Source organism: Nocardia sp. JCM 38205 (assembly GCF_058222935.1).
This window is the reverse complement of sequence record NZ_JBYHFL010000001.1, coordinates 934,049-990,270: the sequence shown is the minus strand read 5'-3', so window position 1 is coordinate 990,270 and position 56,222 is coordinate 934,049. Positions and strand designations below refer to the sequence as shown.

The following is a 56,222-nucleotide window of genomic DNA, read 5'->3' as shown; positions in this document are numbered from 1 at the left end:
GATGAGCAGCGTGCCGCTGGGCGGATACAGGTAGTGCGGATCGACCGAGTCGAAATTGGCCGTGTAGACCGCGCGACCGTTCAGGAAATCCAGCGACGCCTGGTACACGGGCCGATAATCGTCTGTGACGAAACCATTGACAGCCTTGATGAGGACCCTGTTCAGCACGGTCATGACCGCGAGGGGCCACAGTGCGAACTTGATCACCTCGGCGGTGGTGCGAGCTGTCCTGGGCTCGAGCTGTCGAAGTAACACTGGGGCACGGTACACCGGATCGTGCCCAGATGGTTGCCCGGACCCGCCTCGGCGTGCCCGCGACCGGGTCGGCGAGCCCGCCGAGGCGGGAGTCGATGAGGTGCGCACCGCGCCGCTCAGGCCGGGCAGGCAGTGCCATCGGCGGGCAGCTTCGCGTCCTTCAGGTACTCGACCACAGCGCGCTGCGCACAGCCGGAGTGGTTGGACACCGGATGGCCGTAGCCCTGCCAGGTGAGGGTGGCATTACGCGCGCCCGCGCGCCCGAGTGCACCGGTGACCGATGCCTGACCGGCACCGCTGACCGGATCGGCCACCCCGGCCAGTACCAGCACCGGAAGCGCGAGCTTCTCCGGGGCCGCCGGCGGGGTCAGCACGGGCCAAGCCGAGCAGGTCAGCAGTGAGATCGCCGCGGCGCGGCCGAACACCGGATACTTGGCGCCCCAGTCCTCGGCAAGCCCGGCCGCCTGGCTCGCCGTCGGCGGCTGCTGGGTGTCGGTGCAGCCGTTGACGAACTGTCCGTCGTCGGCGGTGGCCGAGGTCGCGCGCTGGACCTGGTTTTCCAGCGGCGCGAGGTCGCCGCGATCGGCCGCGGAGAGCGCATCGGCCAGTTCGGTGACCCGGTTGTTCTGGTCGCTGCGCGGGCTGCCGAGGAAGCCGGTGATCGCGGTGAGCAAGCCGTTTGCCGAGATGTCGCCGAGCTGTCCTGCGGTGGCCTTGCCGAGAAGTTCGGTCACCTTCCCGCGCGGATCGGGACCAAGCGAACAGTTGAGGCCGACGCAGCGTTGCGCGAACGCCGTCAACGCCGCCTCCGCGCCCTGCACCTGCTGCTCGCCCTTGGTCACCGCGTCCACGCCCACCGCGTGCGGTGAATCCAGCACCAGGCGCGCCAGATGATCGCCGAACTTGCGGGCATAGGCCATCGCGACCAGCGCGCCGTTGCCGGTGCCGATCATCGCGATGTGTTCGACCTGCCACTGCTTGCGCAGCTGCTCGATGTCGTCGGCGGCGTGCGCGGCGTCGAAGGTGCCGTCGTAGGGCTGGAGGAAGTCGCGGCAGGCGATGGTGGCGTTCTGGCTCAGCTCGGCCATCGTGGCGATCTGGTCGTCGCCGGGCGAGAACTGGGCGTTGTCGTGGATGGGGTCGCGGATTTCGGGTGGCAGGCAGTCGATCGGCTGCGAGCTACCGATGCCGCGACGGTCGACCGCGACGATCGGGCGTTGGGCCAGGATCGCGTTGGCCGGGCCGACCGCCAGCCCAGCCAGCGTCGCGGTGGAGGACCGGTCGGTGCCGGAGGTGAGCACGATCGGCGCCGCGTCGGCGGGGGTTTGCGGTAGACGGGCACGGATCGCGCCGTTGCGGAAGGAACCGAGAATCGCCCCCGAAGCGTCGATCGGCGTCGAATACTCGGCGCATTCGAGCACCAGGCCCTCGGGGGCGGGGCCGAGACCGAGCAGATCGAGCGTCGGCGTGGTGCATTCCCGCCAGCTCAGATCGGTCTTCGGCACCTCGGCCTGCGGCGGCGGCGCGGCGGCGGCCGAGGTGGTGGCCTCGCCCGCGACCGGCGGACGTTCGATGGCCACGCCGGGGCGATCCGAGGGTCCGGCCCCGCATCCGGCGATCATGATCGAAAGTATCGAGGCCGGTACCACGGCCCGAGTCCAGCGCATGCGTTACACCCTGCCAGGTCTCGTGCCGTGTTTCACACAGGCCCTCAGCAGCGCACCCACCGGATGAGCATCGTCGCGTCCTCGTCCAGCAGAATGTGGGCCGGGCGCATCGTCACCCGGAACTCCTCGCGCGACAGCGCGATTCGCGCCGCGGTCCCGCCGATCAACACCGGCGAGGTGGTCAGGCACAGCTCATCGATGCAGTCCGCGGCCAGCAGATCACCGAACAGTCGCGGCCCGCCCTCGCACAACACCCGCGTCAGTCCGCGCTCGGCCAGTGCCGCCATCGCGGCCTGCGGCGACACGGCGACGTCACCGGCCTCGATCACCTCAGCTCCGGCGTCGGCGAGCTGCTGTTTGCGGATAGCGGGCGCGGCCGCGGTCGTGATGATCAGCGGGGCGACCGGGTGCGGGTTCGGCCCCGCAGGAGGCTGCGTCGCCTGGCCACCGGCGGAATCGGCCCGGGTAGCCGCAGACGCGTCGTGGGACCGGGGAAACAGCCGTGCGGTGGCGTCCAGCGCGGCGCTGGCCGTCACCACCGCGATGGGCGGTGGCGTGCCGTCGGGGTGGCCGCCGATCCCGAGCTCGTGCAGCCGGCGCCGCAGCGCCGGATCGGTCTTGGCGGGACCGTAGTTCTCCGTCCGTACGGTGCCCGCTCCGACCAGCACCACGTCGGCCAGCTCGCGCAGCGCCAGAAAGACCTTGCGGTCGGCGTCGGTGCCCAATCCGCCCGACACGCCGTCGCTGGTGACGGCGCCGTCGATGCTGGACACGAAATTCGCTCGCACCCAGGGACGGTCGAGCCCGGTGGGGTAGCCGTAGAGCTGGAAGAGTTCCTCGTCGGTCAGTCCTGTGAGCTGGATCGCATTGTGGATACGCTGCATGAAGACAGATCACACCACGTCATTAGGCTTCGCCCATGCAAGAACGCCTCGTCGATCGCCATCCGGAGGTTCCGGCGGATCAACTCGTCGCCCAGATGGTGCCGCCACCCATGTTCGACGAGGTCAGCTTCGCCTCCTACATTCCCGACCCGAACGAACCCAGCCAGGCCGCCGCGGTGCGCAAGGCCGAGGAGTTCGCCGGGCAGGTCGCCAAGATCCACAAGGCCGCCTCGAAGAAGAGCCTGTTCGGTAAGAAGAAGCAGGTCGACGGCGCCGGGCTCTACCTCGACGGCGGCTTCGGCGTCGGCAAGACCCACCTGTTGGCCTCGATCTTCCACAGCGCGCCGGCACCCAAATCGTTCGGCACCTTCGGCGAGCTCACCAACCTGGTCGGCGCGCTCGGATTCACCAACGCGGTGGAGCGGCTCAGCGCCAACAGCGTGCTGTGCATCGACGAATTCGAGCTCGACGATCCGGGCGACACCATGCTGGTCTCGCGCCTGCTCACCGAGCTGTCGGCGAGCGGTGTGTCCATCGCGGCGACCTCCAACACCCTGCCGGGCCAGCTCGGCGAGGGCCGTTTCGCCGCACAGGACTTCATGCGCGAGATCAAGAAGCTCGGCGCGATCTTCGAGGCCGTGCGTGTCGACGGCCCCGACTACCGCCACCGCGACCTGCCGCCCGCGCCCGAACCCACCTCGCCCGACGAGCTCGCCGAGCGCGCCGCCGCCACGCCCGGTTCGACCCTGGATGATTACGACCAGCTGCTGAAGCATCTGAGCACCCTGCACCCGTCCAAGTACGGTGCCCTGATCTCCGGTGTCTCCTCGGTCTTCATCTCCGGCGTGCACCCGGTCACCGATCAGGCGGTGGCGCTGCGCATCGTGGTGCTGGCCGACCGGCTCTACGACGCCAGCGTGCCCGTCACGGTGTCCGGCGCCAAGCTCGACGAGATCTTCTCCCAGGAGATGCTCGATGGTGGCTACCGCAAGAAATACCTGCGCGCGATCTCGCGTCTGCTGGCCTTGTCGCGGTTCGAAGTGACGGCCTGAGCCGAATCGAGTACGGCGGCGGTCGCGGCGTATCACCACGTCGGGCCCCTGGATCAGGCCGGATCCGACGCGGCGTGATCGGCCGCGACTCGCCGAAACGGGCTTGACCGCACCGTCTCCGGCTTGGTTTGCTGGGCGGGACTTGCCGTGGGAGCCGTCGGCAGAACAGGCCGGGCACCACGCGCCGATGAGGGGAGCTTCGCGATGGTCCACCGTTCCACCATGGTCGGTTACGGGCTGCGTGTGCCGATCGCTCTGGTCGCCGGGGCGGCCATCGCCTTCGGGCCCACCGCCGCCATCGCACCCGCCGATCCGCCGTCCGCGTCGAGCGCGCTCGCCATCGACCGCTCACTCCACCTGGAAGGCGCGCGGAATGCCCGCGACCTCGGCGGCTATCGCACCGTCGACGGGCGAACGGTGCGCACCGGACTGGTGTTCCGCACCGATCAGCTCGATCACCTCACCCCGGCGGATCTGGCCGAACTCACCGAGCGCAAGGTACGCGACGTCGACGATCTGCGCACCGTCTACGAACGCGCGCTCGCACCGGACCGGGTGCCGGCAGGCGCCCGGGCGAACTGGTACGACGTGATCGGTGGCGCGCCGCTACCGCAGCTGGTGTCGAGCCTGGCCGGCGGCGCCGAGATGTATCGCGCCTTCATCACCGCCCCCGGCGCCAACGCGGCCATCGCGTCGGTGCTGCGTGACGTCATCGAGAACGGGCGGGCCGCCGACGGTGGCGCCGTGCTGTTCCACTGCACCGCCGGCAAGGACCGCACCGGCTGGACAGCCGCGGTACTGCTGAGCATCCTCGGCGTCGACCGCGCCACCGTCACCGAGGATTACCTGCTGTCGAACCACTACCGCGGCGCCGAGCCCGGTGATCTGCTCAACGGTGTCGAAGCCGGCTGGCTCGATGCCGCCTTCGATCAGGCCGCGGCCACCTACGGCAGCTTCGACAACTACGTCCGCACCGGTCTCGGCCTGACCGATTCCGAGATCGCCGGCCTGAAAGCGCGGATGCTGGCCTGAGCGAGGCTCGGCCTCAGAACACCAGTTGCATCACGAAATCGTGGTGTACCTGGTTGCCGACGGTGAAGGTCTTGGTGCCGACGGTGTCGAAACCGTGCTTGGCGTAGAAGCGTTGCGCACGGGCGTTTTCCTGGTTCACCCCGAGCCACACTCCCGAATAGCCGTCCTCGCGAGCCCTGTCGAGCGCCGCCACCATCAACGCCGTGGACACGCCCGTCCCGTGATGGCCCGGCAGCACATACATCTTGCTGATCTCGACCACCGGCCGCGGATCGACCGCCGCCGCGACCTCCGGATCGGCCGGTTCGCCGCCGACCAGCATCGCGTATCCGACGATCTCGCCGCCCGACACCGCCTTCAGCACCGCGCGCGACGGATCAGACAGGTACTCGCCGAACCGTTCGCCCGACAGCACCTCGGAGATGAAGATCTCGATATCGTCGGCGGTCGCGCCGGGTGGGCACGCGAGCGGAAAGGTCGCCGCGGCGACATCGCTGAGCGCTTCGGCATCCCAGAGTCCGGCCCGGTCCACGATGACTGGGGTATTGCTCATGTGTCCAGTACAGCACGAACCCTGGCGAGTGCCCGGAGTTTGCCGGGGCGTGGCACGGGAACGGCCGCAACCACATCGCTACGCCCGCCGATCACCGCGCGCCCTGCCGCCGAGGCGCGGCGGGATACCGCGAGGCGGTAGGAGGAGGACCTGGAAGCCGGAGTGAATTGGCTCCGCCTGGCCAATATTCCGCTGTGCGCTAAATTCTGGCCATGGCAGTGGTAGCGGTACTTGCTCCGGATTCGGTGATCGGTTTCGAGGTGATGCTTCCCGGCATGGTGTTCGGCGCGGCGAACACCATGCTCGGCGAGCAGTACTACGACATCCGCGTGGTGACCCCGGGCGGCAGCGCGGGTGCGGCGGCGGTACACGGCGCTGTCCGGTTGCAGTCGGAATGGGATCTCGACTGCCTCGCCGAGGCGGACATCGTCATGATTCCGGGCCGGACCGAGTTCCTCGACGAGCCCGCCGAAGCCGTTCGCCGCGCACTGCTGGACGCCGCCGCGCGGGGCGCGCGGGTGGCGTCGGTCTGCGTCGGCGCGTTCACCCTGGCGGCGACCGGGTTACTCGACGGGTCGCGCGCGACGACCCACTGGGAACACGCCGCGGAACTGGCTCGCCGGTATCCCCGCGTCGAGGTGGATCCGTCGGTGCTGTTCGTCGACAACGGGTCCCTGCTCACCTCGGCCGGTGTAGCGGCCGGACTCGATCTGTGCCTGCACATGGTGCGCCGCGACCTGGGCGCGCGAGTCGCCGCCGATACCGCGCGGCGACTCGTCATGCCGCCGCAACGTGGCGGTGGCCAAGCGCAATTCATCGCACACACCGACCCGGACGATTCCGGCGCCTCGCTGCAGCCGGTGCTCGACTGGATGCAAGCCAACCTGCACCGGCCGGTGACCCTCGACGACATCGCCGCGCACGGAGCCCTCAGCGTGCGCAGCTTGAACCGTCGATTCCGGGCCGAGATCGGGACCACGCCATTGCAGTGGTTGCTCCGAGCCCGGGTGCACCGGGCCCAGCAACTGCTCGAGACCTCGGACCTGTCGATCGATCGAATCGCCGAGGCTTCGGGTTTCGGCACCGCCGCGACCCTGCGATACCACTTCGCCCGGTTCGCCCGGACCTCGCCGCAGGCCTACCGCGCCAGCTTTCAGCATCCCGGACGACTGGCCAGAATTTAGCGGACATTGGCTATCCGGCCACTGGGCGGTGGTCGCTTCCGAACCGAGACTGAGTGGGCACATTCGGAAGGGACAACGATGACCGTTCAACAAGCCGACCGGGCCCAGTTCGACCTGCCCACTTCGGAACTCGCGCTCGCGGCCGACGCACTCGTGGCGCGGGTGTCGCCGCCGCTGGTCTACAACCATTGCGTCCGCGCCTACCTGTACGCGCGGGAGGTCGCCAAGGCCGAAGGGCTGCGGCCGGGGGTGGATTACGACGACGAGCTGGTCTACCTCGGCAGCATCCTGCACGACCTCGGGGCGACCGAACACGCGAATGGCGATCAGCGGTTCGAGGTGGACGGCGCCGATGCCGCCGCAGAGTTTCTCCGCAGCCACGGGGTCGAGGAGTCGCGGGTGCGGACGGTATGGAATGCCGTCGCCCTGCACACCGTCGACGGCATCGCCCATCGATTCGGGCCGGTGGAGGCCCTGGTACAACGCGGCACGGGCGTCGATATCGTCGGGCGCGACCGGGACCTGCTGCCGGAGGGTTTCGCGCAGCGTGTGCACGCGGTATGGCCGCGCCACGACCTCGGATACGCGTTCGGTGAGATGCTGGCCAGGCAGGTGCGCGACAATCCGGCCAAGGGCAGCCCCTTCAACTTTCCCGGCCAGATCTGCCGGCTGTACTACCCGACGCACGGGCCGATCACCTGGTTCGACCTCGTCGACTCCGCGGGATGGGGCGATCGTCCGGTGCGGGTCGGTGCCGACAGCGTGGGAGCCGGTTCGCCCGCCGAGCTGGCAACGCTGTTCACCACCCACTTCAACGCCGGTGATCTCGATGCCTTGATGGCGCTGTATGAGCCTGCGGCGCTGCTGTTCTCGGCCCCTGGCGAGAGCCGGGCCGGAACCGAGGCGATCCGGGCGGCGCTCGGCGAGATGATCGGCTCCGGGGCCACCATCGAACTGCGTCCTCGCCGCCTCCACGTCGCCGGTGACTTGGCGATGATCTCCAATGACGCCGTCGTTTCCGGTGTGGGTCCGAACGGCGCCGCCGTGGTCTCCACCTCCACCGAGATCGCGCGGCGTGGCCGGGACGGGTCCTGGCGGTACGTGCTGGACGACCCCTACTTCTCCGCATGAGCACGCGGAGCTCACGCCGACGCGCCGGTGCTCGCGCGCCGGAGCGGCACCTCGAGCACGATGACCGGGCATGAATCGGCGGACGATGCTGCGGGCCGGTGTCGGCGCGGCCACCGGTGCCGGATTCCTGGTGATGCCGACGGCGGCACCGGCGCCGACGCGGCGCCGACGCGACGATCCGGCTTCATGGCGGGTGCAGATCCTCGTCTTCGACGGGGTCGACGACCTGGATATCTTCGCGCCGCTGGAAGTGCTGGGTTACGCGACGCATTTCGACTCTCGTGCCGAGGTCGAGCTGGTCAGCGCGGCTGATCCAGGTCCGGTCGTCCTGATGTCGGGCACCGCGATCGACATTCGTTCCGGGTGGTCGCCGCACCTGGCCGACGTGATCGTGGTGCCCGGCGGTGGCTACGGCTTACCGCCGGGCGCACCCGGCGTCCCGACCGAGATCGAGCGGGGTCACCTGCCCCGGCTGCTGGCGGCGGCCCGGCGGGACGGACTGACCATGGCGTCGGTCTGTGTCGGGTCGATGCTGCTGTCGGCGGCGGGGCTCACCCGGGGCCGACCGTGCACGACCCATCACCGGCTGGTCGAGCAGCTGGAACGGGAAGGCGGTGTGATCACCAGAGCGCGAGTCGTCGACGACGGCGATCTGGTCACCACCGGTGGTGTCACCTCTGGTCTGGATCTCGCGCTGTGGCTGGTGCAGCGCGAGTTGGGTTCGGCGACGGCCCTCGCTGTCGAGGAAGTTATGGAATATGAGCGGCGGGGGACGGTCTGGACCCGGTAGCGGGTGCGACCTCCCCGATCGACTCGGCCCCGGCCGTGGGTACCACGGCCGGGGCCGTCACCGGGCCGAGCCGGGCTGCCTGTGGACCGCAGCCGAGGTTTCCCGGCTCGGCACCGGGTATTCGAGCCGCATGACACAGATATCCGAGGCACCTGGCCATGCGCACGACAAGGTCGGCGGATCGCCATCGCCGGTATCGGTCGCAGCGGACGGCATCGAGGAAGCGGTGCTGGCGGTTCGGGACGCGCAGCCCGGGTGGGCAGCGGTCGCCGCCGCGGAGCGAGGCGCGATGCTGCACCGCGCGGCGAATGCCGTGCGGGCGGCGGCCGATGAGCTGGCGACCATGCTCGAACGGGAAACCGGGCGTCCGCGGGCTTCTGGGCGCGACGGCGTGCTGGCGGGCGCGGCGACCCTCGACCAGTACGCGGAGCTGGGTCCGGTGCACCGGGGCCGGGCCTTGCAGGGCGATCGAACCGCGTCCGATTTCATGATTCCGCAGCCTCGTGGTGTCGTGCTCGCGCTGACTCCGTGGAACGACCCGGTCGCCATCGCCTGTGGGCTGCTCGGCGCTGCTCTGGTCACCGGAAACGCGGTGCTGCACAAGCCGAGCGAACGCTGCTCGCGTACCGGGGCGTTGCTGGGGCGGCTGCTGGCCGAGCACCTGCCGGACTCGGTGATCCGCACCGTCGGCGGCGGCGCCGACACCGGCGCGCTGCTGAGCGCATCCTCACTCGTGGACGTGATCGCCCACGTCGGCAGCAGCGAGACCGGACGACGGATCAGCGCCGCCGCCGCACGGACGGGAGCCAAGGTGCTGCTGGAGAACGGCGGCAACGATCCACTGCTGATCGACGCGGATGTCGACCCGGAGTGGGCAGCCGAACAGGCCGCGCTCGGTGCCTTCGCCAATGCCGGGCAGATCTGCACCTCGGTGGAGCGCATCTACGTGCACGCGCAGATCGCCGACGCGTTCATCGACGCGCTCTGTGCCAGGGCCAGGGAGTGGAACAGCGATCCGCAGCCACTCGTCGACGCCAGGCAGCGCGCACAGGTGCACGATCAGGTCACCGACGCCGAGCGCCGCGGGGCGCGAGTGCTGGTCGGGGGCCGGATTCCCGAAGGGGAGGGCGCGGTCTATCCCGCGACCGTGCTCGTCGACTGTTCCCCGGATATGACGATCATGCGGGAAGAGACCTTCGGGCCGGTGGCCCCGGTGCGGGTGGTGCCGGATTTCGAGGCCGGCCTGGCCCAGGCACGCAGCAGTGATTACGGACTGGCGGCGACGGTACTGACCGCCTCGATGGCCAATGCCCAGCGGGCCTGGCACGAGCTGCCGGTCGGCACGGTGAAGGTCAACGCGGTATTCGGCGGTGCGCCGGGCGGTGCCGCGCAACCGCGCGGACGTTCCGGCACCGGCTATGGCTACGGCCCAGAGCTACTCGACGAGATGACCACGATGAAGGTCGTGCATATGCAGAGCCCACCGCTCGCCCGGCCGGACCGGGCGCACTCGTCGTCGTGAGGTGCCCGCCGGATCCGGCCGCTGAAGATTTGCCGGATATGTGCCGGGAGACGCCGATGGCGAGCGAGCCCGGCCGCGGCCGACGCCGGGCGGCTCATCCGGCGCGCGCGGGCGCCCCTCGCGACCGGCGCGGCGCGGGCGCCGGCCGGGGCTCCGCTTTGCTGGCGGGCCGCGGCGACGTAGTCTCCTGCGCATGAGGAGCGGGAACCGTATCGGAATCGTCGGTGCGGGTATCGCAGGTTTGGCCTGCGCGAAAGTGCTGACTCGGGCAGGCTTTTCGGTCGAGGTGTTCGACCGCACCCCCGACGTCGGCGGGGTATGGAGCGCCACCAGGCGTTATCCGGGCCTGCGTGCGCAGACGAGCAAGCACACCTACCACTTCTCCGACCATCCCATGCCCGCCGACTGGCCGCGTGTGCCCGACGGGCAGCAGATGCAGGAGTACCTGGCCGATTACGTGCGCCGGTTCGGCTTCGAGACCACGCTGCGCCTGCGCACCGAGGTCGTGGCGGCCGACCCGGTGGACGGCGGCTGGTTGCTCGAAGTTCGCGAGGGCGACGGCATCCGCCGGACCTCCTGCGATCACCTCGTCATCGCCAACGGCGTCTACAGCGAGCCCTACCTGCCGTATTTCCGCGGTGAGGACGCCTACCAGGCCGGCGGTGGCGCGCTCGGACACGCCTCGCAGTTCGTCGACGTGGAGGCGGTGCGCGATCAGAACGTCGTCATCGTCGGCTACGGGCGCTCGGCCTGCGACCTGGCCGAGGCCGTCAGCCATGTCGCGGCCTCGACCACGGTGCTCGCCCGCCGGCTCACCTGGAAGGTGCCGCGCAAGCTGGCCGCCGGGATCGACGCCGAACGACTCCTGCTGACCAGGACCGGCGAAGCCCACTTCCGGCATCAGGAGCCCGGCCGCTTCGAACGGTTCCTGCACGGACCCGCGCGCTCCTTCCGCGAGAGCAACCTGGACCTGGTACAGGCGCTGGCCGCCAAACGCCTGCGACTCGGCGAGCTCGGGCTCATGCCGCAGGGCCGGATCGAAGACATCGCCGACCAGTCGGTGAGCGTGGCCACCGAGGGCTTCGTCGAACAGGTCGCCGCCGGCCGCATCATCGTCCGGCGCGAAACGACGATCGCCGAACTGCATGCCGGGCCCGCAGGGCCGACGGCCATCCTGTCCGACGGCGAACGCATCCCGGCCGATATCGTCGTGTGCGCCACCGGCTTCCAGCAGCGGGTGCCGTTCCTGACCCCGTACATCCAGCGGCAGCTGACCGACGACGACGGCAACTTCCGCCTGTATCGCCACATCCTGCCGCTCGGCGTGCCCCATCTGAGCTTCGCCGGCTACAACTCCTCGCTGATCAGCGCGCTGGGCGCCGAGGTCGCCGCGCATTGGACCGCCGCGCTGCTCACCGGTGATCTGACCCTGCCCAGCGCCGAGGCGATGGCCGAACACACCGACCGTCGGCTGGCCTGGCTGCAGGAGCGCACCGGCGGCAGGCACGCGCACGGCACCGCCATCGAACCATTCGCCATCCAGAATCTCGACGAGATGCTCGCCGATCTGGGGGTGAAGCTGCCGCGCGGCGCGCGGGCCGCGCAGTGGGTCCGCCCCATCCGCCCCGCCGCCTACCAGGTGCTCGGCAACCGTCGCAGCTCCGGCGCCCCGCCCCAGCACAGCACGCCGATCGTGCAGGACGCCTACGCCGGGGACTCCTGACCCGCGGCCCGCGCCGGGCATCGGACGCACGAGGCCTCCTGGGCTGCGGATTATCCGGCGCGGCAAGTTTGCTGCCGCCTCCTTGCGCTGGCGATAATCCGCCGGTGGAGTCGCTGGATATGAACCTGCTGGTCGCGCTGGACGCGTTGCTGGAGACCAACAGCGTCACGCTGGCCGCCGAACGGTTGCAGACCTCAGCGCCCGCGATGAGCCGCACGCTCGCACGCCTTCGCCGCGTGCTCGGCGATCCGCTACTGGTGCGGGCAGGGCGCAACCTGGTGCCGACCCCGCGGGCGCTGGAACTGCGCCACGAGGTGAGCCGCCTCGTCGGCCAAGGCCGCGCGCTGCTCACTCCGCGCGCGGCCCTCGACCCGTCAACCCTCAAGCGCGGGTTCACCATCCGGGCCGGCGACGGCATACTCGCCGAGCTGTCCGCGCCGCTGCTGGCCGCCGTGCGCGCCGAGGCGCCCGGCGTGACCCTGCACTTTCTGCCCGACACCATCGACGGCGCAGGCGCGCTGCGCGAGGGGCGGGTGGACATCGAGGTCGGCGTCCTCGACCACACCGACCCGGAGACCGTCGTCCAGCACGTCCTGCTCGATCGCTGGATCGGCGTGGCGAGCCCGGACCATCCGCTGATCACCGACAAGGTGACCGTCGCGGCCTACGCCGGCGCGGCACATCTGAGCATCTCCCGGGTCGGGCGCGCCCGCGGTCCCATCGACGACCGGCTGGCCCTGCACGGACGCACCCGCCGCGTCGTCGCCACCGTCCCCGATCTGGTCACGGCGCTGCTCGCGGTGCGCGCGGGTGGGCTCGTCTGCCCCGCCCCGGCCCGGCTCGGTGCGGGCCTGCTCGGCCCATTGGGACTGTGTCCCTTCGACATTCCGCTACCGCTGCCGGGCATTTCCGTGGGCATGGCATGGCATCCCCGCAACACCGCCGACAGCGGTCATCTATGGTTGCGCGGGCTGATCCGCACGATCCTCACCCGCGGACCCGCCACCGAGGCCGATCCGGACGCGGCCGACATCACACCGCGGCGGCAGCGCGGCCCCGGGCGAGTCGCATCTGGATAACGCCTCACGGTGAAAGGGTGGCGAGGACCGGTCGGTTGCCGCACCCTGGAAAGTGCCGGTCTGTGCCGGGCAGGTCGCTATGGGATGGGTTAGGTGGGTGGTCGCGTGCAGACGAAGCAGCGGACAGACAACGCGTGCGGGCGCCGGGCAATCCTTGCCGAGCTGGGGATATCGGACGGACCAGGGAAAACGCGGCAGCCGCTGGAGTCACCGACCGGTTACGGGTGCGGGTGCGCGCGATGTGTCGCCGCGCAATGGGATGTGCAGCGACTGAAGTTCTGGCTGGCCGCGCGAATGCTCGCGTTCGGCGCCGACGAGGCCGTGGTGGACCGCAGAATCGGCTCGGTGACCGTAGACGTCTACTGGCGTAAAGGTGACAGCCGGTACGCCATCGAGGTGCGCACCGGGCCGCTGACTCAGGAACTGGCGCAGGCACATACGGATCGGTTGCGAGCGATCGGCTTCACCGGAGTGCTGTGGTTGTGCGCGCCCGGTTTCTGGGTCGCGCAGTTGCCCGCGCTCGGCATCGAGGACCTCGAGCCCAACGCATGCGACTATCGCACCGTCTCGGGTGTGCTCGAGCTCGGTCCCGACGGTGTGGTGGTGCCGCGGCAGCAGCCGTACGAATTGCGGGAGTTCCTGCGTCAGTGGGTAGACGGTGAGGTCGCGTGGGGTTACCGCGACGAGTTGCGGAAGGGATGGGCATCGGTGACCGATTGGGAGCAGCACACCAAGACGCAGGCGATGTTGATCGCCCGTCAGCGCCAGGAGCTGGTGAACCAGCGCACCGCGCTGGCGATGTCACGGAAATCGGTGCGGGACAAGACCAAACAGATCGCCAAGCTCACCCACCGGATGGAGCGGTCGGAGCACACCGTGCAGAAGCACGCCGACGCGGTGGCCGAGGCCAACCGCAAACTCATCGATCAGCAGCGCTCCGAGCGGGCGCTGCGTGCGGCGATCGGCCGATTGCATCAGACCATCAATCACTGGCAGCTGATCACGATTTTCGCGATGATGCTGTTGGTGACGTTCATGACCGCGACGCTGGTGATGCGCTGATCCGGTGCGAGCCGCGATCCAAGGCCCAGTCGTGACGCAGCACCGCCGCCGCGAGGTCCAGCGGCGTGAGGCCGGTGTCGGCGCGTAGCTGCCGCAGCGCGGGCCAGGTGGCCGCACCATGCTCGACCATCTCGGTGAGGCGCGCCTCCAGTGCGGTGTCGACGCGTCGTTCGGCCACTTCCGGTACACCGATTGTCGAGCCGGTCCACACCAGCCAGCCCCAGCCGTTGCTGTGCGCGTAAGCGCGGGCGGCGGCGGCTCGGGCGCGGTAATCGCGGTAGGCGATCCGGCCGAGGGGCTGCACGTCGATCAGTGCGATGCGTCCGTCGGCGAGCCGGGCGGCCGCGGTGGGGAAGTGCACCCCTTCTTCGCCGTCCACCCGGTAGAGCACCGCGTCGGGGTGCTCTTGGAAGGTGCTGATCTGCTCGTCGGCGTTGAGCACACCCAGCAGCCGGGATTCCAGACCGGAATCGAAGCCGACGTCGCGGCCCACCTTGTCCAGGTAGAAGCGGCCGCGTCCGTCGTCGTCGCCGTCCAGGGTGCGTGCGGAGTCGGTGGGTAGGGGCGCGGGGGAGGCGGCGTCCGACGGCCAGTCGATGCGGTCCAGCCAGGCGTGGTCGTGGCCTACGGGGAAGGGGGCGCCGTCGTGCAGCCTGGCCAGGCGGTGGTTGGTCTTCTTACGCCAGGCGGCCAAGCGCTGGGTGACGAATCCGGACACCCGTTTGGCGTCGGCCGCCTCGTGCCCGGCCAGCCGCAGTTTCAGGTAGGAGAGTTCGTTGGCGACGAGATCGGTGGCGGTGACGTAGGTTTCGGTCAGCAGCGCCCGCACCAGCTGCTGGTCTTTGGCAGTGGTGGGATAGCGCTGCGCGAACTCGGCCGCGGGGAGCTCGCCGGTGAGCTTGGCCTGGCGGATGAGTTCACCGACCGCTTTGGTGTGCAGTTGCCGGATCCGGTCGCGGGAGAAGTCGAACCGCGCCCCGATCCTGGTGAGCGTTTCCGGCTCCTGGTCGCCGATGCCGAGGCGCAGCCGCAGGATGTCGGCTGCGCGTGGGCGATCGACGGCGTACTCGTCGATCAGCCGTGCCAGATGCTCGTCGATGTCGTCGAGTGCGAAGTTCAAGTGTTCGGCGAGGTCGTCCACCATGCCGTCGGCGGTGTCGACGGCGCTGGGCTGCCCGGCGCTGCCGTGCTGATCCCGAACCTGATCTGTCGCCACCCGGATGACTTTCTGCCGTGACCGGTCGCCCGGTCGGTTCGCCGTTGTCGGCGTCACTCTAGCGGTGGGGACCGACGGATTCGCCCGCCTCGATCACCGTGGCCGGCCGATGTTCGCGGGGCATGCGGGGGCGGAAAGCACGAAAGCCCCGGCCGGAGCCGGGGCTTTCGTGTGGTGCGCGATACTGGGATTGAACCAGTGACCTCTTCCGTGTCAGGGAAGCGCTCTCCCGCTGAGCTAATCGCGCGAGGTGGAGACGGGAATCGAACCCGTGTGCACGGCTTTGCAGGCCGTTGCCTCACCACTCGGCCACTCCACCGCGCAAAGGGGGACGGCGAATAATTATTGCCTGGCCCTACCTCTCGAGCGGATGACGGGATTCGAACCCGCGACCCTCACCTTGGCAAGGTGATGCGCTACCAGCTGCGCTACATCCGCATTGTGCATCCCGGTGGCGCGTTGTTCGCCTCCGTGGTGCGAGACAGAACATTAGCCGACGTTCGGCGCAACCTACAAATCCGCTGGTAGATGGCCTCGAAATCGAATTACACGGTGGTAGTTCCGGTGGCAGATGATTCGAGTTGTTCATCGGAAGTGTCGTGTGAGCCTCGACTGAGGGCGTGCGCCTCGCGCGCGAACAGCGCCGCCGTCGGGCCCGCGCGAGGGGTGTGCAATCACCTGCCGAGCCGCGGGAATGATCGTCCGGGCGCCCTGCGGGAGGGGCGATTTGGTGGTCGGCGGGGGCACCGTGTTAAGGTTCCTACTCGTTCGGACGGTGCCCCGCAGCGCGGTCCGAGTGACCGCTCGCCGGTCGATGATGGTCTCATAGCTCAGCGGGAGAGCGTCCGCCTCACACGCGGAAGGTCGCTGGTTCGATCCCAGCTGGGACCACTCACGAAAGAGGTCCTGACCAGTACAAATATGGTCAGGGCCTCGTGTTCGTTTCGGGGACTGTGGCCAATCCTGTGGCCGAGCCCTGATTATTCGCGCGGCGCCCGGCTATTGCGTGTGTCGCCCACTACCCGGCCCGGTCGAAGACGGCCCGGGCGTGGCCGTTGACAACTATCTGATCTCCGCAGTCTACTGAGGCGTTCTCCGGCATCTGGCAACTCCATGGTTATCCATCTGTCCGGCTGATGCTTCATCGAAAGCCGGCCTGGCAAGGAACGTCATCATGAAACGCTCGATTCTGTGTTCGTTCGCCGCGGGTGTTGGCATCGCGGCGTCGGCATTGTTCCTCGCGCCGACCGCCTCCGCGTATCCGGTCGGGCCATGGGGCGTGGAAGGGCCATGCGCGGGCAAGGCTCCAGCGGAATGCCCGATGAGCCCGTCGGAGGACGGCCTGACCTGGGCATGGCACGGTGACGCCTGGAACTACGACAAGACCGGAGCCTTCGTCTGCATGTCGTCCTCCTTCTGGTGCGGCCCGGTGATGCTCGCGGTGCGCGCCCTGCCGCCGACCCCGATCGGATCCTGGATCCATCCCGGCTGAACGGCGCCGTGCGCATCAGGCGCGCCCGATAGGGACCGTGGTTTCCGGCCGCGGTCCCTTTTTCTTGCTCTCCCAGCCTCGAGCCGCCACTGCCCTTGCGGCACGGTGCTCGGCTTCCCATTCCTGGCGAACCTGGGCTGTGGCGTGTGTCACAGTTTGATAGCGGTTGTCATCTTCGGTGCCCGAAGCCTTTTCGGGAGCTTTGGTAAGTCTTTACTATCGATCTGTTCCGCGTTGCCCGGGCGTCTCGGCTGTCACCAAGGTCCGCGCCGCCCGCGCTCGATCTCGATGCCAGTGCATGTTCCACCGATGAACCGGATCGGCCTACGCCGGACCGGCGAAGGAGAAATATGTCGACCGACACCGATCCCGCATCACGGACCTCGTCCTATCAGGGCCGCCGCGTGCTGCCCCCTCGACCGGCCTGTCGCGATGTTCTCGACCAGGCGAATTCGCCCGCAGCGCAGGAACTTCGGATGGCCGCGCGGGCGGCGGGTCTGCGGCGCGTGCGTACCGTCCGGCGGCTGCTGAACTCCGTGCGATAACGGTGCCGCAGCCGGTCCGGCCGTACTCGGCGGGCACGGGCGGCGCGCTCGATCGGCGCCTATTCGGGCCGAGTGTTCAGGAAGCTCGCGCCACGGTGGTGCACGATTGTGAGACGGCACACGCTCTGAGTGGATTGTGGTGAAACGTACGAAATGTCCACTTCTCAGGCTTTGCTAAGTCTTTACTAATATCCTTGTTGTGGTTTAAATCTCGGTCCGCTGCCGTGCCGGGAGTGCCTCTTCACCGCGAGATGCCGGTTCGCGGTCCTTGCCCGACTGGACATGTTGATCGTCAACCGACCTCGGCGCTTGCCGAGTCGGCGAAGGAGAACAATGGCTACCAAGATCGATCCGAACCCGCCGCTGTCGCCGCCAGGCGAGTCCGAGTCCGGATCCGCCCTGTCCGACCGTCTGTCCTCTGTCCTGCGCTACGATCTGCCCGCTTCGATCGTGGTTTTCCTTGTCGCGCTGCCGCTTTCGCTCGGCATCGCCTACGCCTCCGGTGCGCCCGTCGCCGCCGGGCTCATCGCCGCCGTGATCGGCGGCATCGTCGCCGGTTCGCTCGGCGGCTCCGTGCTCCAGGTGAGCGGCCCGGCCGCCGGTCTCACCGTCATCGTCGCCGAATCCATCAACCAATTCGGCTGGCGCGTCACCGGATTCATCGTCGTCGCGGCCGGCGCGTTACAAATCCTGTTCGGCTTGAGCCGCATTGCCCGCGCCGCACTGGCCGTCGCGCCGGTGGTGGTGCACGCGATGCTCGCCGGTATCGGTGTCACTATCGCGCTGCAGCAGGTGCATGTGCTGCTCGGCGGTGATTCGGAGAGCTCGGCCTGGGCCAATATCTCCACCCTGCCCGCCCAACTGGGCTCGCTGCATGTCGGCGGAACCCTCATCGGTCTGGTCGTCATCGCGGTCATGCTCGGGTGGAAGTATGTGCCGCAACGCATTCGAGTGGTGCCGGGGCCGCTGGTAGCCATCCTGCTCGCCACTGTGCTCTCGCTGGTGCTGCCCCTGGATGTGGCGCGCATCAAGCTGGAGGGCTCCCTGTTCGACGCGATCGCCCTGCCGGAGATCCCCAGTGGGAACTGGTCCGCCGTCGCGATCATGATCCTCACCTTCGCCCTGATCGCCAGCGTGGAGAGCTTGCTCTCGGCCGTCGCGATCGACAAGATGCACACCGGCCCGCGGGCCAATTTCGACCGCGAGATGATCGGCCAGGGCTCGGCCAATATGCTCTCCGGCCTGCTCGGCGGCCTGCCCGTCACCGGCGTCATCGTGCGCAGCTCGACCAATGTGATGGCCGGTGCGCGCAGCAGGGCGTCGGCGGTCATGCACGGTGTGTGGGTGCTGCTGTTCTCGGTCGCGCTCGCCGGACTGGTGCAGCAGATTCCGCTGGCGGCGCTGGCCGGTCTGCTGATCGTGATCGGCGTGCAGCTGGTCAAGATCGCCCACATCAAGATGGCGCACCGCACCGGGGACCTGCTGGTCTACCTGGTCACCATCGCAGCGGTGGTCTTCCTGAACCTGCTCGAGGGCGTGCTGATCGGTCTGGCGCTGGCCTTCGCGCTGCTGCTGTGGCGGGTCGTGCGCGTGGTCATCGACGCCAAACCGCTCACGGGCAGCGATCGCTGGCTGGTGAGCATCGACGGGTCGTGCACCTTCCTCGCCTTGCCGAAACTGTCGTCGACCCTGGCGAAAGTGCCGGCGGGAGTGGATGTCACCGTCGAGATGACCGTCGATTTCCTCGACCACGCCGCCTACGAGGCCATCATCGACTGGGCCCGCCAGCACGAGGCCAACGGCGGTTCGGTCGATTTCGTGGAGATCGGCTCGGCGCGGATGGAAGCCGCCACGAGCGCGCCGCCCGCCCGCAGCTTCGGCCGGGTCGTGCTCGACGACGTGCTCGGCCCCTGGCGGGTGGGCGAGCGCGACGAGAAGAAGGGCAGCGATGACGTCCACGACCCGATCGTCAGCGGTATCGCCGCCTACCACCGCGGCCACGCGCACCTGGTGCGCCCGCACCTGGACGAACTGCGCGACCGGCAGGATCCGGACTCGTTCTTCCTGACCTGCTCGGACTCGCGGATCGTGCCCAACATCATCACCAACAGTGGCCCGGGCGATCTGTTCACCGTGCGCAATGTCGGCAATCTGGTGCCCGAAACCGGCGACGCCTCGGTGGAATCGGCGCTGGTGTTCGCGTTGCAGAACCTGAGCGTGCGCTCGGTGGTGGTGTGCGGTCACTCCTCCTGCGGAGCGATGACGGCGCTGCACAACGAGCAGTCCTGCGGACCGGAGATCGACGCCTGGCTCGAACACGCCCGGCCCAGCCTTGACCGCTTCCGCGCAGGCCACCCGGTGCGCCGCGCCGCCGCGGCCGCGGGCTTCGGTGAAGTGGATCAGCTCAGCATGGTCAATATCGCGGTGCAGCTCGAGCATGTGCAGCAGCATCCGGTGGTGAGCCGCGCGGTCGCCGAGCGTGGGGTGACGGTGTCGGGGCTGTTCTTCGATATCGCCAGCGCGCGAGTGATCGAGGTGAGCGTCGACGGGATCGCACATATCGATGAATCCGGTCGTCGCGTTGCCGCTGCGCTCGTCTGAGGCGCCGGTAGCGAGCAGCGCGCACCCGTCCATCCCGAGCGGATGGACGGGTGCGCGCACAGCGGGCGCGGGCCGCGGTGCGGCGGTGCCCGGCAGCGACGGTGCACAAGGGATCTACCTGCGCGGATGCTCCCGCAACGCGCACATCCGCGGGGACCATGCCCGGCGGCGCTTTAGGCTGGGAATGTGAGCATCGAGCTGGACCCGGAACAGTCCACCAAGCCCGGCCCCTGGCGCGCCTTCCGGAATCGGGTGAGCGCTCGACCTACCCTGAACCTCGCCTACCGGATCGGGGTAGCGCTGGTCGGGACCATTGTGCTCGTCATCGGCATCGTCGCGATTCCCTATCCCGGCCCCGGCTGGGCGATGGTTTTCGCCGGTCTCGGCATCCTGGCCACCGAATTCTCCTGGGCGCGGCGCGCCCTCGGCTGGCTGCGGGACCGATACCGGCAGGTCATGGCCTGGTACGGCGCCCGCGGACCGGTGTTCAAGACAGTGGCCGCGCTGGCCACCGCCGCGCTCGTCGTGGCGACCCTGTGGGTTCTCGGAACGTTCGGATTGATCGGCGGCTGGATCGGAGTCGAATGGCCATGGTTGCGCAGTCCCCTGATGTCGTGAACACCGTCCCGGGCCGGATGCTCACCGACCCGGACTGGTTGACCGCACGCATCGCGGAGATGGGGCGCTCCTGGGGGACGGGCGCGGCGCGCGTCGGCGGCACCCTGTGGTGGTGCATGGTGGCCTCGGCGCTGGTCGAGCCCATCGCACGGGCCTACGCCGCCGGTGAGCGCGCGCCGCTGGCACGGCTGGACCGCATCGGATGCGAGGTACGGCCCGACGGCGGCGTCGACCGCATCGTCTTCGACGGATCGGCCCACGTCGTCGATGAGACTGCCGGCCCGGTGTCGGGTTCGACCGCGGAGTGCACCGATGAACTCGCTCGGACCGGCGGCGCCTCGGCCACTGCCCACGCCGGCCGCGAGGAGGACCAGAGCCGGTGCGATGGCGCGGCGACCGGCGAGCGTGCCGGGTCGGTCGAGGGCGGCGTGCAGACCGTCGTCTCGGAACCAGGCGGAATCCACGACAGCGGGGCGGTGGTGGATCAGGATCTGTCCGGCCCGGCGCACTCAGCGGCGGGGACCGCGCTGCGGGATACGCTCGCGGCGGTGATCGCCCAGGTCGCGGCCGTTTCCGGGGCGAAGCCGCCGGCCCTGTGGGCGGTGGTCGCCGACGCGATCGGCAACCGCGCGATCGACGCGGGCGTTCCCGAAGCGGGCACCCGACTGGCGGGCGAGATCGGCGGCAAGCTGCCCGCGCCACGGTTCGTCGAGATCGGTGAGCGCACGTTCGTCCGCCGCATCTCCTGCTGCCTGGTCTACGAGGTACCCGGATGCGAGATGTGCACCTCCTGCCCGAAACGGCCCAGCGCCGAACGCGAGCGGTTGCTCGCCCAGACCGCCGCGCGCGGCTGATCGGCGCCCGGTCCGTCGTCACATGAGCGCGGACCTCCCGATAGCATGGTCGCGGCCGGGTTCCACCCGGCCTGCGATCGACGGACCAGCCGTCACACGCCGGACAGAACCGGAGTGAACGGCTGCCCGACACCGGAGCGAGCCGGACCGAGACCGGCCGCGGGAACCAAGGAGAGCACAGCCGTGACCACCACAGCCCCCCTCAGCCCAGCCGCCCTCGTCCGGGTGCCGGCCGGGACTACGGCGGGTGCCGCGGTGCGTGAGGCGGGCCTGCCGACCAAGGGACCGGAGACCATCGTCGTGGTGCGTGACGCCGCGGGCGATCTCAAGGACCTGTCCTGGACCCCGGACGTCGACGTCGAGGTGACCGCGGTCGCGGCCAATACCGAGGCCGGGCGCAGCGTCATCCGGCATTCGGCCGCGCATGTGCTGGCCCAGGCGGTGCAGCAGGAATTTCCCGAAGCCAAGCTCGGCATCGGCCCGCCGATCAAGGACGGCTTCTACTACGACTTCCGCGTCGACAAGCCGTTCACCCCGGAGGATCTGGCCAAGCTGGAATCCAGGATGAAGAAGATCATCAAAGGCGCGCAGCGGTTTTCGCGCCGGGTGGTCGAGGTCGAGGACGCCAGGGCCGAGCTGGCCGACGAACCATTCAAGCTGGAGCTGATCAGCGACAAGTCCGGCATCGACGATCCCGAAGTGATGGAGGTCGGCGGTAAAGAGCTGACCATCTACGACAATCTCGACCCGCGCACCGGGGAACGGGTGTGGGGCGATCTGTGCCGCGGCCCGCACATCCCCACCACCAAGTTCATCCCCGCCTTCAAGCTCACCCGCAGTTCCGCCGCCTACTGGCGTGGCGATCAGAACCGCGAGGACCTGCAGCGCATCTACGGCACCGCATGGGAGTCGCCGGAGGCGCTCGACGAGTACATGCATCTGCTGGCCGAGGCCGAACGCCGCGATCACCGCAAGCTCGGCCTGGAGCTGGACCTGTTCAGCTTCCCGGACGAGCTCGGCTCCGGCCTGCCGGTGTTCCACCCCAAGGGCGGCATCATCCGTAAGGAACTCGAGGAGTACTCGCGGCGCAGGCATGTGGCGGCCGGCTATGAGTTCGTCAACACCCCGCACATCACCAAGGGTCATCTGTTCGAGGTGTCCGGTCACCTGGACTGGTACCGCGACGGCATGTTCCCGGCGATGCACCTGGACGCCGAGTACAACGAGGACGGCACCGTCCGCAAGCCCGGCCAGGACTACTACGTCAAGCCGATGAACTGCCCGATGCACAACCTGATCTTCCGCTCGCGCGGGCGGTCGTATCGGGAGTTGCCGCTGCGGCTGTTCGAATTCGGCTCGGTGTACCGGTACGAGAAGTCCGGTGTGGTGCACGGCCTGACCCGGGTGCGTGGCATGACCCAGGACGACGCGCACATCTACTGCACCAAGGAGCAGATGCACGCGGAGCTGACCAACACCCTGCACTTCGTGCTGGATCTGCTGAAGGATTACGGCCTCGACGACTTCTACCTGGAGCTGTCGACCAAGGATCCGGAGAAGTTCGTCGGCTCCGACGAGATCTGGGAGGAGGCCACCGAGACCCTGTCGAAGGTGGCCGCGGCCTCCGGCCTGGAGCTGGTGCCGGATCCGGGCGGCGCCGCGTTCTACGGGCCGAAGATCTCGGTGCAGGCCAAGGACGCGCTCGGGCGCACCTGGCAGATGTCGACCATCCAGCTCGACTTCAACCTGCCCGAACGGTTCAACCTCGAATACACCGCCTCCGACGGCACCAAGCAGCGTCCGGTGATGATCCACCGCGCCCTGTTCGGTTCGATCGAACGTTTCTTCGGTGTGCTCACCGAGCATTACGCGGGCGCGTTCCCGGCGTGGCTGTCGCCGGTGCAGGTGGTCGGCATCCCGGTCGCGGAGGCCTTCGCGCCGCACCTGGACCGGGTGATCGAGCTGCTGCACGAGGCCGGAGTGCGCGCGCAGGTGGACCGCAGCGATGACCGGATGCAGAAGAAGATCTTCAACAACACCGCGCAGAAGGTGCCGTTCATGCTGCTGGCCGGCGAGCGTGACGTGAACGCCGACGCCGTCAGCTTCCGGTTCCGGGACGGCACCCAGGTCAACGGCGTGCCGGTGGCCGACGCGGTGGAGACCATCGTCGACTGGATCGCCCGGCGCGACAACAGCTCGCCGACCGCGGAAGGTTTCGAGATCCGGCCCGCGGGTGGCGGTGAGCGTCGATGAGCGACAGCGGCGCCGCCGCGCTGCGTGGCACCGACAACGGCGGCGACATCGTCGATCACGGTGCGGGCGAACCCGACCGGTTGCAGCGGCTGTGGACGCCCTACCGGATGTCCTATATCGCGGAGGCGGCCACCGCCACACCCAAGGACGCGACCGGGCACCCGTTCACCGACATCCCGAAGATGACCGACGAGGACGGCCTGGTCGTCGCCCGCGGTGAACTGGTGTACGCGGTGCTCAACCTGTACCCGTACAACCCCGGTCACCTGATGGTGGTGCCGTACCGCCGCGTCGCGAACCTGGAAGACCTCACCGAGGCCGAGAGCGCCGAGCTGATGAAGTTCACCCAGCAGGCGATCCGGGTGATGAAGAAGGTCTCGCGGCCGCACGGGTTCAATGTCGGGCTCAATCTCGGCGGCGTGGCGGGTGGATCGCTGGCCGACCACCTGCACCAGCACATCGTGCCCCGCTGGGGCGGCGACGCGAACTTCATCACGGTGGTCGGCGGGGTGAAGGTGATGCCCCAGTTGCTCAGGGAGACCAGGGCGCTGCTCGCCGCGGCCTGGGACGAGGAGTAGATCGGTGCTCAGCATCTTCGGTCGCGCGACGTTCGCCAAAGCGACGGCGCCGCTCGGCAGGGCACTGGTGCGCACCGGCCTCACTCCCGACGCGATGACCCTGATCGGCACCGCCGCCTCGATCATCGCGGCGATGACGCTGTTCCCGACCGGTCACCTGTTCTGGGGCACCATGGTGATCTGGCTGTTCGTCATGTTCGACATGCTCGACGGCGCCATGGCCCGGGCCCGCGGCGGCGGCACCAAATATGGTGCGGTGCTCGACGCCACCTGCGACCGGGTCGCCGACGGTGCGATCTTCGGTGGTCTGGCCTGGTGGGCGGTCTATCACGAGCAGAGCAAGCCGTTGTTGTTCGCTACCCTGGTCGTGCTGGTGACCTCGCAGGTGATCTCCTACGCGAAGGCCAGGGCCGAAGCCAGCGGCCTGTCCGCCGACGGCGGGCTCATCGAACGCCCGGATCGGCTGGTCATCGTGCTGGTGGGCGCGGGATTCACCGGCATCGGCGGATATTGGGGGATCGAATGGCTGACCTGGGCGGTGCACGTCGCGATGTGGATCCTCGCGGTGCTCAGCATCGTGACGGTGCTGCAGCGCGTGCTGGCGGTGCGCAATTCGGCGGGGGCGCGCGACATCATCCCGATGATGCCGCCGCAGGCACAGGCCGAGGGTTCCACGGACCCGGAGCGGCGGTCGTGACCGCGACCGAGACCCGCCCTGCGCCCATGCAGTCCGAGGACGGCTTCGCCGGCCGGGTCAAGGGTGCATTCAGTGACCGCGCCTACGCAGCGGGCTGGCGCGTCGTGCGCGCGCTGCCGGAGCCGACGGCCCGCAGACTGTTCGACTGGGGCGCCGACCGCGCGGTGCGCGGCGGCGGCCCACACCAGCTGCGCCGCAACCTCGCCCGGGTGCTCGGCCTGGCCCCGGACGCCGTGCCGGACGAACTGATGCGCGCGAGTATGCGCTCCTACGCTCGGTATTGGCGCGAGGCGTTCCGGCTGCCCACCATGGACCACGCGGCGCTGGCGTCCTCCGGCCGGATGCCGGTGGAAGGCATTCCGTATCTGGATGCCGCGCTGGCGGATGGCCGCGGCGTGATCTTCGTGCTGCCGCATTCGGGCAACTGGGATATGGCCGGGATGTGGCTGGTGCAGAACTACGGCACCTTCACCACCGTCGCCGAACGGCTGAAACCGGAATCGTTGTTCGAACGGTTCGTCGCCTACCGGGAGAGCCTCGGTTTCGAGGTGTTCCCGCTCACCGGCGGCGAGCAACCGCCGTTTCCGCAACTGGCGGCGCGGCTGCGGGAGAACAAGATCGTCTGCCTGATGGGTGAGCGGGACCTCACCGGCAAGGGTGTGCCGGTGAACTTCTTCGGCGAGCGCACCTGGATGCCCGCCGGCGCGGCGAAACTGGCCATCGAGACCGGCGCGGCGCTGATGCCGGTACATGCCTGGTTCACCGTCGACGACGCGGGCGTCGAAGGCTGGGGCCTGAAAACCGGCGCACCGCTGGACGTTTCAGCAGGCGTCGCCGCGGCCACACAAGCGCTCGCGGACCGGTTCGCGGCGAATATCGCCGCTCATCCGGCCGACTGGCACATGCTGCAGCCGCTGTGGGAAGACGATCTGTCCGAGCAGAGACGGTCCAGAATCGCGGCCGCGCAGGCCGGACTGGACGAGCCCGGCGCGCGCGGCGGGAACACCGGTGGGGGAGTTGCGCAGCGATGAAGATCGGCATGGTCTGCCCCTATTCGTTCGATGTCCCGGGTGGTGTGCAGGCGCATGTGGTCGAGCTGGCGCGGGTGATGATCGAACGCGGGCACAAGGTGAGTGTGCTTGCGCCCGCGTCGGATTCGACTCCGCTGCCGGATTTCGTGGTTTCGGCAGGCCGCGCGGTGGCCATTCCGTACAACGGGTCGGTCGCCCGGTTGTCGTTCGGTCCGACGGCCTACACCCGGATCCGCCGCTGGATCGACGGCAACGATTTCGACGTGCTGCACATCCACGAGCCGAACGCGCCGAGCCTGTCGATGCTCGCGCTCAAGATCGCCGAAGGCCCGATCGTGGCGACCTTCCACACCTCGACCACGAAATCGCTGGTGCTCAGCACTTTTCAGGGCGTGCTTCGGCCGTATCACGAGAAGATCAGCGGCCGGATCGCGGTCTCGGAGCTGGCGCGGCGCTGGCAGGTGGAGGCGCTCGGCTCGGATGCGGTGGAGATACCCAACGGTGTCGACGTCGCGTCCTTCGCCCGCGCCCCGATGCTGCCCGGCTATCCGCGATCCGGTGGCACGGTGCTGTTCCTCGGGCGCTATGACGAACCGCGCAAGGGCATGGAGGTCCTGCTCGGGGCGCTGCCGGAACTGGTGCGCAGGCATCCGGAGATCGAGATCCTGATCGTCGGCCGCGGCGACGAGGAACGGCTGCGCCGGGAGGCAGGCCCGCACGCCGGGCATCTGCGGTTCCTCGGGCAGGTCTCCGATGCGGAGAAGGCCTCGGCGATGCGCAGCGCCGACGTCTATGTGGCGCCGAATCTGGGCGGGGAGAGTTTCGGCATCATCCTGATCGAGGCCATGGCCGCCGGCACCGCGGTCGTCGCCAGCGAACTCGACGCTTTCCGGCGGGTGCTGCGCGACGGGACGGCGGGTCTGCTGGTGCCGGTCGGTGATTCGGTGGCACTGGCCGCCGCACTCGATACCGTGCTCACCGACGAGGCGCGGCGCAGCGAGCTCGTGCGGGCAGCCACCCAGGTGGTCGGCGAGTACGACTGGCCGGTGGTGGCCGAACAGATCCTGCGGGTGTACGAGACGGTGACCGTCGGCGACATCCGGGTGAGGGCAGCCGGATGATCACCTTCTCCGCGACAACGGTTCTCGTCCTTGCTCTGATCGCCGCGGTGGTCGTGGCCATCGGCGTGTGGGCGTACTCCACGGCCAACCGGCTCGACCGGCTGCATGTGCGCTCGGACCAGTCCTGGCAGGCCCTCGACGGCGCGCTGGCCCGGCGGGCGGTGGTGGCGCGGGCGGTGGCGATGGCGATCGCGGGCCCGGTCTCGGATCCGGCGCTCGCCGAGCAGGCCAAACAGTTGTCCACGCTGGCCGACCGCGCCGAACGGGCCGGACGCGCCGATCGGGAAACAGTGGAGAATCGGCTTTCCGCCGCCCTGTCCGCGGTCGATATCGGGCAGCTGCGTCCGCAACTGGTGGCCGAACTCGCCGACGCCGAGGCCAGGGTGCTGATCGCGCGCCGATTCCACAACGACGCCGTCCGCGACACGCTCGCGCTGCGTACCCGGCGCCCGGTGCGGATTCTGCACCTGGGCGGTACCGCACCGCTGCCCACGTATTTCGAGATCACCGAGCGCGCCACCCCGGCGGCCGCGACCGGGCTCGAGGTCGACACCATCCGCACCTCGGCCCGCGCGGTGCTGATCGACGAGCAGGACCGGGTGCTGCTCATGCGCGGCAACGACCCGAAGGTGCCCGAGGTCTCGTTCTGGTTCACCGTCGGCGGCGGCGTGGAGCCGGGGGAGAGCCTGCGCGCGGCGGCGGTCCGCGAAATCCACGAGGAAACCGGCTACACCGCGGATCCGGCGGCGCTGCGCGGCCCGATCTGGCGGCGGGTGGCGGTGTTCCCGTTCAACGGTGAACTCATCCGCTCCGAAGAACTGTTCTTCGCCCTGCGCGTGCGGCAGTTCGATCCGCGTCCGGCCAACCTCACCTACGTCGAGCGTCGCTCGATCACCGGGCACCGCTGGTGCACCGCCGCCGACATCACCGCCTTCGACGCCGCGGGCGAGACCGTGTATCCGTACCACCTCGACGAACTCATCGCCGAAGCCGCGGCCGCCGCCGACGCCGACACCGACCCAGAGGTCCGTTCCATCCGCTGACCAGGCGATTTCGCATTCGGTGTGACCGGATTCACCACCGTGCTACCGTCGATGCGGTTTGACCGGCCGAGCGAGGGTCGACTCGGTGGGTGGAGGTGAATGAGTACGTGTCGTACATCCTGTTCGATTTCCTGATGCCGATCATCGGCGCCGCCGCCGCGGAGTACTGGGCGACGTTGCTGGTGATCAACCCGATCTGATCGAAACCGGCAGTTCGCCGGGCCCGTCGACGCCGGATCGGGCCCGGCGAATTCGTCCTCCCACGGCGCCGCGAGCGGTCCAGTCCGGCCGTAACGCGACGAACGCCCTGGTCGTGGCAAGGCCAGTCGTGTTCAACTGGCTATCAAGGGCACTTCGGGGCACGCCTAGAATCGTGTCGTTCTACCGCTGACGACCCATAGGCGCACATGACACAGGAGTTTGCCGTGACCACGCCCGAGACCACCCAGACCACCGAGGCGACCCGTGAGGCGGGTACCGCCCGCGTGAAGCGCGGCATGGCCGAAATGCTCAAGGGCGGGGTGATCATGGATGTCGTCACCCCCGAGCAGGCCAAGATCGCCGAGGACGCCGGTGCGGTCGCCGTCATGGCGCTCGAGCGGGTGCCCGCCGATATCCGCGCCCAGGGCGGCGTGTCCCGGATGAGCGATCCGGACATGATCGACGGCATCATCTCCGCGGTGTCGATTCCGGTGATGGCCAAGGCACGCATCGGTCACTTCGTGGAGGCGCAGATCCTGCAGAGCCTCGGAGTCGACTACATCGACGAGTCCGAGGTGCTCACCCCCGCCGATTACACCAACCACATCGACAAGTGGAACTTCACCGTTCCCTTCGTCTGTGGCGCCACCAACCTCGGTGAGGCCCTACGCCGCATCACCGAAGGCGCGGCCATGATCCGCTCCAAGGGCGAGGCCGGCACCGGTGACGTCTCCAACGCCACCACCCACATGCGCCAGATCCGCCAGGAGATCCGCAAGCTGTCGTCGCTGCCCGCCGACGAGCTCTACGTCGCCGCCAAGGAGTTGCAGGCACCCTATGAGCTGGTCCGCGAGGTCGCCGAGACCGGCAAGCTGCCGGTGGTGCTGTTCACCGCCGGCGGTATCGCCACCCCGGCCGACGCCGCGATGATGATGCAGCTCGGCGCCGAGGGTGTGTTCGTGGGTTCGGGCATCTTCAAGTCCGGCAACCCGGCCCAGCGGGCCGCCGCCATCGTCAAGGCCACCACCTTCTACGACGACGCCGACGTGCTCGCCAAGGTGTCGCGTGGCCTGGGCGAGGCCATGGTCGGCATCAACGTCGACGAGCCGGCACGCTCGATCCAGTTCGCCGAGCGCGGCTGGTAGTTGCTCATATACGAGGAGAAAACGGGCCTACGTTGCGGGATCGGTGGCGTTGGCCCGTTCTCTTCGTCGTGGGCAGCGGGGATCAGTGCCGTGGTCCAAGATCGGTAATCCGATAGGCCATCGTCCTCTGAGTTCCTGGTCGACGAGCACTCTCGCAAGGCGGCCTGTCTGGCACAATCGGCTCGAAACGTGCACATCTCGTGCCGCGGCGACGTTCTCCACATTGAGTCCGGTGGTTCATCGAATCGGCCGGAGCTCAACCGGTGCAGTCGGATCAGCGAGTACGGACCGCTGGCGTCCTCGATGGGGATCGATCCAGCCGAGTTCGCCGACGTCGACCTCGAAGACGTCGACGCCCACTTGAGACGGCGCGGCGATGGGGCGAACCGGCCGATCAGGCTCGCAGCAGCGACCCTGATGGGTGATCGGCTCTGCGCCGGGATCTCCGGCCTCTCTTGGGCGATCAACGAAGAAGCGCATCGCTTCCTCTACGCCTGGGGCAACGGGAACCAGGTGTGGGTCCATCTACAACACACTCGTCCACCTGTTGGCCCGACGACATGCCGATCGCCATGACACCGGCTGAGCTATATACCTTCGACGAGGGACAGTTTCGCGAGATCGACGAGACGCCCCTCGAACAGAGTGAAGAACGGTGATCGCTTCACGGTTCGCAGGCCAGTTCGCATGGGACGAACGTCCTCAGCCGCGCTCGGAATATCTGGTATAACCGTGTCTCGACAGATTCTGGAACGACGTCCGCAGAACCGTTGAACCGGTTCTCTTAGGCGCAGACGGCTAACCAATCGAGATTTGATCTCGTGACCCGGGGTACGGGAGGACGGGCGGTTCCTGCCGGTCTGCGACAATGATCGACGACGAGAGGGCGTGGGTATGGCGCGTGCAGATCTGCTCCTCGCGCTAGTTCAATCTGGTGCGCGGGGCGACGACCTGGCGTTCCGCCGTGCCGCCGAAGCTCTCATCGCCGAGGAAAACGCAAAGAAGCATGGCGTTTTGGCCTCTCAGCTCGCCGAGGCGCTGACCAGGCGCAAGACTTCGGGGTCGACGGTGTCTCCACTGACCCGACCGCAAGAGTCTGTCGGTCTGCTCCACGAGACCGAGCCCATGCGACGCCTCACTGACCTAGTCTTGCCGTCGACGGTCAGGCAGTCCGCGACCGAACTCGTCGAGGAGCACCACCGGCGCGACCTGCTGAGAAGCCATGGAGTGGAGCCACGGCACCGCATCCTTCTCGAAGGCCCTCCGGGAAGTGGGAAGACGACGCTCGCCGAGGCGATCGCCACCGAAATCGCGGTACCGCTTCTGACAGTGCGGTACGAGGGCCTCATCGGCTCGTTCCTCGGAGAGACGGCAAGCCGCCTGGACGCGCTGTTCTCGGCGGTCCGGATCCGTCCATGCGTCCTGTTCTTCGACGAGTTCGACGCCGTCGCCAAGGAGCGCGGCGACACGCACGAGACCGGTGAGATCAAACGCGTCGTCAGTTCACTCCTGCTGCAGGTTGACAAGCTTCCGAGTCACGTCGTCGTCGTTGCGGCGACCAACCACGCCGAGCTGCTCGACCGCGCCGTTTGGAGGAGGATGCAGATTCGCCTGTCTCTTCCCAGTGCCAGTCGCGCTGGGAAGATCGAATGGCTTCGCGCCTGGTCGGCTCGCACAGGCGTCGAGTTCGGCAAGTCTGAACGGACGATTGCGGATCGCCTGCGCGGCGTGAGCTACGCAGAACTGGAGGATTTCGCGACGGACGTCCAACGCCGCCAGATCCTGGGTGGTTTCGATGTCGAACCCGCGTCGGTGACGGAGACGGTCCTGAAGGCGTGGGCGACTCGGGCACGACCTGACGCCGATGGCTGACCACGCAATCGAACGGCCGGTGCTGTGGGGCGAGGTCGGGCCCCCGGTCCAGTACGTACCACCGACCGGCGGTGGCCAAAAGGTCGATGTGCCGTCCCACCGCGCGCAGGGCGCACGCCTCGGTGGCAGGTTCGACGGCATCGAGGACGCCTTCTCTGAGCAGGCCGTTCTCACCCAGTCGTTAGGGGCCAGCGATCCCCAGCTGGTCATCGTGTTCGAAGCCATCGACGAGCGCGCCGATCTCTCGCGCGTGGCGGAGCTCGCCGGACTGGAAGTCCTGACCGAAGTCGACCGCGACTTCGATCCCGACCCGAACTTCCCGCGCAGGAGCAAGAACAAGGACCTGCCCGTCACCGGCTGCCTGCACGCTGTCTGTATCACCGAGCAGTCGCGGACCAACATCCTCGCGCAGTGGCGGAAGTGGAATCGGACAGGAAAAGTCGATCGCGGATACTCCCCGCTACGTGACGTGTTCGCTCACCTGAAGGACGTGCGGTCGTGGGGACCGCAGGATCGGGTGCGGATTGGCGAGCTCGCCGCCGCGCTGTCGGGGATGCTGCCCGGCGATCACTCGATCGAGGTCGAGCTCTGGTACCGCCGTTCCGAGGCGATGCGGCAGAAGGCCCAAGACGAAGTCACAGCCCTCATTGAGAGCAGCGGTGGACGCGTTCTCAAGGTCGAGCGAATCGACGAGATCGGGTACCACGGCATGAAGTGCTCGGTGCCGCTCGAGCTGCTGCGGCGCTTGGCCGACGGCGACATCGACGCCGTCATGGCCGTGAAATCGAGCCACGTGATGTATCTGCGGGCTACGTCCCAGTCCTATGCGTTCTCCGACGACGTGCCCACGGAGCGGAGCCAGGCTGGCCCTCTTCCCGTTGGCGATCCCGTCCTCTGCGTGCTCGACGGCGTGCCAGTGGCGAACCACCCTCGGCTCGCCGGTCGCATCATCGTGACGGACCCGGACGATCTGGAAGCCGACTCGACATCGGAGACCAAACTGCGCCGCCACGGAACAGCCATGGCGTCCGTATGCGTCTGGGGTGACCTATCTTCTGGCGAAGCGCCTGCGGCGAGACCAGTGCTGGTCCGCCCGATTCTGACCCCAGCCGTCGGTACCCAGGATCGATCAGAGGAGATCCCAGACGGGGAGCTCGCGCCTGACCTTATGCGAAGGGTGTTTCGGGAACTCTTCGATGGGGACGGCAACACGGCCCCGGCGGCACCCACGGTCGTCATTCTGAACCTCTCCGTCGGCGATCCGGCCTCCCCCTTCGACGGCGTGGTCTCGTCGTGGGCGAGGGCCATCGACTGGTTGAGCTCGGCGTACGGCGTCGTCGTGGTGGTGTCCGCAGGGAACCATCGCGCGCTTCCAGTCCCATCCGGCGTCGGCGCGTTGACCGCGCTGGGCGGGGCCGAACGCGCTGATGCCGTGAACGCCGTTGTGGCGGAGGCGATGCCACGCCGAAGCCTGCTCGCCCCGGCTGAGTCCATGAACGCTCTGACCGTCGGCGCGCTGAACGCGGACGGAGCCGGCCAAGTCGATCTGGGGTACCGATTCGACCCGGCGGACGGCGAGATCATCGTCAACCCCATGAGTGCACTCGGCGCGGGCCACAGACGCTCGGTGAAGCCCGACCTGCTAGCGCCCGGCGGTCGAGCGTTGTTCCAGGAACCGATGACACCCAGTGAAACCGAGCTGCGCGCCGCGGTCCAGGGGGCCCGAGGGCCCGGTATCCGAGTCGCTGCATCCAACGGCGCTGACGAGACGTTCACGATGGGTACCAGCCCTGCTGCGGCGATGATCTCAAGGGAAGCTGCGCGGGCCGTCGATTCGATTCTTCGCCTCGCAGATCGACCGTTGACGAGGTCTGAGCTGGCCGTGGCGACCAAGGCGTTCGTCGCCCATTCGGTCCGACTGCCAGATGGGCTTCGCGCCCATGACGCCGTGCGCCCCTACGCCCATGGTTACGGCGCTCCCGCTCGGACGCTCGCAAACGGCTGTGAACCACACGAGGCGAGCATCCTCTACGTCGGCAACGTCGGCGCGGACGAGCAGGTCAGCTTGTCTCTTCCCTTGCCGAACGGTTTGCAGCAGACTGGCTTGAAGCGGGTAACGGCTACCCTCGCCTGGCTCTCTCCGGTGAACTGGCGGCATCGCCAGTACCGACGCGCCGCGCTCGACTTCTCCAAGCCGACCGGCTTCACAGACCTCGGTACGGCGCTCGACGTGAACAGCGAGCGTTCGAAGCGAGGCACGCTCCAGCACGCAGTGTGGGAGGTCAACCGCTCAATCGGTTTCGGTGCAGGCGACACCATCGACCTGACGGTTCACTGCAAGGAGCAAGCCGGCGGTTTGAACGGCGAACGCGTGGACTTTGCCGTGGTGCTGTCACTCTGGGTAGCGCCGACGCTCGGGGTGGACGTCTACACGCAGGTCCAGCAGCAGATCGCAACGCGCGTCGTGGTCAACCCCGGTTCGTAGGGGGAGCCACCACGTGGGAAGACTGCGTTAACCATGTCTCGACGCAAGATCGAACGTAGGCCGCCTGATGGATGCGACCGGGGGACGACGACGAGAGGTCTCGAACCGTGACTGAGGAAGCGCCGCTTCCCGTGCCCGCCTGCGCCCTCGGCTTCGGCCGAGGCCGAGGTCCTCGCCGCTGTCGGCGAGCGGCACCACGAGAGCTTCCGCAGGTGGGTCGAGCTGAAGGCCCACCCGACCTGCACCGGCCAGCCGCCGTGCGCCCAGGCCCACGGCCCGGTTTGGTTCCGCTTCGACGTCGAGCAGTTCGTCGAGCGGGTGCTTGGTCGGGCAGAGAGCTGATCGGCGGGCAGCCACGATACCCGGCCCCGACGAACAGCCGTCTCCGGACGGCTCAGCGCCCTCTGAGATCGCCCGAGCCGCCAGTGACTTCACCTCGTCCGACGTGCGTGCTGCCACGGCGAACCCCGTAGAGGCACGATCAGCGGCGGTCCTCGTTAAGGACGGTCCGTGCCGCCGCGACGAGCTCCGGGCTCTGCTGCGCGCGCATCACCCAGTCCGGTCCGCTCCCTGCGTCCAGGCCGAGCACGTCCAGAGCGATAGCCTCCGGCAGCCCCTGCTCACGCATGATCTGCAGCCGCGCGCACGTGCGATGGATGCGCCAGGCAGGATCGCCAGCATTGCGCAGCCGCCGTAGGGCGTCGCGGCCGATGGCGTCGCTCCTGATGCCGAGTCCACCATGGACGACCCGGCCTGGCCGAGCAGCTTCCGCAGCACCTCGATCCCCGTAGCGAGCGCTCTGCGCCCACCCGGCGTTATCGATGCCTATGGCTTGCTTCCTCGTCCCGCTCCCTGATTGTCGACGTGGATCAGCCCGTGCCCCGCGAGCAGGACCAGGTGGCTCGACAGATTGCCCTTGGTGACGCCGAGCATGGTGCCGATAGCGTGTCGGGAACTTGATGCGAGCTGAGTCGGTTGACGACGTCGCCGGTACGCTGGAGCACATGCAAACCTGCACGGGAATCGTCATCCTGGTGGCACCCGTCCTGCCAATCTTGGACCACGGCATCAATGTCGAGGAGATCGCGCAGCCGCACCGGCTGGCCGAGCGCGGTTGGTGAGGCGGCGCCCGTGGTAGGGCGTCGAGGGCTTGTCGGAGCGGGTGTCACGTCAGTGCGCCCGCTTCGCCGCATTGCGGACTGTCGGCGCGCTCGTGGACCCCGCGCGCTCGAACCCACCACGATCCGCGTCGGCCGGACGCACTGCTGAATCCGTTGCTCTCGTGCTAGTTTCCGAGTCTCGGCCAACGGGTTGCGCCGATTTCATGACGCAGGAGGTATGCGCGAATGACGCTTCGCAGGGCAGGCCTTCTCGTCTTCGCAAGTCTGGCATTGACATTCGGACCGGGCGGCCCGGCCGGCGCCGACAGTGATCCGCCGCCGCCGAGCGCCGAAGCACTCGACGACCAGCTGACCACCGGACTCGACCCGATGGCGCGGATGTGGGCGTGGACCCATCCGGTCCGCAACGAGCACAAGCTCGCGTTCGTCGAGGGCGCTCGAGCCGATCCCGAGCTGCCGTACCGGCTGGCGCGGACGGTGCACGAGACCGGGGCGAAGCTGCGCATCATCGGGGTGAATCCGAAGCGCTTCGGCGACGCCTTCTACGCGAACGCCAACATCACTCTCACCGGCCAGACCAGCCCCGTCGAGATACCGTTCGTGCTCGAGGACGGCGAGTGGAAGGTGCAGTTGATCTGGGCCTGCACGATGCTGTCGATGCTCGGCGAACAGTCACCCGCCTGCGTGTGAGGCGGGCGACGACGCCGAGCGGTGGTGTGTTGCGGGATCGTGGCCCGGTGTGACCGCCGTCATCCGGGTTGCCGCTCGCGCGGCCCCCTGCCGGTTCCCGGGCCGCCTGCGTGCGAACATAAGAGTCCCGTCGGGTCCCGGCCGGTCCGTAGTTGCCGTCCGATAACCCGCGCGGTTGTGCAGTACTCGGACGACCGGCCAGTGGCACGGAGAGGCGGAGAAGTTGGCGACCATCGAAGAAGCGCTGGAGATCGAGCGGCTCGAGCGGGACATCTTCCGTGGAGCCTCACCCAAGACCCAGTTGCAGCGGACCTTCGGCGGTCAGGTCGCCGGCCAGGCGCTGGTCTCGGCGGTGCGCACGGTGGATCCGCGGTTCCAGGTGCATTCGCTGCACGGCTATTTCCTGCGTCCGGGCAACCCCGACCAGCCCACGGTCTATCTGGTCGAGCGCATTCGTGACGGACGCTCCTTCTGCACCCGGCGGGTGACCGGCGTGCAGGACGGCGCCGCCATCTTCACCATGTCGGCCTCGTTCCACGTCGGCGACGACGGCCCGGCCCACCAGGACGAGATGCCGACGGTGCAGCCGCCAGAGGAACTGCCCGACGCCAAGACCACCATGAGCCCCGAACGGCTGTGGGCCATGCGGGAATGGGAGCACTGGGATATCCGCCCGGTGCCGCAGGAATCGGTCACCCAGCGGCCCGGTGTGGTGTCCCCGCAGCAGGTGTGGTTCCGCTACCGGCACCCGCTGCCCGACGACCCGCTGTTCCACGTGTGCACCCTCGCCTACATGAGCGATATGACCCTGCTGGGATCGTCGAAGGTCACCCACCCCGACGAGCCCACCCAGGACGCCTCGCTCGATCACGCCATGTGGTTCCTTCGCCCGTTCCGCGCCGACGACTGGCTGCTCTACGACCAGTCCTCCCCGTCGGCCGGCTTCGGCCGCGCGCTCACCAGCGGCAAGATCTTCAACCGCGCGGGCGAATTGGTCGCCTCGGTGGTTCAGGAAGGCCTGATCCGCACCCGGCGCGACAAGTAGCGACGACGCGCGGGCTGCCGGACCGGCTGGACGCGGAGGTGGCAGAGGAGGGCGTCGCTCATCCGCCGCAGCGTGCGTTCGAGTTCGTCGCTGCGATGGCTGGGTAGCACCCGCCCCCAGCCGGTGGGTGGATCGACCTCGGCGACGACCACGATCTTGCGCCGATCCGGGAACTGTGCGCGCAGGTACCGTGCGACCGGACCGCCGACGGTGCCGTCATCGCCGGGGAGCAGGACCAGCGGCACCTCCGGATGCCAGCTCTCCCACGCGGCGGTGAATTCCCCGGCCCGTTCGGCGTCCAGGCAGACGTGCACCGCCACGATGTCACTCCCCAGTGACAGCGCCGCCGACAGGGCCTCCCAGGTGAGGCTCGAAACATCGGCCACGGGTACGACGACGACGGCCTCGCGTGGCTGCGGGGGCGGGGGCACGAGGTCGGCGCTGCGATGGGTGCCGATGAGCTGGTACGCGCGTCGCACCCGCCGCATGCCGAACACCAGCGCGGCCAGCACGACGATGATCAGCCAGGCGCCCTCCCGGAATTTCATCGCCGTCGTCACCGCGGCCGCCGTCGCGGTGGTCGCGGCACCGAAGCCGTTGAGCGTCAACAGCAGTCGTCGCCGCCGCGCCTGCCGGTTGGTCCACCAGTGGCGCAGCAGCCCCGCCTGGGCGAGAGTGAAGCCGACGAACACCCCGATCGCGAACAGCGGCACCAGCGCGTTCATGTTCCCACCCGAACCGATCAACAGCACCGCCGCGCAGAAGCCGAGGGTGAGCACACCGTAGCGGTACACCCGGCGCGGCGAACTGACCGCGAACCGGTGCGGCAGGCAGTTGTCGTCGGCGAGCAGCCGAGTCAATGTCGGCAGCCCGCCATAGGAGGTGTTCGCCGCCAGCGCCAGCAGCACGACGGTAGCGAATTGCACGATGTAGTAGCCGATTCCGTGGCCCAGTGCCGCCTCGGTCAGCTGCGACAGCACGGTGGTGCCCGCGACGGGATGCACATGGAACTTCTCGATCAGCAGCGCGAGCCCGATCAGCATCGTGCCGAGCAGGGCACCCAAGGCGACCTCAGCGCGTTGAGCTCGCCGGACACCGGGCGCGCGGAAATCCGGCACCGCGTTCGCGATCGCCTCCACACCCGTCAACGCGGCGCATCCGCTGGAAAAGGCCTTGAGCAGCAACAGAACCCCGACCGCCTGCATATCCGTCACCGCGGCCGCGCCGGTGCTGAGGGTCGCCGGCTCCGAACGCAGCAGGCCCGCGACGATCACGGTGCCGATACCGGCCACGAACACGATCGTCGGGAGCATGAACGCTCGTGCGCTGTGCGTGATGCCGAGCAGATTCACCGCGGTGATGCCGATCAGGACGGCAAGACACAGCCATACCGTGTAGCCGTGCAGCGCCGGAAACGCCGACGTCAGCGCGGCCACCCCGGCCGCGATGGACACCGCGACATTCAGCACGTAGTCCACGATCAGCGAGGCCGCCGCCACCAGTGCCGCTCGGTCACCGAGCTGCGCCTTGGCCACCGCGTAGGCGCCGCCGCCATTCGGGAATACCGCGATGACCTGCCGATAGGAGGCGATGAGGACCGCGAGCAGTGCCGTGATCGCCAAGGTGACCGGCGGCGTCATGCCGAGACCGGCCGCCCCCGCGGCGGCCAGCACCAGCACGATGGCCTCGGGGCCGTAGGAGACCGATGCCATGGCATCCAGCGCGAGGCCGGACACACCGGTCGAGACGGTGAGTCCGCGCGCCACGGGTGGGTTCGCACGCCGTACCGGCTCCGGCGACGGCAACACAGTTGTCATGTCAGTGAGTGTCGATCCGGACGTGAGGATCACCGGCACGGCTTGACACAATGTTGACGGCGACCGTGAGCAGGCCCACACCCCGGTGCCTCGTAAGCTGTGCGGAGTGAACCTTTCAGCGGTCGCCGCACCCGCGGCGCAGACCTCCGCGAGCGAGAGCGCGCAGCCGGCCATCGGTGTTCTCGCGTTGCAAGGCGATGTGCGCGAACACGTGACGGCGCTGCAGCGCTGCGGCGCGCGGCCGACGCTGGTGCGCCGGGTCGAGGAGCTGGCCGCCGTGGACGGGCTGGTGCTGCCCGGTGGTGAATCCACCGCGATCAGCAAGTTGCTCCAGGTGTTCGACCTGCGGGAACCGCTGCGCGCCCGGCTGCGCGATGGCCTGCCCGCCTTCGGGTCGTGCGCGGGCATGATCCTGCTCGCCGATGAGGTGCTCGACACCAGGCCCGATGCCGAGCACCTGTCCGGCATCGATATGACGGTGCGGCGCAATGCCTTCGGACGCCAGGTCGATTCCTTCGAAACCGATCTGGAATTCGCCGGCCTCGACGATGGCCCGGTGCGCGCGGTGTTCATCCGGGCGCCGTGGGTCGAGCGGGTCGGTGACGGCGTCGAGGTGCTGGCCCGGGTGCCGAGCGGGCCGGCTGCGGGCAAGATCGTCGCCGTGCGCCAGCGCAACGTGCTCGCGACCTCGTTCCACCCGGAGGTCACCGGGGATCTGCGGGTGCACCGCATGTTCGTCGACCTGGTCCGCAACGCCTGACCCGGTCGCCCGCGGCCCCGCCGGTCGGGCGTATCGGCACTGCGTGATCAGGGGGCCGTCCCGTCCGGTCCTGCGGACCCGCCGAGTAGGCTGGGGAAGTTGTCCGACCGGCCGTGCCGGTACCGTAGACGACCACACGTGCCATCGACCTGAAGGAAGTAGGGGAATGAGCGGCCACTCCAAATGGGCCACCACCAAGCACAAGAAGGCGGCGATCGACGCGAAGCGCGGCAAGCTCTTCGCCAAGTTGATCAAGAACATCGAGGTGGCGGCCCGGACGGGTGGCGGTGACCCGGATGGCAACCCGACCCTGTACGACGCCATCCAGAAGGCGAAGAAGTCGTCGGTTCCCAACGACAACATCGAGCGCGCCCGCAAGCGCGGCGGCGGCGAGGAAGCCGGCGGCGCGGACTGGCAGACCATCATGTACGAGGGCTACGGCCCCAACGGCGTGGCGGTACTGATCGAATGCCTCACCGACAACCGCAACCGCGCCGCCGGTGAGGTGCGTGTCGCGATGACCCGCAACGGCGGCAATATGGCCGATCCGGGATCGGTGTCGTACCTGTTCCACCGCAAGGGCATCGTCACCCTGGAAAAGAACGGCCTCACCGAGGACGACGTGCTGATGGCGGTGCTGGATGCCGGCGCCGAAGAGGTCAACGACCTCGGTGAATCCTTCGAGATCATCAGCGAGCCCGGCAACCTGATCGCAGTGCGTTCGGCGCTACAGGCCGCGGGCATCGACTACGACTCCGCCGAGTCCGGCTTCCAGCCCTCGGTCAGTGTCGCGGTCGACGCCGACGGCGCCCGCAAGGTCTTCAAACTGGTCGACGCCCTCGAAGACAGCGACGACGTGCAGAACGTCTACACCAACGTCGACGTCTCCGACGAGGTGCTCGCCGAACTGGAGGACTAGCCCGGCAGCTCGCCGAACCGGCGACGAGAGTTTCCGAAGCCCCCGCAACGGTGTTGCGGGGGCTTTCGGTATCCATGGGTCCACCCGCGCGTTCTCACTCGGCCGTCGTCCGCCGATCGGTGGTCGCGGCCGGTGCGGTGACCTTCTGTTCCTCCTGCGCCCATGCGGCCAATCCGGCCAGGAACGCCTGCCGATCGGTGGGCTCCAGTCGTGCGATGGCGCGCAACAGTGCCGCCGAGCGCACCGCGAGGAACTGCTCGAAGATCGGCCGGATCGCACCGGCGATCGATACCAGCGTGCGTCGCCGGTTGCGCGGATCCTCCTCGCGCAGCACCAGATCGGCCCGGGCGAGGTCGCCGACGAGCTGGCTGGCTGTCGATAGCGATACCCCGAGGCGCCGGGCCAGATCGGTGACGCTCGCCGGTTCGCCGGCCATCAGCTGCGTCAGGATCGCGCCGTGTCGCGGTCCCAGCCCGTGGGTCTGGAACGTGGCTCGAAGGGCCTCCGGCATATCGCTGTGCGCACGCCGAAAGGAGGCCGAGATCAGCGGAACGTGACTGAGTGCGTCGAGTTCCTGGGCCGAGAGTCTGCGGCCCGGCGCGGCCGGATCGTCGGCGAAGGGCGGGGCGTCGGGCATGGCACCACTCTAGCAATGTTTGGATACTCAAACTATTCTGAAATCAGAAGTTATTGGAGTATCGATCAGGCAGGAGACGCTCATGCGGATCACGGTTCTCGGCGCGACCGGCGGGGTGGGGCGCCACCTCGTGACGCAGGCGGTGGCGGACGGTCATGAGGTGACGGCGGTGGTGCGCAATCCCGACCGATTGCCGCACGAGCCCCACGATCGGCTGCGGGTGGTGCGGGGCAATGCGCTGGCGGCGGAATCGATCACCGACGCCGTGGCCGGCGCGGATGCGGTGCTGTCGGGAATCGGCGCGAACGGCCGCCGCGATCCGCTGCGCCCGGCCTCGACCTCGGCCGCCGCGGTGGTCGGCGCCATGCGCGAGGTGGGGGTGCGACGCCTGGTCGTGGTGTCCGCGGGCACGCTCAACCATTCCGGCACCGGTCAGCCACTGCGAGTGCGAATCGCCTCGGTGCCGCTGCGTGCGCTGTTGAAGGAGCTGTACGCCGATCTCGAGCGGATGGAGGCGATCCTGGCAGGCAGCGGTCTGGACTGGACCTCGGTGCGCCCGTCGGGGCTCACCAACGCCCCGGGCACCGGCCGCATCCGGCGGATCGTCGACGGCGGCCCGGCCGGGCTGAGCATCCCGCGCGCCGACGTCGCCCGCGCCATGCTCGACCTCGTCCCCGATGCCTCGACCGTGGGGCGTGTCGTTGGGGTGAGCAGCTGAATCGGCTCAGCCGATCTGCTGCTCGTAGTACGGCTTCATCGCCGGGTAGTAATCGTCGAAATCGGGGCGGTCGGTGTTCGCGCGGGCCGCCCCGAGCATGTCCAGGTAGAACTCCCAGCCGGGACCGACCTGCGGGGCCTGTGCGACCTCGTCATCGCTGCGCAGATGATGGGTGAACCGCAGTTCGGTGGTGCCGCCGGACTCGGTGAGCTCGATATCGAGGAACCAGGACCCGGCCTCGTCCTCGGCGGATACTCCCAGGTGGCGGGGCGGTTCGCAGGTATCGATGCGCATGTCCATCCAGGGCTGGTCGTCCTCGAACGCCATCTGCACCTTGATGGTCTTTCCGGTGCCGGCTTCGCCCTCCCAGGGGCCGAACCAGCGCGCGGTGCGATCGGATTCGGTGATGCTGGCCCACACGTCCTCGATCGGTGCGCGGTAGGTGCGGGTCAGCACCAGGTCGCGGCCGGTCTGCGCGGGAAAGAGCCGGCCGGTGGGGCTGGGGGTCATGCGGTGTTCTCCTTTGTCGTGGGGTGGTCGGTGGTGGTCGCGCGGTCCGCGGTCCGGCGTTCCCGCCTGGTCCGGTAGACCTCGGTATCGAGTGCGTCGAGGCGGCGTTCCCACGGGGCGGGTTCGGCGAACGCGGCCAGCCAGCGGGTGAGGGCTTCGAGCGGCGCGGTGTCGAGCCGGTAGTAGCGCTGCCTGCCGACGAGTTCGTCGTGGACCAGGCCACTGCCGCGCAAAACGCGCAGATGTCTGCTGATGGCCGGTCTGCTGATGGGGAAGTGCCCGGCGATCTCACCGGCGGTGAGCCGGGTCTCGCGCAACATCTCCAGGATTTCCCGGCGAACCGGATCGGCGATCGCGCTCGCCACGTCGTCCATTCGGGAAGTGTAACCAGTTGGTTACGTATTTGTCCATGGGCGGATCGCATGGCCCAGCGGGGTAGGGGGGCGGTGACCCGGTCAGTGCCGCCGCCCGAACAGTTGCCGCAGGATCACTCCGCGATTTCGGTGCGATCGCTCCAGGCGTAGACCGGCAGTCGCCCCTCGGGCGTGTCCTGCTCGCGTCCGGTGGTTTTGAAGTGTTCGTAGCCGCCCTTGAACGGGATCTTCAGCTCGAATCCCGGCGGAGTGATCGGCACGATACGGTCGGGCAGGTCCTGTGGGCCGCCCTCGAGGACGGCCTTGGCGCCAATGCTCATCCTCGGATGGTAGAAGCGCCGAGGTCGTGTGTGCGCGACATTCGCCAGGGGTGCGGGCATCGGTTTGCCAACGATGTGCGTCGCGATGTCGGCGGTACCACCCGAACACGGTGGCGGGGCCACGGTCTGCCGGTGAGAATCGAGGCATGGTCGAGGTGCGGTTCGTGCGCGGTGACATCACCGAACAGGACGTCGACGCGGTGGTGAACGCCGCGAACTCGTCGCTGCTGGGTGGTGGGGGAGTCGATGGTGCCATCCATCGGCGCGGCGGCCCGGCCATCCTGGCCGAATGCCGGGAACTTCGCGCGTCGCGTTACGGCGAGGGGTTGCCGACCGGTCAGGCGGTGGCGACCACCGCCGGAAACCTCCCGGCCCGCTGGGTCATCCACACCGTCGGCCCGGTCTGGTCGGCCGGACAGGACCGTTCGGACCTGCTGGCCTCCTGTTACCGCGCATCGCTTCGGATCGCCGACGAACTCGGCGCTCGCACCGTCGCCTTTCCGGCGATCTCGACCGGCATCTACGGCTGGCCGATCGACGACGGCGCTCGCATCGCCGTCGCCACGGTCACCGCCGCCGACACCGCGGTGCGCGAGGCGCGGTTCGTGCTCTTCGACGAACACGCCTACGCCGCCTTCCTGGCCCACGCGCCGAGCTGACGCGACGTCGCCCGCGTTCACTGCCGCGGCGAACGCCCCAGCGCCACGATCGACAGCGCGCCCGCCGCCGTCGCGACGGCGCCCCACAGCAGCGGCGGCAGGCCGGCGGCGTCGACGACGAGACCGCCTGCGAAGGCGCCGAGCGCGATGGAACCGGTGAACACCCCGACATACAGGCCGGTCACCTGCTCGCGGCGCTGCGGGACGGCCTGATTCATCCAGAGCTGACCGCAGACCGAGAGGCCGCCGTACGCGAACCCCCACACCATCAGGGCCACCACGGCTCCCGCGCTGCCTTCGGCCAGCACGAGCACGACAAGAGCGATGCCGACACCGGCGACGAGGACGAGCAGAGTGGCCCGGACCCGGCGGGCGGCGGCCGCACCCGCGGCGAAATTCCCGATCAATCCGCACAGGCCGTAGAGCAACAGCAGCGTCGACACCGCCGAGGCGTCGAGCCCGGCGAGCTGCTCGAGCGCGGGGCGCACATAGGTGAAGGCGGTGAAATGGGCAGTGACGATGAAGACGATGGCGGCCAGCCCGGTGCGGACCGCGGGCACCCGCCACAACCGAGCCCGCTCACCCGCCGCTGCGCCGGCATCGGCCGGCCTCGGCAACGCCGGAAGGACGACGACCAGCGCGATGCCCAACAGCAGAGCCACCGCCGCGAGAACCGCGAAAGCGCTACGCCACCCGGCCAGCTCGCCGACGAACGTACCCACCGGCACACCGAGCACCGACGCCGCCGCGACACCGCCGACGACCGTGGAGACCGCGGCCGCGGCGTGCCGCGGCCGTACCAGCCTGGGTGCCACCGCCGATGCCAGCGCCCACACCGCGCCCATCCCGATGCCGACGATCACGCGCCCGGCCGCCAGCACCGCGAAGCCATGGGCCAGCGCGGTCGTGAGGTTGCCCACCGCGAGAACCGCTGTCGCGGCCGCGAGTACGAGCCGCCGATCGGTCGCGGCGATGAACCGCACGACCAGCGGTGCGGTGATGGCGGTGACGATGCCGGTGATGGCGAGGCTGAAGCCGGTGCTGCCCGTCGAGATGCCGACGCCCTGCGACATCGGGGTCAGCACGCCGACCGGCAGCATCTCGGAGGTGACCACAACGAAGGTGGACAGCGCGAGGACGGCGACAGCGGGAAGACCGCCGGGGACTCGCGCGGAATCTCTTGGCGCGGCGGGGTTTCGGTGTGCGATGGACATGCGATCCAGTCAACGAGGCGCCGGCGGATGGAACAACGACGATCAGCTCATCGTTCGATGAGCTGAGTTCATCGCCGCGGGTTCGGCGGACGCCGGAAAGGAATGGTCATGCCGGAGCTGCCCCTTCGCGGGATCGAGACGCTGCTGGTGCTCGCGGAGGAACTGCATTTCGGTCGCACCGCCGACCGCATGCGGGTCTCGCAGGGCCGTGTCAGTCAGCTGGTGGCGGCACTCGAACGCAATATCGGGGCGCGGCTGGTCGAGCGGACCAGTCGCCGGGTGGTGCTGACCGAGGCCGGGCGCGAGTTCGTGGAGTCGGTGGGGTCGCGCTACCGCGCGCTGCACGACAGCGTCGAGCAGCAGCGGGCGCGTGCCAGTGCCGACGAAGACCGACGACTGCTGATCGGCTTCCAGGGCACCGCGTACGAGTCGGTGACCAGTGCGTTCGCTCGTTTCGCCGCAGAGTATCCGGACGTGCGACCGACCGTGCGTGAACTGCCACTCGGTGACCCGTTCGGGGCCCTGCGGGCTCATGAGGTCGACGCCGCGGTGGTTCTCCTGCCGGTACGGGAACCCGATCTTGCTGTCGGTTACGCCTTCGCGCCGGAGCCCCGGGTGCTGGCCGTCGGCCTCGAGCATCCGCTGGCTCGACGAGAACGGATCGACGCGGAAGATCTCGCGGACACCGATCTGGTCGCCATCGCGGGCGGCGCGCCCGACTACTGGCATCACGTGCACACACCGCGCTTCACTCCGCTGGGCCGGGCAGTGTCCTCCAGCGTCGAGGTCACCACGATTCAGGAGGGGCTCGCCGTCGCGGCGGGCGGGCGGCACGCGATGTTGGTCTGCGTGCCGACGGCGCAACGCAATCGGCGCACCGACTTGCGCTATCTGCCGGTCGACGGGCTCGACGAGAAATCGCGTCTGGCGCTGATCTGGCGCCGCGAGCGCCCCGGCGTTGCCCTGCGGCGGCTCGCGGCGCTGCTGGCGGAGGTGTTCGACGAGGCTACGGCGGGCCGCGTGGCCTGACTGCCCACGCTCGTTGGTGGCCGGTCGACGACGCCGGACCCGACTAGTAGCGTGCTGGAGGATCGGCTTTTTCGTTCGGGACCTCATCGCCGGCACCCGCCCCGGGCCCGGCGGATCCGTCAGGGAAAGGCAGGGCTATGACCGCGACCATCGGTAAGGTCACCGTGCTCGGCACGGGCGTGCTGGGTTCGCAGATCGCATTTCAGACCGCCTACAGCGGCTTCGACGTCATCGCCTACGACATCGACGACGCCGCGCTGGAGAAGGCGGCCGCCCGGTTCGACGATTTGGTGCAGACCTACCGCGCCGAGGTTGCCGGCGCGGCCGACGGCAAGGCCGAGGCTGCGCGCTCACGGATCCGGCTCACCGCCGACCTCGCCGACGCCGCGCGGGAAGCCGATCTGATCATCGAGGCGATCCCCGAGGTGCTGAAGATCAAAACCGACACCTACACCGAGCTGGGCAAGCTGGCCCCACCCGAGACGATCTTCGCCACCAACTCCTCCACGTTGCTGCCCAGCGACATGAAGGACGCCACCGGCCGCCCGGACCGCTTCCTGGCCCTGCACTTCGCCAACCGGGTGTGGGCGTTCAACACCGCCGAGGTGATGGGCACCGCCGACACCGATCCCGAGGTGTTCCGCACGGTCGTGCAGTTCGCGAAGGACATCGGCATGGTGCCGATCGAGCTACACAAGGAGAAGGCCGGCTACGTCCTGAACTCGCTGCTGGTGCCGTTCCTGAACGCGGCGGGCGAACTGGTCGCCGATGGGTACGCCGAACCGGAGACCGTCGACAAGACGTGGAAGATCGCCACCGGCGCGCCGATGGGACCGTTCCAGATCTTCGACATCATCGGCCTGACCACCCCGTACAACATCTCGGTGCACGGCGACGAGGCCGCCCAGCGTTTCGCGGCGTTCCTGAAGGAGAACTACATCGACAAGGGCAAGCTCGGCGTGGCCACCGGGGAGGGCTTCTACAAATACCCGGGCAAGTGAGCGCCGAACCGGCCGCAGGCCTCCGCATGAGCTGAGAAATGCCTGATGAAACCGGGTGAATGCGACGGGCGCCATACCTGATCGACGGCTCGGATGCCTACTCTGGCCGACGTGCCCGGTTGGTCGTTGCTGTCAGGGCCGCTGCCGATGGTGCTGTCGGTGGCGGCGCTGGCGGCGCTCGTCTGGCTACTGGCGGGCCGCCGGGCCCCGGCCCCGCGCACGGTGGCGTGGTTCGCGCTGGCCGCGGTGGCCATCACCGCGGCCGGGGCGTACCTGGTGCAAGCGGTATGGCGGTTGATTCCCGACTCGCTCGGGCCGACGGTGTATGCGAGCATCGGCCTCGCGATCTTCGCGCTGATGCTCGGTGCGGTACAGATCCTGCGGTGGCGTCGGGCCGGCCGAGCGGTGGCCATCGCGCTCACCTCGGCCGTGGTGCTCGCGGCGTGTGCGAACCAGATCAACCTGGTCTACGACGCCTACCCGACGGTCGGCGCGGCGCTCGGTATCCAGCGACTGAACGAGGTTCCGTTCGGTGAGCTCCCCGCGGCGAAGCGGCTGCGCCCAGACATCGACCCCGTGGACACCGGCTGGACCGCACCGGCCGACCTGCCCTCGGCGGGCCGCCTGACGCGCGCACCGATCCCGGGGACCGCCTCCGGATTCCACGCCCGCCCGGCCGAAATCTACCTGCCGCCCGCCTATTTCGCCGATCCGCGGCCGCAATTGCCGGTGCTGGTATTGCTCGCCGGGCAGCCGGGCAGCCCGCGCGACTGGGCCACCAGCGGCGAGCTGCCCGCCACCATGGACGCGTTCGCCCGCGCCCATCAGGGGCTGGCGCCGATCGTCGTCGTCGCCGACGGCACGGGCAGCACCTGGAACGATCCGCTGTGCGCCGACGGCCCGCACGCCCAGGTGGCCACCTACCTGGCCACCGACGTCCCGGACTGGATCCGCGGGCACCTGTCCGTCGATCCGGATCCGCAGGCCTGGGCGGTCGGCGGCCTGTCCTATGGCGGAACCTGCGCGCTCCAGCTGGCCGCGGGGTACCCGCAGGTCTACCCGACCTTCCTGGCCATGTCCGCGGAGGCCGAGCTGAACCTCACCGACCGCGCGCACACCCTCGCCGTCTTCGACGGCGACACCGCCGCCTACGCCCGCGCCAACCCGCACGACCTGCTGGCCGGACGACGCTACCCCGGCAGTGCCGGGCTCTTCGTGGTGGGCAGCGACGACAACGACACCCTGCGCGGATCGCGACAGGCGTATCAGGATGCCCGCGATGCCGGGATGGCCGTCGGCTACCTGGAGCTGCCCGGCGGCCACGATTGGCGAGTGTGGTCGACCGGGCTGGCCAGGGAGCTGCCGTGGCTGGCCCAGCGTGTCGGCCTCATCTCCGGATAGGGACGACACGCTGGGCACCCCGGGTAGTGGCCGAGTTACCGCGGTGCGGGACAAGGCCGCGCGGCACCTCGGCCTCGGATCAGCGCGTTCCGCGACGCCGCAGCAGCACGATGAGCACGACCACGGCGGCAACGACGCAGACACCCAGCGCCGCCGCGACCCACACCACCGCGGGCACGCCGTCATCGCCGGAATCGGCGCCCGCGCTCACCCGATCCTGATCGGTGGCCCGGGCCGACTTGCCTTCCTTCCCGAACGTCTCGCCGCTCCCGCTGCGATACTGCGGGCCGGGTTCGGGCTCGCCGGTGACGGTCAGCTCGAGCTCGACCGGCACCGCGGCGGCGCGCTTGTCGGGGTTCACCGTCTGCCCGGCCTTGACCGCGATGTAGTACCAGCCGGCCACCGATTGGGTGACGAGCTCGCCGCCCTCCTCGCGGTTCGCGTAGCGAATGGGCACGGTCGCCAACTGCTTACCGGAGGGCAACACCTGCTCCGACCCGGTGTAGGCGCCGGTGTCGGAATCGATTTCGGCGCGATACGGCGAATAGAGCGCGGTCTCGACGTTGGAGGTGTGCTCGCTGCCGCGTCCCGGGGTCTCACCGAAGCGCACCCGGTAGGCCAGCCCCTGGCCCCAGTCGAGTTTCACCCGGTAGAAGACGAACTCGCCGCGCTGCACCGTATCGGTGAATCGACCGGACGAAGGCAGCGTCGCCGCCACATTGAACGAGCCGCCACCGACGACCGGGACCACCGGCCCGGTCGGCGCGGTGAACTCGACCGGCTCCGACACCGCAGGCGCCCCCGGGTCGGACACCGCCGATTCGACGCCGATCGAAATCTCCAGCGGCAGTTGGGCAGGGGATCCCTCGGAGACCGCACCCCACTCGAGGGTGAAGTAGTAGCGACCGCCGCCGCTGCACGCCGCATTACCCGAGCCGGTGTCGGCCGCACCTTCCCAGACCGTGCTGACGGTGAGCGCGACGCCATCGTCGGCGCTGCCGGTCAGCTCCTTTTCCGTGACGCCGCAATCGGATCCGTCGGCGCCGAAGACCTTCAGGTCGAGCCGGTTGACCGACGACCAGTCGCCGTCTCGGCGTGGGAACGAGACAGTCCCGGTGAAGTACGCGGTGGCGCCCTCCGGCACATCCACCGCGTAGTAGCGCGGCTGCCGGTGGCCGATCACATCGAGATACTGGCCCGGCCCGGCGATCGGCGCGCTCCGGTAGTCGGCGGTGCCCGTGATCGGTGTGCCGATCGCGGCGTAGTTGCGCAGCGCCGCCGCAGTCACGCGCGGCAGTGCCTGTTCGAGCGACTTGCCGTCGACGGCGTCGGTGTAGGTGCCGCCGGTGCGCTGCGCGATGCAGGTCAGCTGCGCGCGCGAGGGGTCGTCGACCCCGAAACCGATCGCGTGCACGACGAGATCGGTGCCCTTGGCCTCGAGTTCGCGCGCGACCTCGCACGGATCGGGCGGTGTGCACGTGTCCAGGCCGTCGGAGACCAGCACGATGGATTTCGGCCCGCTCGCGGGCAGCGCGTCGTTCGCGGTGCGCAGCGAGTGCCCGATCGGGGTGTAGCCGCGCGGAACGATCTGATCGACCGCGGACGTCAGCGCCGGCTTGTCGATGGTCTCGGCGGGTCGAAGGACCCGGACATCGCGGCAGCCCGCGGCCTTCTCCGCCTCGGAATTGCCGGTCTCGGTGCCGTACACGGTGAGCCCGACCTCGGACGCCTCGGGCGCGGTGGCGACGAAGGTCCGCACAGCGGTTTTCGCGGCGTCCATCTTGGTGCCGCCACCCGGGTCGGCCGCGAGCATCGATCCCGACGCGTCGAGCACGAGCATGGTCGGCGCGTATTGGGGTTGCCGAGGTTCGGGCGACTGCTGGGCGAGGGCGGGTGCGGCGGCCGGGACCAGGCCGATCACACCCGCCGCGATGATTCCGGCGATCTTCGCCAAGGGGGACACGCTCTTACTACTCCGTTCACTGTTGTCGCGTTCGCGATAACGCGGCGGCAGGGAACCATACGTGTCTCGGACGGTTGCGGCCAGACGTGGGAAGCGGGGCCCGCTTCGGCGATGCCGTGTCGCTGGAACCGCCCGCACCGCGCGTCCACTAGACTTCGAACAACTGTTCGCGTGTCCGAAGGGGTGTTCCGTGCGGGTGATGGGTGTCGACCCCGGGCTCACACGGTGCGGGCTCAGCATGGTCGAAGGCGGTGTGGGCCGGAAGGTCACCGCCCTCGACGTCGACGTCGTCCGCACCCCTGCCGACCTGGATCTGGCGTTGCGGTTGATGCGGGTCGCCGACGCGGCCGAGCACTGGATGGACACCCACCGCCCCAGCGCGGTCGCGATCGAGCGGGTGTTCGCCCAGCACAACGTGCGCACCGCCATGGGGACGGCGCAAGCGGGTGGAGTGATCGCGCTGGCGGCCGCCCGGCGCGGCATCCCGGTCGCTTTCCACACCCCCAGCGAGGTCAAGGCCGCCGTTACCGGCAACGGGGCCGCCGACAAGGCCCAGGTCACCGCCATGGTCACCCGGATCCTCGGTCTCCAGGTGGCGCCGAAACCGGCCGACGCCGCCGACGCGCTCGCGCTGGCCATCTGTCATTGTTGGCGTGCACCGCTGATGGAGCGGATGGCCCGCGCCGAAGCGCAGGCCGAGCAGGCCCGCAAGCGGTACGCCGAGAAGCTGGAGCGACAACGAAAGGCGGTGCGGCGGTGATCGCGTCGATACGCGGCGAGGTGGTCGAGATCGCGCTCGACCATGTGGTGGTCGAGGCCGCGGGCGTCGGCTACCGGCTCAACGCCACTCCGGCCACCCTGTCCGGACTCACCCGCGGCGAACAGACCCGGCTGTACACGGCGATGATCGTGCGCGAGGACTCGATGACGCTCTACGGCTTCGCCGACACCGAGGCCCGCGACCTGTTCGGCCTGCTGCAAACCGTCTCCGGCGTCGGCCCCCGCCTGGCCATGGCCGTGCTCGCCGTGCTCGAACCCGAAGCGCTGCGCAAGGCGCTGGCCGAAAGCAACGTCGCCGCGCTCACCCGGGTGCCCGGCATCGGCAAACGCGGCGCCGAGCGCATGGTCGTCGAACTGCGCGACAAGGTGAATCTGGTTCCCGTGCAGTCGGGTCCGCCCGGCAGCGCGCCCGCGGCCGTCGTCACGCCGGTGCGCGATCAGGTCGTCGAGGCACTGACCGGACTCGGCTTCCCGCTCAAACAGGCCGAATCCGCCGTCGACTCCGTGCTGGCCGACGATCCGGCCGCCACCACCTCCGCCGCCCTGCGGGCCGCGCTCGGCCTGCTGGGCAAGAATCGGTAGGCCTGTATGGATTACGACGACGAACGATCACCGGTCGACGCCCACTTCTCCAGCGGCGACGGCGATATCGAGACCAGCCTGCGCCCGAAATCGCTCGACGATTTCATCGGCCAGCCGCGGGTGCGCGAACAACTCGCCCTGGTGTTGCGCGGGGCGCGCGGGCGCGGCGGCACGCCCGATCACATCCTGCTGTCCGGCCCACCGGGCCTGGGCAAGACCAGCATGGCGATGATCATCGCCGCCGAACTCGGTACCGCCCTGCGCATCACCTCCGGCCCCGCCCTCGAACGCGCGGGCGATCTCGCGGCCATGCTGAGCAATCTGGTCGAGGGCGATGTGCTGTTCATCGACGAGATCCACCGCATGGCCCGCCCCGCCGAGGAAATGCTGTACCTGGCGATGGAGGACTTCCGGGTCGACGTCGTCGTCGGCAAAGGGCCGGGCGCCACCTCGATCCCGCTGGATATCGCCCCGTTCACGCTGGTCGGCGCCACCACCCGCTCCGGCGCGCTCACCGGCCCGCTGCGGGACCGCTTCGGTTTCACCGGGCATATGGACTTCTACGAACCGAGCGAACTGCTCGGCATCCTGCAACGCTCGGCCCGCATTCTCGGCGTGGAGATCGATCACGATGCCGCCGCCGAGATCGCCGGACGCTCGCGCGGCACCCCGCGCATCGCCAACCGGCTGCTGCGCCGGGTCCGCGATTACGCCGAGGTGCGCGCCGACGGCCGCATCACCCGCCCGATCGCCGCGGCCGCGCTCGAGGTCTACGACGTCGACGTGCTCGGACTCGACCGGCTCGACCGCGCGGTGCTGGGTGCGCTGGTGCGTGGCTTCGGCGGCGGTCCGGTCGGTGTGTCGACGCTCGCGGTCGCGGTGGGGGAGGAGGCCGCCACCGTGGAAGAGGTGTGCGAGCCGTTCCTGGTGCGCGCGGGCATGATCGCGCGGACCCCACGCGGGCGGGTCGCGACGGCGACGGCCTGGGAGCATCTCGGATTGGTTCCGCCGCCGGATCTGGTCTTCGGTTCGATCGAAGTCCGTGGGCGCGAACCACATCCGACGCTGGACTTGTTCGAGTAACGCGCGCCGACGGGTGCGGCCTGGTGTGGCAGACGATGAGCAGCGCAGACTCGGCCGCAGTGCGTCCGTCGGTGCGCCGGGAGCGCGGCGGGTATCGGCGCAGGCAGCCGAGCGGCGGTTGGAACGGTGGGCCGGGCCTCGCGTTCAGCGCATGGCGGCCGGCTGCTGCAACGCCGTCACCACCAGATCCAGGAACGCGTCCACCTCATCGCGCTGATAGCCGCGCACCCCGAGGCGCGCCACCGTGAACCGCACCGCGCGCACATCCTCCACGGTCAGACTGCCCGGCCCGTCGTGGGCCAGCGTCGCCGCCACCAGATCGAGGAAGGCATCCACCTCCTCGACGTGATATCCGCGCTGCTCCAACGGGGCGGGCGTGAATCGCATCCGGTGCACATCGGCCGGGGTCAGCAGTCGCGCCGGCGCCGGGCCGGGCGGCGCCGCGGGCACCGGCCGCACGCCGCGCTGGCGGAACTCGAGTTCGGCATGGACCCGATCCAGGAATTCGTCGACCTGCTCGGCGCGATAGCCGCGCCGGCCGCCGCGTGGCGCACCGAAGCTGACGTGGCGCAGGTCGTCGGCGGTGAGCACGCCGCTGCCGCCGAGCGTGGCGGCGACGAGCTCGAGGAATGCGTCGACCTCGTCGGTGTGGTAGCCGCGAAGTCCGGGCGGGGTCAAGGCGAACGTCGTCCGTCCGACATCCTCGGGAGTCACGGCCGTCATTGTGACAGCACCGTGGCCGGATTACCGTGCTTCGGGCCGGTTTTCGGGCACCGGCCGGCGGATCATGGTTTACGGACGCCCTCGATGAGTAAGCGGCGGATCGCCTCGTTCAAGGCGGCGATCCCAGCCTCGTCCATATCCCGCAGCCCGTGCACCACCCCGGCCATCAACATGCCGGTCACGGCTCGCGCGGTGTTCACGGTATCGAGGTCTTCGCGCAGGTAACCGAGCTCCACACCGTGCTCGAGGTAGCCGGCGGTGAGCATATCGGCGGTGTCGAGCAGCCCGTACAGGCGTTCGGTGAGCTCGTCGTCGATACCGGTGGCATGGAACAGCAGCAGTTGGGCCACCCGCCGGTCCTCGACCAGGATGCGGGTGAGCGCGGTACCGATGCGGTCGATCTGCTCGCGGTATTCATCGAGGCTGGTGGCCGCGTCGGGGGCGTTCTCGGTGCCGAGCGCCTCGATGATCCTTGCGGCCAGATCGTCGATGACGTGGTCGATGATGTCGCGCTTATTGCTGAAGTACCGGTAGAACGTGCCGTGCCCGATCCCCAGATGAGCGGCGATATCGGCGATGCCGGTCGCGTGGTAGCCCTTTTCGGCGAAACACACGAAAGCGGTGTCGATGATCTCTCGGCGCAGTTCGGCCTTACGTCGTTCGGCCCGCGTGGATGGCTTCGTCACACCTGCGATGATACTGTCGTCACAAACGGAATGATGTGTCATTCCCGGAGAGTCGGTTCAGAATGCAGGAGGTTCGACGTGGCGCCTCAGTTCGATGCGATCGTGGTCGGTGCGGGTTTCGGCGGAATGGGGGCGGGCATCGAGCTCGACCGGCTCGGCCTGAGCAATTTCGTCATCCTGGAACGTGAGGACGATCTCGGCGGCACCTGGCATGTGAATCGGTACCCGGGCCTGGCCGTCGATATCGCCTCGGTGACCTACTCGTATTCTTTCGAACCGAATCCGTACTGGTCGCGGCTGTTCGCGCCGGGCGCCGAGCTGAAGAAGTACGCCGAGCACGTCGCCGACAAGTACGGCCTGCGCCGCCGGATGCGCTTCGGCACTACCGTCGACGGCGCCCGCTGGGACGAGGAAGACCAGCAGTGGATCGTCTCCATCGCCGGCGGCCAGACCCTCACCGCGCGCTATCTGCTCGCCGCCACCGGTTTCCTGTCCCAGCCCTACACCCCGCCGTTCCCCGGCATCGATTCGTTCGAGGGCACGATCCTGCACACCACCGCCTGGGACGACGACATCGACCTCACCGACCGCAGGGCCGCCGTGATCGGCACCGGCGCCACCGGCGTGCAGCTGGTGCCCGAGGTGGCCAAGCAGGTGCGCGAGCTGACGGTGTTCCAGCGCACCCCGATCTGGGTGGTGCCCAAGGTGGATGCGCCCATTCCGGCGCCGGTGCAGAAGCTGTTCGCCGCCGCGCCGGTGACGCAGAAGGCCGCGCGGTTGGTCAATACCAGCATGCTCGAGGCGCTCATGGTCGTCGGTGTGCTGCACTTCCGGCAGGCCAAACTCATGAACAAGGGGGCGGCGCTGCTGGCCAAGGCCCACCTGCGGGCCCAGGTGCGCGATCCGCGGATCCGCGAGCAGCTCACCCCCGACTACGACTTCGGCTGCAAGCGTCCCACCTTCTCCAACCAGTACTTCAAGACGTTCAACCAACCGCACGTCCGGTTGGAGACGAACTCGATCGAGCGCATCGAGCCCGACGGCATCGTCACCGCCGACGGCCACAAGACCGAGATCGACACCCTCATCCTGGCCACCGGGTTCAACCTGTGGGATGTGAACTTCCCGGCCATCGAGATCATCGGCCGGGACGGGGTGAGCCTCGGAAAGTTCTGGCGCGACAACAGGTTCCAGGCCTACGAGGGCATCACGGTGCCCAAGTTCCCCAACTTCCTCAGCCTCAACAGCCCCTACTCCTACAGCGGCCTGTCGTACTTCACCACCATCGAGGCGCAGATGAAGCACATGGGCAGGCTGTTCGGCGAGCTGTTCCGGCGCGGCGAAACCACCTTCGAGGTCACCGAGCGCGCCAACACCGCGTTCCTGGACCGGGTGACCAGCAAGCTCGACGATTCGGTGTTCTACGGCGGCAGCTGCTCGACCGCTCGCAGCTACTACTTCAACCAGCACGGCGAAGCGGCCCTGCTACGCCCGACCAGCACCATCAACGCGCACCGGGAAGCGGTGAGCTTCCCGCTCGACGATTACGTCTACGGCCGTAGCGCTTGAGGCCCGCGTGTGAGCGGGCCCCGCGGTTTCTGTCGCGGGGCCCGCTCGCGCGCGCTACGGTGGCCGATGGCCCGCACGTCCTCCGGGGTGTGCGGGTGCGGTGCCGGTGACCAGAGCTGGCAGACTGTGTGAGTACCTGTCCATTCCCACCCACAGACTAGGGACTGACTTCGACGATGGAACTGCTGTTTCCGCTGCTGCTGGTAGCCCTGCTCGTGCCGATGTTCCTCGGTGTCCGCCGCCAGAAGCGGGAGGCCGAGAAGGTCGCCGCCATGCAGGAAGGCCTGAAGGTCGGCGACCAGGTGATCACCACGTCGGGTCTGTACGGCACCGTGGTCGAGGCCGATGACACGACCGTCGATCTCGAGATCGCCGAGGAGGTCGTCACCACCTGGCTGCGTCAGGCGATCCGCGAGGTTCGCGTCGACGACGAGGCCGATGAGACGACCGGTGACACCGAAGCCGACGAGGCGCCCGGTACCACCACCGAGGAAACCGCCGAGCAGACCGAAACCCGGCTGACCAAGGACTGACCGTCCGCTCATGCGCCGGCTGCCCCGCTGCGGTGAACCGCACGGCATCCGGCGTCATCGGCGTGTGCCCGCCTGTTCCACCTCGACTTCCGCCTAGGAGATGACCAACTGTGCCACCTTCCCAGGGATCGGCGCATCCGTTCAGGTTGCTCGGTGTCTATGCCGCGCTACTGGCCGTGATCTACGCGCTGGTGTTCTTCACCGGTGACAAAGCCCCGACACCGAAGCTCGGCATCGACCTGCAGGGTGGCACCCGGGTCACGCTGACCGCCCGCACCCCCGATGGCAGCAAGCCGAGCCAGGACAGCTTGAAGCAGGCCCAGGGCATCATCGAGAACCGGGTCAACGGCCTCGGCGTCTCCGGTTCCGAGGTCGTCATCGACGGCGACAATCTGGTGATCA

52 protein-coding genes and 4 tRNA genes (2 of these 56 running past the window's edge) are annotated in these 56,222 nt (G+C 68.8%); 38 read left to right on the top strand and 18 right to left on the bottom strand.

Annotated elements, in window-relative coordinates; genetic code table 11:
* The 3 genes from AC4HOU_RS04555 to AC4HOU_RS04545 all read right to left on the bottom strand — a co-directional run.
* Positions 1 to 255: the 5' end (the start) of a glycosyltransferase family 87 protein gene (locus tag AC4HOU_RS04555; protein WP_280498473.1), read on the bottom strand. The gene continues 1,128 nt to the left of window position 1, outside the view; the window shows 255 of its 1,383 coding nt (coding positions 1–255); its start codon is at positions 253 to 255; the stop codon falls past the left edge of the window.
* A 116-nt stretch (positions 256 to 371) separates the two neighbouring features.
* On the bottom strand, positions 372 to 1,922 hold the full coding sequence (locus AC4HOU_RS04550) for an alpha/beta hydrolase (protein ID WP_490724157.1): 1,551 nt from the start codon (positions 1,920 to 1,922) through the stop codon (positions 372 to 374).
* A gap of 44 nt (positions 1,923 to 1,966) precedes the next feature.
* Positions 1,967 to 2,806, bottom strand: a complete 840-nt coding sequence (locus AC4HOU_RS04545) for a pyrimidine reductase family protein (RefSeq protein WP_490724156.1) — start codon at positions 2,804 to 2,806, stop codon at positions 1,967 to 1,969.
* A 35-nt stretch (positions 2,807 to 2,841) separates the two neighbouring features.
* Between AC4HOU_RS04545 and zapE the strand changes: the two genes are divergently transcribed.
* Positions 2,842 to 3,858, top strand: a complete 1,017-nt coding sequence (gene zapE, locus AC4HOU_RS04540; protein ID WP_163814348.1) for a cell division protein ZapE — start codon at positions 2,842 to 2,844, stop codon at positions 3,856 to 3,858.
* Positions 3,859 to 4,062: 204 nt separating this feature from the next.
* Positions 4,063 to 4,890 (top strand): tyrosine-protein phosphatase, encoded by an 828-nt coding sequence (locus AC4HOU_RS04535; protein WP_163814347.1) that lies wholly within the window; start codon positions 4,063 to 4,065, stop codon positions 4,888 to 4,890.
* A 13-nt stretch (positions 4,891 to 4,903) separates the two neighbouring features.
* Here the strand turns inward: AC4HOU_RS04535 and AC4HOU_RS04530 are convergent, their stop codons facing one another.
* On the bottom strand, positions 4,904 to 5,443 hold the full coding sequence (locus AC4HOU_RS04530) for a GNAT family N-acetyltransferase (protein ID WP_195007039.1): 540 nt from the start codon (positions 5,441 to 5,443) through the stop codon (positions 4,904 to 4,906).
* A 212-nt stretch (positions 5,444 to 5,655) separates the two neighbouring features.
* On the opposite strand from AC4HOU_RS04530, the gene AC4HOU_RS04525 reads away from it, so the two are divergent.
* The 7 genes from AC4HOU_RS04525 (at position 5,656) to AC4HOU_RS04495 (ending at position 13,934) form a co-directional block, all read left to right on the top strand.
* The gene (locus AC4HOU_RS04525; protein ID WP_194991855.1) at positions 5,656 to 6,627 is read left to right on the top strand and encodes a GlxA family transcriptional regulator; all 972 of its coding nucleotides are present in this window, start codon (positions 5,656 to 5,658) and stop codon (positions 6,625 to 6,627) included.
* 78 nt (positions 6,628 to 6,705) lie between these two features.
* The gene (locus tag AC4HOU_RS04520) at positions 6,706 to 7,758 is read left to right on the top strand and encodes a nuclear transport factor 2 family protein (RefSeq protein WP_490724155.1); all 1,053 of its coding nucleotides are present in this window, start codon (positions 6,706 to 6,708) and stop codon (positions 7,756 to 7,758) included.
* Positions 7,759 to 7,828: 70 nt separating this feature from the next.
* Positions 7,829 to 8,548: a DJ-1/PfpI family protein gene (locus tag AC4HOU_RS04515; protein ID WP_163814343.1), complete on the top strand. Its 720-nt coding sequence runs from the start codon at positions 7,829 to 7,831 to the stop codon at positions 8,546 to 8,548.
* 130 nt (positions 8,549 to 8,678) lie between these two features.
* Positions 8,679 to 10,070, top strand: a complete 1,392-nt coding sequence (locus tag AC4HOU_RS04510; RefSeq protein WP_490724154.1) for an aldehyde dehydrogenase family protein — start codon at positions 8,679 to 8,681, stop codon at positions 10,068 to 10,070.
* 193 nt (positions 10,071 to 10,263) lie between these two features.
* The gene (locus AC4HOU_RS04505) at positions 10,264 to 11,793 is read left to right on the top strand and encodes a flavin-containing monooxygenase (RefSeq protein ID WP_490724153.1); all 1,530 of its coding nucleotides are present in this window, start codon (positions 10,264 to 10,266) and stop codon (positions 11,791 to 11,793) included.
* Positions 11,794 to 11,897: 104 nt separating this feature from the next.
* Complete coding sequence (locus AC4HOU_RS04500) at positions 11,898 to 12,872, top strand: LysR family transcriptional regulator (RefSeq protein WP_490724152.1); 975 nt, start codon at positions 11,898 to 11,900, stop codon at positions 12,870 to 12,872.
* 261 nt (positions 12,873 to 13,133) lie between these two features.
* Positions 13,134 to 13,934, top strand: coding sequence for a competence protein CoiA family protein (locus AC4HOU_RS04495; protein WP_280211759.1), 801 nt, complete (start codon positions 13,134 to 13,136; stop codon positions 13,932 to 13,934).
* Here the strand turns inward: AC4HOU_RS04495 and AC4HOU_RS04490 are convergent.
* The 4 genes from AC4HOU_RS04490 to AC4HOU_RS04475 form a co-directional block, all read right to left on the bottom strand.
* Positions 13,906 to 15,150, bottom strand: a complete 1,245-nt coding sequence (locus tag AC4HOU_RS04490) for a sigma factor-like helix-turn-helix DNA-binding protein (protein WP_490724151.1) — start codon at positions 15,148 to 15,150, stop codon at positions 13,906 to 13,908. The two genes, AC4HOU_RS04495 and AC4HOU_RS04490, sit on opposite strands and share 29 nt — an antisense overlap.
* Before the next feature lie 172 nt (positions 15,151 to 15,322).
* Positions 15,323 to 15,397, bottom strand: a tRNA-Val gene (locus AC4HOU_RS04485).
* Between the two features lies 1 nt (position 15,398).
* Positions 15,399 to 15,469: transfer RNA gene (locus AC4HOU_RS04480), tRNA-Cys, on the bottom strand.
* Positions 15,470 to 15,515: 46 nt separating this feature from the next.
* Positions 15,516 to 15,588: transfer RNA gene (locus AC4HOU_RS04475), tRNA-Gly, on the bottom strand.
* Between the two features lie 381 nt (positions 15,589 to 15,969).
* Between AC4HOU_RS04475 and AC4HOU_RS04470 the strand changes: the two genes are divergently transcribed.
* The 14 genes from AC4HOU_RS04470 (at position 15,970) to AC4HOU_RS04405 (ending at position 33,686) form a co-directional block, all read left to right on the top strand.
* Positions 15,970 to 16,041 (top strand) — tRNA-Val (locus AC4HOU_RS04470).
* A 283-nt stretch (positions 16,042 to 16,324) separates the two neighbouring features.
* A complete protein-coding gene (locus AC4HOU_RS04465; RefSeq protein WP_175585924.1) occupies positions 16,325 to 16,642 on the top strand; it encodes a hypothetical protein in 318 nt (105 codons plus the stop codon).
* A gap of 878 nt (positions 16,643 to 17,520) precedes the next feature.
* Positions 17,521 to 19,788, top strand: a complete 2,268-nt coding sequence (locus tag AC4HOU_RS04460) for a SulP family inorganic anion transporter (RefSeq protein ID WP_163814339.1) — start codon at positions 17,521 to 17,523, stop codon at positions 19,786 to 19,788.
* A 186-nt stretch (positions 19,789 to 19,974) separates the two neighbouring features.
* On the top strand, positions 19,975 to 20,406 hold the full coding sequence (locus AC4HOU_RS04455; protein ID WP_195019653.1) for a TIGR02611 family protein: 432 nt from the start codon (positions 19,975 to 19,977) through the stop codon (positions 20,404 to 20,406).
* Entirely contained in the window at positions 20,403 to 21,260 is an 858-nt protein-coding gene (locus AC4HOU_RS04450) for a (2Fe-2S)-binding protein (protein WP_490724150.1), read from the top strand. The genes AC4HOU_RS04455 and AC4HOU_RS04450 overlap by 4 nt, the downstream gene beginning before the upstream one ends.
* Positions 21,261 to 21,443: 183 nt before the next feature.
* Positions 21,444 to 23,513: a threonine--tRNA ligase gene (gene thrS, locus AC4HOU_RS04445; protein WP_490724149.1), complete on the top strand. Its 2,070-nt coding sequence runs from the start codon at positions 21,444 to 21,446 to the stop codon at positions 23,511 to 23,513.
* Entirely contained in the window at positions 23,510 to 24,091 is a 582-nt protein-coding gene (locus AC4HOU_RS04440) for an ATP adenylyltransferase (RefSeq protein WP_163814336.1), read from the top strand. The genes thrS and AC4HOU_RS04440 overlap by 4 nt, the downstream gene beginning before the upstream one ends.
* Positions 24,092 to 24,095: 4 nt before the next feature.
* On the top strand, positions 24,096 to 24,788 hold the full coding sequence (gene pgsA / locus AC4HOU_RS04435; RefSeq protein WP_490724148.1) for a phosphatidylinositol phosphate synthase: 693 nt from the start codon (positions 24,096 to 24,098) through the stop codon (positions 24,786 to 24,788).
* Positions 24,789 to 24,814: 26 nt separating this feature from the next.
* The gene (locus AC4HOU_RS04430) at positions 24,815 to 25,819 is read left to right on the top strand and encodes a phosphatidylinositol mannoside acyltransferase (RefSeq protein WP_163814393.1); all 1,005 of its coding nucleotides are present in this window, start codon (positions 24,815 to 24,817) and stop codon (positions 25,817 to 25,819) included.
* Positions 25,816 to 26,940, top strand: a complete 1,125-nt coding sequence (locus AC4HOU_RS04425) for a glycosyltransferase family 4 protein (protein ID WP_163814334.1) — start codon at positions 25,816 to 25,818, stop codon at positions 26,938 to 26,940. Before AC4HOU_RS04430 ends, AC4HOU_RS04425 begins: the two co-directional genes overlap by 4 nt.
* Positions 26,940 to 27,983 carry an NUDIX hydrolase gene (locus tag AC4HOU_RS04420; protein WP_490724251.1) on the top strand — a complete coding sequence of 348 codons (1,044 nt, stop codon included), beginning with the start codon at positions 26,940 to 26,942 and terminating at the stop codon, positions 27,981 to 27,983. Before AC4HOU_RS04425 ends, AC4HOU_RS04420 begins: the two co-directional genes overlap by 1 nt.
* A 407-nt stretch (positions 27,984 to 28,390) precedes the next feature.
* Positions 28,391 to 29,329 (top strand): pyridoxal 5'-phosphate synthase lyase subunit PdxS, encoded by a 939-nt coding sequence (pdxS, locus tag AC4HOU_RS04415; RefSeq protein ID WP_490724147.1) that lies wholly within the window; start codon positions 28,391 to 28,393, stop codon positions 29,327 to 29,329.
* An 894-nt stretch (positions 29,330 to 30,223) separates the two neighbouring features.
* Entirely contained in the window at positions 30,224 to 31,201 is a 978-nt protein-coding gene (locus tag AC4HOU_RS04410) for an AAA family ATPase (protein WP_490724250.1), read from the top strand.
* Positions 31,194 to 33,686 carry a S8 family peptidase gene (locus AC4HOU_RS04405; protein WP_490724146.1) on the top strand — a complete coding sequence of 831 codons (2,493 nt, stop codon included), beginning with the start codon at positions 31,194 to 31,196 and terminating at the stop codon, positions 33,684 to 33,686. The genes AC4HOU_RS04410 and AC4HOU_RS04405 overlap by 8 nt, the downstream gene beginning before the upstream one ends.
* A 481-nt stretch (positions 33,687 to 34,167) precedes the next feature.
* Here AC4HOU_RS04405 and AC4HOU_RS04400 read toward each other — a convergent pair whose 3' ends face one another.
* Positions 34,168 to 34,314 carry a hypothetical protein gene (locus tag AC4HOU_RS04400; protein ID WP_490724145.1) on the bottom strand — a complete coding sequence of 49 codons (147 nt, stop codon included), beginning with the start codon at positions 34,312 to 34,314 and terminating at the stop codon, positions 34,168 to 34,170.
* A 718-nt stretch (positions 34,315 to 35,032) separates the two neighbouring features.
* Here AC4HOU_RS04400 and AC4HOU_RS04395 point away from each other — a divergent pair.
* Both AC4HOU_RS04395 and AC4HOU_RS04390 read left to right on the top strand, forming a co-directional pair.
* Positions 35,033 to 35,497 carry an MTB12 C-terminal domain-containing protein gene (locus AC4HOU_RS04395; RefSeq protein WP_194989954.1) on the top strand — a complete coding sequence of 155 codons (465 nt, stop codon included), beginning with the start codon at positions 35,033 to 35,035 and terminating at the stop codon, positions 35,495 to 35,497.
* A 223-nt stretch (positions 35,498 to 35,720) separates the two neighbouring features.
* Positions 35,721 to 36,542, top strand: coding sequence for an acyl-CoA thioesterase (locus tag AC4HOU_RS04390; protein ID WP_163814330.1), 822 nt, complete (start codon positions 35,721 to 35,723; stop codon positions 36,540 to 36,542).
* On the opposite strand, the gene AC4HOU_RS04385 is transcribed toward AC4HOU_RS04390, so the two are convergent.
* Positions 36,506 to 38,359, bottom strand: a complete 1,854-nt coding sequence (locus AC4HOU_RS04385) for an APC family permease (protein WP_490724144.1) — start codon at positions 38,357 to 38,359, stop codon at positions 36,506 to 36,508. The two genes, AC4HOU_RS04390 and AC4HOU_RS04385, sit on opposite strands and share 37 nt — an antisense overlap.
* 106 nt (positions 38,360 to 38,465) lie before the next feature.
* On the opposite strand from AC4HOU_RS04385, the gene pdxT reads away from it, so the two are divergent.
* Together pdxT and AC4HOU_RS04375 are read left to right on the top strand one after the other, a co-directional pair.
* Positions 38,466 to 39,119 (top strand): pyridoxal 5'-phosphate synthase glutaminase subunit PdxT, encoded by a 654-nt coding sequence (gene pdxT / locus AC4HOU_RS04380; RefSeq protein ID WP_490724143.1) that lies wholly within the window; start codon positions 38,466 to 38,468, stop codon positions 39,117 to 39,119.
* 166 nt (positions 39,120 to 39,285) lie between these two features.
* Positions 39,286 to 40,038, top strand: coding sequence for a YebC/PmpR family DNA-binding transcriptional regulator (locus tag AC4HOU_RS04375; RefSeq protein WP_490724142.1), 753 nt, complete (start codon positions 39,286 to 39,288; stop codon positions 40,036 to 40,038).
* A gap of 94 nt (positions 40,039 to 40,132) precedes the next feature.
* Here the strand turns inward: AC4HOU_RS04375 and AC4HOU_RS04370 are convergent, their stop codons facing one another.
* Positions 40,133 to 40,675: a MarR family winged helix-turn-helix transcriptional regulator gene (locus tag AC4HOU_RS04370; protein ID WP_163814327.1), complete on the bottom strand. Its 543-nt coding sequence runs from the start codon at positions 40,673 to 40,675 to the stop codon at positions 40,133 to 40,135.
* 82 nt (positions 40,676 to 40,757) lie between these two features.
* On the opposite strand from AC4HOU_RS04370, the gene AC4HOU_RS04365 reads away from it, so the two are divergent.
* Positions 40,758 to 41,393, top strand: a complete 636-nt coding sequence (locus tag AC4HOU_RS04365; RefSeq protein WP_194989952.1) for an NAD(P)-dependent oxidoreductase — start codon at positions 40,758 to 40,760, stop codon at positions 41,391 to 41,393.
* 6 nt (positions 41,394 to 41,399) lie between these two features.
* Here the strand turns inward: AC4HOU_RS04365 and AC4HOU_RS04360 are convergent, their stop codons facing one another.
* The 3 genes from AC4HOU_RS04360 to AC4HOU_RS04350 form a co-directional block, all read right to left on the bottom strand.
* Entirely contained in the window at positions 41,400 to 41,903 is a 504-nt protein-coding gene (locus AC4HOU_RS04360; protein ID WP_194989951.1) for an SRPBCC family protein, read from the bottom strand.
* Positions 41,900 to 42,277 carry a metalloregulator ArsR/SmtB family transcription factor gene (locus AC4HOU_RS04355; RefSeq protein WP_163814324.1) on the bottom strand — a complete coding sequence of 126 codons (378 nt, stop codon included), beginning with the start codon at positions 42,275 to 42,277 and terminating at the stop codon, positions 41,900 to 41,902. Before AC4HOU_RS04355 ends, AC4HOU_RS04360 begins: the two co-directional genes overlap by 4 nt.
* A gap of 113 nt (positions 42,278 to 42,390) precedes the next feature.
* Positions 42,391 to 42,597, bottom strand: coding sequence for a DUF5988 family protein (locus tag AC4HOU_RS04350; protein ID WP_163814323.1), 207 nt, complete (start codon positions 42,595 to 42,597; stop codon positions 42,391 to 42,393).
* 146 nt (positions 42,598 to 42,743) lie between these two features.
* Between AC4HOU_RS04350 and AC4HOU_RS04345 the strand changes: the two genes are divergently transcribed.
* Entirely contained in the window at positions 42,744 to 43,256 is a 513-nt protein-coding gene (locus AC4HOU_RS04345; RefSeq protein ID WP_163814322.1) for an O-acetyl-ADP-ribose deacetylase, read from the top strand.
* Between the two features lie 17 nt (positions 43,257 to 43,273).
* On the opposite strand, the gene AC4HOU_RS04340 is transcribed toward AC4HOU_RS04345, so the two are convergent.
* Positions 43,274 to 44,470, bottom strand: a complete 1,197-nt coding sequence (locus AC4HOU_RS04340) for an MFS transporter (protein ID WP_490724141.1) — start codon at positions 44,468 to 44,470, stop codon at positions 43,274 to 43,276.
* Positions 44,471 to 44,578: 108 nt separating this feature from the next.
* On the opposite strand from AC4HOU_RS04340, the gene AC4HOU_RS04335 reads away from it, so the two are divergent.
* From AC4HOU_RS04335 to AC4HOU_RS04325, 3 genes are all read left to right on the top strand, one after another.
* Positions 44,579 to 45,499, top strand: a complete 921-nt coding sequence (locus tag AC4HOU_RS04335; protein ID WP_490724140.1) for a LysR family transcriptional regulator — start codon at positions 44,579 to 44,581, stop codon at positions 45,497 to 45,499.
* A 137-nt stretch (positions 45,500 to 45,636) separates the two neighbouring features.
* A complete protein-coding gene (locus tag AC4HOU_RS04330; RefSeq protein ID WP_163814319.1) occupies positions 45,637 to 46,500 on the top strand; it encodes a 3-hydroxyacyl-CoA dehydrogenase in 864 nt (287 codons plus the stop codon).
* A 93-nt stretch (positions 46,501 to 46,593) separates the two neighbouring features.
* Positions 46,594 to 47,901 (top strand): alpha/beta hydrolase, encoded by a 1,308-nt coding sequence (locus AC4HOU_RS04325; protein WP_490724139.1) that lies wholly within the window; start codon positions 46,594 to 46,596, stop codon positions 47,899 to 47,901.
* A 79-nt stretch (positions 47,902 to 47,980) separates the two neighbouring features.
* On the opposite strand, the gene AC4HOU_RS04320 is transcribed toward AC4HOU_RS04325, so the two are convergent.
* Complete coding sequence (locus AC4HOU_RS04320; RefSeq protein WP_324197317.1) at positions 47,981 to 49,864, bottom strand: vWA domain-containing protein; 1,884 nt, start codon at positions 49,862 to 49,864, stop codon at positions 47,981 to 47,983.
* Between the two features lie 190 nt (positions 49,865 to 50,054).
* On the opposite strand from AC4HOU_RS04320, the gene ruvC reads away from it, so the two are divergent.
* The 3 genes from ruvC to ruvB are packed head-to-tail and all read left to right on the top strand — an operon-like array spanning position 50,055 to position 52,309.
* On the top strand, positions 50,055 to 50,624 hold the full coding sequence (gene ruvC, locus AC4HOU_RS04315) for a crossover junction endodeoxyribonuclease RuvC (protein WP_138447397.1): 570 nt from the start codon (positions 50,055 to 50,057) through the stop codon (positions 50,622 to 50,624).
* On the top strand, positions 50,621 to 51,226 hold the full coding sequence (ruvA, locus tag AC4HOU_RS04310) for a Holliday junction branch migration protein RuvA (protein ID WP_163814317.1): 606 nt from the start codon (positions 50,621 to 50,623) through the stop codon (positions 51,224 to 51,226). Before ruvC ends, ruvA begins: the two co-directional genes overlap by 4 nt.
* A 6-nt stretch (positions 51,227 to 51,232) precedes the next feature.
* Positions 51,233 to 52,309: a Holliday junction branch migration DNA helicase RuvB gene (ruvB, locus tag AC4HOU_RS04305; protein ID WP_163814316.1), complete on the top strand. Its 1,077-nt coding sequence runs from the start codon at positions 51,233 to 51,235 to the stop codon at positions 52,307 to 52,309.
* Between the two features lie 144 nt (positions 52,310 to 52,453).
* On the opposite strand, the gene AC4HOU_RS04300 is transcribed toward ruvB, so the two are convergent.
* Positions 52,454 to 53,032: a DivIVA domain-containing protein gene (locus AC4HOU_RS04300; RefSeq protein ID WP_195019644.1), complete on the bottom strand. Its 579-nt coding sequence runs from the start codon at positions 53,030 to 53,032 to the stop codon at positions 52,454 to 52,456.
* Positions 53,033 to 53,094: 62 nt separating this feature from the next.
* Complete coding sequence (locus tag AC4HOU_RS04295) at positions 53,095 to 53,760, bottom strand: TetR/AcrR family transcriptional regulator (protein WP_163814314.1); 666 nt, start codon at positions 53,758 to 53,760, stop codon at positions 53,095 to 53,097.
* A 36-nt stretch (positions 53,761 to 53,796) separates the two neighbouring features.
* On the opposite strand from AC4HOU_RS04295, the gene AC4HOU_RS04290 reads away from it, so the two are divergent.
* The 3 genes from AC4HOU_RS04290 to secD all read left to right on the top strand — a co-directional run.
* Positions 53,797 to 55,287 (top strand): flavin-containing monooxygenase, encoded by a 1,491-nt coding sequence (locus AC4HOU_RS04290; RefSeq protein ID WP_195019643.1) that lies wholly within the window; start codon positions 53,797 to 53,799, stop codon positions 55,285 to 55,287.
* 176 nt (positions 55,288 to 55,463) lie between these two features.
* Positions 55,464 to 55,820 carry a preprotein translocase subunit YajC gene (gene yajC, locus AC4HOU_RS04285; protein ID WP_163814312.1) on the top strand — a complete coding sequence of 119 codons (357 nt, stop codon included), beginning with the start codon at positions 55,464 to 55,466 and terminating at the stop codon, positions 55,818 to 55,820.
* A 110-nt stretch (positions 55,821 to 55,930) separates the two neighbouring features.
* Positions 55,931 to 56,222 carry the 5' end (the start) of a protein translocase subunit SecD gene (secD, locus tag AC4HOU_RS04280; RefSeq protein WP_195019642.1) on the top strand. The gene runs 1,454 nt beyond the window's last position, so only the first 292 of its 1,746 coding nucleotides appear in the window; its start codon is at positions 55,931 to 55,933; the stop codon falls past the right edge of the window.

What these genes read in the sequence shown, in the direction of transcription:
- AC4HOU_RS04385 (WP_490724144.1), bottom strand. Translation starts at nt 38,359, where the DNA reads ATGACAACTGTGTTGCCGTCGCCGGAGCCGGTACGGCGTGCGAACCCA.
- AC4HOU_RS04360 (WP_194989951.1), bottom strand. Translation starts at nt 41,903, where the DNA reads ATGACCCCCAGCCCCACCGGCCGGCTCTTTCCCGCGCAGACCGGCCGC.
- AC4HOU_RS04550 (WP_490724157.1), bottom strand. Translation starts at nt 1,922, where the DNA reads ATGCGCTGGACTCGGGCCGTGGTACCGGCCTCGATACTTTCGATCATG.
- AC4HOU_RS04340 (WP_490724141.1), bottom strand. Translation starts at nt 44,470, where the DNA reads ATGTCCATCGCACACCGAAACCCCGCCGCGCCAAGAGATTCCGCGCGA.
- AC4HOU_RS04355 (WP_163814324.1), bottom strand. Translation starts at nt 42,277, where the DNA reads ATGGACGACGTGGCGAGCGCGATCGCCGATCCGGTTCGCCGGGAAATC.
- AC4HOU_RS04365 (WP_194989952.1), top strand. Translation starts at nt 40,758, where the DNA reads ATGCGGATCACGGTTCTCGGCGCGACCGGCGGGGTGGGGCGCCACCTC.
- AC4HOU_RS04295 (WP_163814314.1), bottom strand. Translation starts at nt 53,760, where the DNA reads ATGACACATCATTCCGTTTGTGACGACAGTATCATCGCAGGTGTGACG.
- AC4HOU_RS04335 (WP_490724140.1), top strand. Translation starts at nt 44,579, where the DNA reads ATGCCGGAGCTGCCCCTTCGCGGGATCGAGACGCTGCTGGTGCTCGCG.
- AC4HOU_RS04510 (WP_490724154.1), top strand. Translation starts at nt 8,679, where the DNA reads ATGACACAGATATCCGAGGCACCTGGCCATGCGCACGACAAGGTCGGC.
- AC4HOU_RS04345 (WP_163814322.1), top strand. Translation starts at nt 42,744, where the DNA reads ATGGTCGAGGTGCGGTTCGTGCGCGGTGACATCACCGAACAGGACGTC.
- AC4HOU_RS04300 (WP_195019644.1), bottom strand. Translation starts at nt 53,032, where the DNA reads ATGACGGCCGTGACTCCCGAGGATGTCGGACGGACGACGTTCGCCTTG.
- AC4HOU_RS04505 (WP_490724153.1), top strand. Translation starts at nt 10,264, where the DNA reads ATGAGGAGCGGGAACCGTATCGGAATCGTCGGTGCGGGTATCGCAGGT.
- AC4HOU_RS04405 (WP_490724146.1), top strand. Translation starts at nt 31,194, where the DNA reads ATGGCTGACCACGCAATCGAACGGCCGGTGCTGTGGGGCGAGGTCGGG.
- AC4HOU_RS04395 (WP_194989954.1), top strand. Translation starts at nt 35,033, where the DNA reads ATGACGCTTCGCAGGGCAGGCCTTCTCGTCTTCGCAAGTCTGGCATTG.
- AC4HOU_RS04430 (WP_163814393.1), top strand. Translation starts at nt 24,815, where the DNA reads ATGCAGTCCGAGGACGGCTTCGCCGGCCGGGTCAAGGGTGCATTCAGT.
- yajC (WP_163814312.1), top strand. Translation starts at nt 55,464, where the DNA reads ATGGAACTGCTGTTTCCGCTGCTGCTGGTAGCCCTGCTCGTGCCGATG.
- AC4HOU_RS04330 (WP_163814319.1), top strand. Translation starts at nt 45,637, where the DNA reads ATGACCGCGACCATCGGTAAGGTCACCGTGCTCGGCACGGGCGTGCTG.
- zapE (WP_163814348.1), top strand. Translation starts at nt 2,842, where the DNA reads ATGCAAGAACGCCTCGTCGATCGCCATCCGGAGGTTCCGGCGGATCAA.
- AC4HOU_RS04425 (WP_163814334.1), top strand. Translation starts at nt 25,816, where the DNA reads ATGAAGATCGGCATGGTCTGCCCCTATTCGTTCGATGTCCCGGGTGGT.
- AC4HOU_RS04520 (WP_490724155.1), top strand. Translation starts at nt 6,706, where the DNA reads ATGACCGTTCAACAAGCCGACCGGGCCCAGTTCGACCTGCCCACTTCG.
- AC4HOU_RS04545 (WP_490724156.1), bottom strand. Translation starts at nt 2,806, where the DNA reads ATGCAGCGTATCCACAATGCGATCCAGCTCACAGGACTGACCGACGAG.
- AC4HOU_RS04440 (WP_163814336.1), top strand. Translation starts at nt 23,510, where the DNA reads ATGAGCGACAGCGGCGCCGCCGCGCTGCGTGGCACCGACAACGGCGGC.
- AC4HOU_RS04375 (WP_490724142.1), top strand. Translation starts at nt 39,286, where the DNA reads ATGAGCGGCCACTCCAAATGGGCCACCACCAAGCACAAGAAGGCGGCG.
- AC4HOU_RS04370 (WP_163814327.1), bottom strand. Translation starts at nt 40,675, where the DNA reads ATGCCCGACGCCCCGCCCTTCGCCGACGATCCGGCCGCGCCGGGCCGC.
- AC4HOU_RS04400 (WP_490724145.1), bottom strand. Translation starts at nt 34,314, where the DNA reads ATGCGTGAGCAGGGGCTGCCGGAGGCTATCGCTCTGGACGTGCTCGGC.
- AC4HOU_RS04525 (WP_194991855.1), top strand. Translation starts at nt 5,656, where the DNA reads ATGGCAGTGGTAGCGGTACTTGCTCCGGATTCGGTGATCGGTTTCGAG.
- AC4HOU_RS04465 (WP_175585924.1), top strand. Translation starts at nt 16,325, where the DNA reads ATGAAACGCTCGATTCTGTGTTCGTTCGCCGCGGGTGTTGGCATCGCG.
- ruvB (WP_163814316.1), top strand. Translation starts at nt 51,233, where the DNA reads ATGGATTACGACGACGAACGATCACCGGTCGACGCCCACTTCTCCAGC.
- AC4HOU_RS04410 (WP_490724250.1), top strand. Translation starts at nt 30,224, where the DNA reads ATGGCGCGTGCAGATCTGCTCCTCGCGCTAGTTCAATCTGGTGCGCGG.
- AC4HOU_RS04325 (WP_490724139.1), top strand. Translation starts at nt 46,594, where the DNA reads ATGCCTACTCTGGCCGACGTGCCCGGTTGGTCGTTGCTGTCAGGGCCG.
- pdxS (WP_490724147.1), top strand. Translation starts at nt 28,391, where the DNA reads ATGACACAGGAGTTTGCCGTGACCACGCCCGAGACCACCCAGACCACC.
- AC4HOU_RS04535 (WP_163814347.1), top strand. Translation starts at nt 4,063, where the DNA reads ATGGTCCACCGTTCCACCATGGTCGGTTACGGGCTGCGTGTGCCGATC.
- AC4HOU_RS04350 (WP_163814323.1), bottom strand. Translation starts at nt 42,597, where the DNA reads ATGAGCATTGGCGCCAAGGCCGTCCTCGAGGGCGGCCCACAGGACCTG.
- AC4HOU_RS04515 (WP_163814343.1), top strand. Translation starts at nt 7,829, where the DNA reads ATGAATCGGCGGACGATGCTGCGGGCCGGTGTCGGCGCGGCCACCGGT.
- AC4HOU_RS04460 (WP_163814339.1), top strand. Translation starts at nt 17,521, where the DNA reads ATGGCTACCAAGATCGATCCGAACCCGCCGCTGTCGCCGCCAGGCGAG.
- AC4HOU_RS04530 (WP_195007039.1), bottom strand. Translation starts at nt 5,443, where the DNA reads ATGAGCAATACCCCAGTCATCGTGGACCGGGCCGGACTCTGGGATGCC.